General features: G+C 56.1%; 53 protein-coding genes. 36 read left to right on the top strand and 17 right to left on the bottom strand.

The window, feature by feature from the left end; translation table 11 throughout:
• Positions 1-53 precede the first annotated feature (53 nt).
• On the top strand, positions 54-863 hold the full coding sequence (mutM, locus tag OB87_RS00935) for a bifunctional DNA-formamidopyrimidine glycosylase/DNA-(apurinic or apyrimidinic site) lyase (RefSeq protein ID WP_033567577.1): 810 nt from the start codon (positions 54-56) through the stop codon (positions 861-863).
• Between the two features lie 32 nt (positions 864-895).
• On the opposite strand, the gene coaD is transcribed toward mutM, so the two are convergent.
• Genes coaD through waaA form a run of 3 tightly spaced genes read right to left on the bottom strand, consistent with a single transcriptional unit; the run spans position 896 to position 3,433 of the window.
• The gene (coaD, locus tag OB87_RS00930; RefSeq protein WP_033567576.1) at positions 896-1,375 is read right to left on the bottom strand and encodes a pantetheine-phosphate adenylyltransferase; all 480 of its coding nucleotides are present in this window, start codon (positions 1,373-1,375) and stop codon (positions 896-898) included.
• The gene (locus tag OB87_RS00925; protein WP_033567575.1) at positions 1,365-2,156 is read right to left on the bottom strand and encodes a glycosyltransferase family 2 protein; all 792 of its coding nucleotides are present in this window, start codon (positions 2,154-2,156) and stop codon (positions 1,365-1,367) included. The genes coaD and OB87_RS00925 overlap by 11 nt, the downstream gene beginning before the upstream one ends.
• Complete coding sequence (gene waaA / locus OB87_RS00920) at positions 2,156-3,433, bottom strand: lipid IV(A) 3-deoxy-D-manno-octulosonic acid transferase (RefSeq protein ID WP_033567582.1); 1,278 nt, start codon at positions 3,431-3,433, stop codon at positions 2,156-2,158. The genes OB87_RS00925 and waaA overlap by 1 nt, the downstream gene beginning before the upstream one ends.
• A 546-nt stretch (positions 3,434-3,979) precedes the next feature.
• On the opposite strand from waaA, the gene OB87_RS00915 reads away from it, so the two are divergent.
• Genes OB87_RS00915 through OB87_RS00905 form a run of 3 tightly spaced genes read left to right on the top strand, consistent with a single transcriptional unit; the run spans position 3,980 to position 7,415 of the window.
• Positions 3,980-5,104, top strand: coding sequence for a glycosyltransferase family 4 protein (locus OB87_RS00915; protein ID WP_033567574.1), 1,125 nt, complete (start codon positions 3,980-3,982; stop codon positions 5,102-5,104).
• Entirely contained in the window at positions 5,101-6,207 is a 1,107-nt protein-coding gene (locus tag OB87_RS00910) for a glycosyltransferase family 9 protein (protein ID WP_033567573.1), read from the top strand. The genes OB87_RS00915 and OB87_RS00910 overlap by 4 nt, the downstream gene beginning before the upstream one ends.
• Complete coding sequence (locus OB87_RS00905) at positions 6,207-7,415, top strand: O-antigen ligase family protein (RefSeq protein ID WP_033567572.1); 1,209 nt, start codon at positions 6,207-6,209, stop codon at positions 7,413-7,415. The genes OB87_RS00910 and OB87_RS00905 overlap by 1 nt, the downstream gene beginning before the upstream one ends.
• A 98-nt stretch (positions 7,416-7,513) precedes the next feature.
• Here OB87_RS00905 and OB87_RS00900 read toward each other — a convergent pair whose 3' ends face one another.
• The 5 genes from OB87_RS00900 to rfaD are packed head-to-tail and all read right to left on the bottom strand — an operon-like array spanning position 7,514 to position 12,710.
• The gene (locus OB87_RS00900; RefSeq protein WP_033567571.1) at positions 7,514-8,632 is read right to left on the bottom strand and encodes a glycosyltransferase family 4 protein; all 1,119 of its coding nucleotides are present in this window, start codon (positions 8,630-8,632) and stop codon (positions 7,514-7,516) included.
• Entirely contained in the window at positions 8,629-9,714 is a 1,086-nt protein-coding gene (gene rfaQ, locus OB87_RS00895) for a putative lipopolysaccharide heptosyltransferase III (protein WP_033567570.1), read from the bottom strand. The genes OB87_RS00900 and rfaQ overlap by 4 nt, the downstream gene beginning before the upstream one ends.
• Positions 9,715-9,726: 12 nt before the next feature.
• Positions 9,727-10,698 carry a lipopolysaccharide heptosyltransferase RfaC gene (gene rfaC, locus OB87_RS00890; protein ID WP_033567569.1) on the bottom strand — a complete coding sequence of 324 codons (972 nt, stop codon included), beginning with the start codon at positions 10,696-10,698 and terminating at the stop codon, positions 9,727-9,729.
• Positions 10,695-11,747 carry an ADP-heptose--LPS heptosyltransferase RfaF gene (gene rfaF / locus OB87_RS00885; protein WP_033567568.1) on the bottom strand — a complete coding sequence of 351 codons (1,053 nt, stop codon included), beginning with the start codon at positions 11,745-11,747 and terminating at the stop codon, positions 10,695-10,697. Before rfaF ends, rfaC begins: the two co-directional genes overlap by 4 nt.
• Before the next feature lie 30 nt (positions 11,748-11,777).
• Positions 11,778-12,710 carry an ADP-glyceromanno-heptose 6-epimerase gene (gene rfaD, locus OB87_RS00880; protein WP_033567567.1) on the bottom strand — a complete coding sequence of 311 codons (933 nt, stop codon included), beginning with the start codon at positions 12,708-12,710 and terminating at the stop codon, positions 11,778-11,780.
• Positions 12,711-12,973: 263 nt separating this feature from the next.
• On the opposite strand from rfaD, the gene OB87_RS00875 reads away from it, so the two are divergent.
• Entirely contained in the window at positions 12,974-14,170 is a 1,197-nt protein-coding gene (locus OB87_RS00875; protein ID WP_033567566.1) for a glycine C-acetyltransferase, read from the top strand.
• Positions 14,171-14,180: 10 nt separating this feature from the next.
• Positions 14,181-15,206 (top strand): L-threonine 3-dehydrogenase, encoded by a 1,026-nt coding sequence (gene tdh / locus OB87_RS00870; protein WP_033567565.1) that lies wholly within the window; start codon positions 14,181-14,183, stop codon positions 15,204-15,206.
• A 32-nt stretch (positions 15,207-15,238) separates the two neighbouring features.
• Here tdh and OB87_RS00865 read toward each other — a convergent pair whose 3' ends face one another.
• Complete coding sequence (locus OB87_RS00865) at positions 15,239-16,144, bottom strand: divergent polysaccharide deacetylase family protein (RefSeq protein WP_050515598.1); 906 nt, start codon at positions 16,142-16,144, stop codon at positions 15,239-15,241.
• Between the two features lie 41 nt (positions 16,145-16,185).
• Positions 16,186-17,460: a murein hydrolase activator EnvC gene (gene envC, locus OB87_RS00860; protein ID WP_033567564.1), complete on the bottom strand. Its 1,275-nt coding sequence runs from the start codon at positions 17,458-17,460 to the stop codon at positions 16,186-16,188.
• 226 nt (positions 17,461-17,686) lie between these two features.
• Here envC and OB87_RS00855 point away from each other — a divergent pair, with 226 nt between their 5' ends.
• The 6 genes from OB87_RS00855 (at position 17,687) to OB87_RS00830 (ending at position 22,574) form a co-directional block, all read left to right on the top strand.
• Positions 17,687-18,118 (top strand): rhodanese-like domain-containing protein, encoded by a 432-nt coding sequence (locus tag OB87_RS00855; RefSeq protein WP_033567563.1) that lies wholly within the window; start codon positions 17,687-17,689, stop codon positions 18,116-18,118.
• Between the two features lie 99 nt (positions 18,119-18,217).
• Complete coding sequence (gene secB / locus OB87_RS00850) at positions 18,218-18,688, top strand: protein-export chaperone SecB (protein WP_033567562.1); 471 nt, start codon at positions 18,218-18,220, stop codon at positions 18,686-18,688.
• Positions 18,688-19,707: an NAD(P)H-dependent glycerol-3-phosphate dehydrogenase gene (gene gpsA, locus OB87_RS00845; RefSeq protein ID WP_033567561.1), complete on the top strand. Its 1,020-nt coding sequence runs from the start codon at positions 18,688-18,690 to the stop codon at positions 19,705-19,707. The genes secB and gpsA overlap by 1 nt, the downstream gene beginning before the upstream one ends.
• A 133-nt stretch (positions 19,708-19,840) precedes the next feature.
• Positions 19,841-20,662, top strand: coding sequence for a serine O-acetyltransferase (gene cysE, locus OB87_RS00840; protein WP_033567560.1), 822 nt, complete (start codon positions 19,841-19,843; stop codon positions 20,660-20,662).
• Positions 20,663-20,961: 299 nt separating this feature from the next.
• A complete protein-coding gene (gene pagP / locus OB87_RS00835; RefSeq protein WP_072025399.1) occupies positions 20,962-21,564 on the top strand; it encodes a lipid IV(A) palmitoyltransferase PagP in 603 nt (200 codons plus the stop codon).
• A gap of 110 nt (positions 21,565-21,674) precedes the next feature.
• The gene (locus OB87_RS00830; RefSeq protein ID WP_033567580.1) at positions 21,675-22,574 is read left to right on the top strand and encodes a carboxylate/amino acid/amine transporter; all 900 of its coding nucleotides are present in this window, start codon (positions 21,675-21,677) and stop codon (positions 22,572-22,574) included.
• Here OB87_RS00830 and metR read toward each other — a convergent pair.
• Positions 22,477-23,415 carry an HTH-type transcriptional regulator MetR gene (metR, locus tag OB87_RS00825; RefSeq protein ID WP_033567558.1) on the bottom strand — a complete coding sequence of 313 codons (939 nt, stop codon included), beginning with the start codon at positions 23,413-23,415 and terminating at the stop codon, positions 22,477-22,479. The genes OB87_RS00830 and metR overlap by 98 nt on opposite strands.
• Before the next feature lie 104 nt (positions 23,416-23,519).
• Between metR and metE the strand changes: the two genes are divergently transcribed.
• Positions 23,520-25,787, top strand: coding sequence for a 5-methyltetrahydropteroyltriglutamate--homocysteine S-methyltransferase (gene metE, locus OB87_RS00820; RefSeq protein ID WP_033567557.1), 2,268 nt, complete (start codon positions 23,520-23,522; stop codon positions 25,785-25,787).
• 161 nt (positions 25,788-25,948) lie between these two features.
• Here the strand turns inward: metE and OB87_RS00815 are convergent, their stop codons facing one another.
• The gene (locus tag OB87_RS00815) at positions 25,949-26,776 is read right to left on the bottom strand and encodes a dienelactone hydrolase family protein (RefSeq protein WP_033567556.1); all 828 of its coding nucleotides are present in this window, start codon (positions 26,774-26,776) and stop codon (positions 25,949-25,951) included.
• Positions 26,777-27,068: 292 nt separating this feature from the next.
• Here OB87_RS00815 and udp point away from each other — a divergent pair, with 292 nt between their 5' ends.
• Together udp and OB87_RS00805 are read left to right on the top strand one after the other, a co-directional pair.
• Complete coding sequence (gene udp, locus OB87_RS00810) at positions 27,069-27,830, top strand: uridine phosphorylase (RefSeq protein WP_033567555.1); 762 nt, start codon at positions 27,069-27,071, stop codon at positions 27,828-27,830.
• Between the two features lie 278 nt (positions 27,831-28,108).
• Positions 28,109-28,891, top strand: coding sequence for a tyrosine-protein phosphatase (locus OB87_RS00805; protein WP_033567554.1), 783 nt, complete (start codon positions 28,109-28,111; stop codon positions 28,889-28,891).
• Between the two features lie 79 nt (positions 28,892-28,970).
• On the opposite strand, the gene ppc is transcribed toward OB87_RS00805, so the two are convergent.
• Together ppc and argE are read right to left on the bottom strand one after the other, a co-directional pair.
• A complete protein-coding gene (gene ppc, locus OB87_RS00800; protein WP_033567553.1) occupies positions 28,971-31,610 on the bottom strand; it encodes a phosphoenolpyruvate carboxylase in 2,640 nt (879 codons plus the stop codon).
• Positions 31,611-31,899: 289 nt separating this feature from the next.
• Positions 31,900-33,051: an acetylornithine deacetylase gene (gene argE, locus OB87_RS00795; RefSeq protein ID WP_033567552.1), complete on the bottom strand. Its 1,152-nt coding sequence runs from the start codon at positions 33,049-33,051 to the stop codon at positions 31,900-31,902.
• 214 nt (positions 33,052-33,265) lie between these two features.
• On the opposite strand from argE, the gene argC reads away from it, so the two are divergent.
• From argC to hemB, 12 genes are all read left to right on the top strand, one after another.
• A complete protein-coding gene (gene argC / locus OB87_RS00790; protein ID WP_033567551.1) occupies positions 33,266-34,270 on the top strand; it encodes an N-acetyl-gamma-glutamyl-phosphate reductase in 1,005 nt (334 codons plus the stop codon).
• A gap of 24 nt (positions 34,271-34,294) precedes the next feature.
• A complete protein-coding gene (gene argB / locus OB87_RS00785) occupies positions 34,295-35,068 on the top strand; it encodes an acetylglutamate kinase (RefSeq protein WP_033567550.1) in 774 nt (257 codons plus the stop codon).
• Positions 35,069-35,185: 117 nt separating this feature from the next.
• Positions 35,186-36,559: an argininosuccinate lyase gene (gene argH, locus OB87_RS00780; RefSeq protein ID WP_033567549.1), complete on the top strand. Its 1,374-nt coding sequence runs from the start codon at positions 35,186-35,188 to the stop codon at positions 36,557-36,559.
• 188 nt (positions 36,560-36,747) lie between these two features.
• On the top strand, positions 36,748-38,280 hold the full coding sequence (gene rmuC / locus OB87_RS00775) for a DNA recombination protein RmuC (RefSeq protein ID WP_033567548.1): 1,533 nt from the start codon (positions 36,748-36,750) through the stop codon (positions 38,278-38,280).
• A 121-nt stretch (positions 38,281-38,401) separates the two neighbouring features.
• Complete coding sequence (gene ubiE, locus OB87_RS00770; RefSeq protein ID WP_033567547.1) at positions 38,402-39,157, top strand: bifunctional demethylmenaquinone methyltransferase/2-methoxy-6-polyprenyl-1,4-benzoquinol methylase UbiE; 756 nt, start codon at positions 38,402-38,404, stop codon at positions 39,155-39,157.
• A gap of 13 nt (positions 39,158-39,170) precedes the next feature.
• On the top strand, positions 39,171-39,779 hold the full coding sequence (ubiJ, locus tag OB87_RS00765) for a ubiquinone biosynthesis protein UbiJ (RefSeq protein WP_033567546.1): 609 nt from the start codon (positions 39,171-39,173) through the stop codon (positions 39,777-39,779).
• On the top strand, positions 39,776-41,413 hold the full coding sequence (gene ubiB, locus OB87_RS00760; RefSeq protein ID WP_033567545.1) for a ubiquinone biosynthesis regulatory protein kinase UbiB: 1,638 nt from the start codon (positions 39,776-39,778) through the stop codon (positions 41,411-41,413). The genes ubiJ and ubiB overlap by 4 nt, the downstream gene beginning before the upstream one ends.
• 111 nt (positions 41,414-41,524) lie before the next feature.
• Positions 41,525-41,779, top strand: coding sequence for a twin-arginine translocase TatA/TatE family subunit (tatA, locus tag OB87_RS00755; RefSeq protein WP_033567544.1), 255 nt, complete (start codon positions 41,525-41,527; stop codon positions 41,777-41,779).
• Between the two features lie 3 nt (positions 41,780-41,782).
• Entirely contained in the window at positions 41,783-42,349 is a 567-nt protein-coding gene (tatB, locus tag OB87_RS00750; RefSeq protein WP_033567543.1) for a Sec-independent protein translocase protein TatB, read from the top strand.
• 3 nt (positions 42,350-42,352) lie between these two features.
• The gene (tatC, locus tag OB87_RS00745) at positions 42,353-43,120 is read left to right on the top strand and encodes a Sec-independent protein translocase subunit TatC (RefSeq protein WP_033567542.1); all 768 of its coding nucleotides are present in this window, start codon (positions 42,353-42,355) and stop codon (positions 43,118-43,120) included.
• Between the two features lie 112 nt (positions 43,121-43,232).
• Positions 43,233-44,027, top strand: coding sequence for a 3'-5' ssDNA/RNA exonuclease TatD (tatD, locus tag OB87_RS00740; protein WP_033567541.1), 795 nt, complete (start codon positions 43,233-43,235; stop codon positions 44,025-44,027).
• Between the two features lie 2 nt (positions 44,028-44,029).
• Positions 44,030-45,052 carry a porphobilinogen synthase gene (gene hemB / locus OB87_RS00735; protein WP_033567540.1) on the top strand — a complete coding sequence of 341 codons (1,023 nt, stop codon included), beginning with the start codon at positions 44,030-44,032 and terminating at the stop codon, positions 45,050-45,052.
• A gap of 31 nt (positions 45,053-45,083) precedes the next feature.
• Here the strand turns inward: hemB and rfaH are convergent, their stop codons facing one another.
• Positions 45,084-45,572: a transcription/translation regulatory transformer protein RfaH gene (gene rfaH / locus OB87_RS00730; protein WP_033567539.1), complete on the bottom strand. Its 489-nt coding sequence runs from the start codon at positions 45,570-45,572 to the stop codon at positions 45,084-45,086.
• Between the two features lie 211 nt (positions 45,573-45,783).
• Here rfaH and ubiD point away from each other — a divergent pair, with 211 nt between their 5' ends.
• The 5 genes from ubiD (at position 45,784) to OB87_RS00705 (ending at position 49,613) form a co-directional block, all read left to right on the top strand.
• Entirely contained in the window at positions 45,784-47,271 is a 1,488-nt protein-coding gene (ubiD, locus tag OB87_RS00725) for a 4-hydroxy-3-polyprenylbenzoate decarboxylase (protein ID WP_033567538.1), read from the top strand.
• A gap of 49 nt (positions 47,272-47,320) precedes the next feature.
• Positions 47,321-48,022 carry an NAD(P)H-flavin reductase gene (fre, locus tag OB87_RS00720; RefSeq protein ID WP_033567537.1) on the top strand — a complete coding sequence of 234 codons (702 nt, stop codon included), beginning with the start codon at positions 47,321-47,323 and terminating at the stop codon, positions 48,020-48,022.
• A gap of 330 nt (positions 48,023-48,352) precedes the next feature.
• The gene (locus OB87_RS00715) at positions 48,353-48,670 is read left to right on the top strand and encodes an ArsR/SmtB family transcription factor (protein ID WP_050515597.1); all 318 of its coding nucleotides are present in this window, start codon (positions 48,353-48,355) and stop codon (positions 48,668-48,670) included.
• Between the two features lie 52 nt (positions 48,671-48,722).
• Entirely contained in the window at positions 48,723-49,151 is a 429-nt protein-coding gene (locus OB87_RS00710) for a YeeE/YedE family protein (protein WP_033567536.1), read from the top strand.
• Positions 49,152-49,184: 33 nt separating this feature from the next.
• Entirely contained in the window at positions 49,185-49,613 is a 429-nt protein-coding gene (locus tag OB87_RS00705) for a DUF6691 family protein (RefSeq protein ID WP_033567535.1), read from the top strand.
• A 61-nt stretch (positions 49,614-49,674) separates the two neighbouring features.
• Here the strand turns inward: OB87_RS00705 and fadA are convergent, their stop codons facing one another.
• Together fadA and fadB are read right to left on the bottom strand one after the other, a co-directional pair.
• Positions 49,675-50,838, bottom strand: a complete 1,164-nt coding sequence (fadA, locus tag OB87_RS00700) for an acetyl-CoA C-acyltransferase FadA (protein WP_033567534.1) — start codon at positions 50,836-50,838, stop codon at positions 49,675-49,677.
• 12 nt (positions 50,839-50,850) lie between these two features.
• Positions 50,851-53,040, bottom strand: a complete 2,190-nt coding sequence (fadB, locus tag OB87_RS00695; protein WP_033567533.1) for a fatty acid oxidation complex subunit alpha FadB — start codon at positions 53,038-53,040, stop codon at positions 50,851-50,853.
• A gap of 181 nt (positions 53,041-53,221) precedes the next feature.
• Between fadB and pepQ the strand changes: the two genes are divergently transcribed.
• Genes pepQ through hemG form a run of 4 tightly spaced genes read left to right on the top strand, consistent with a single transcriptional unit; the run spans position 53,222 to position 57,218 of the window.
• On the top strand, positions 53,222-54,553 hold the full coding sequence (pepQ, locus tag OB87_RS00690; protein ID WP_033567578.1) for a Xaa-Pro dipeptidase: 1,332 nt from the start codon (positions 53,222-53,224) through the stop codon (positions 54,551-54,553).
• The gene (locus OB87_RS00685; protein ID WP_033567532.1) at positions 54,553-55,167 is read left to right on the top strand and encodes an IMPACT family protein; all 615 of its coding nucleotides are present in this window, start codon (positions 54,553-54,555) and stop codon (positions 55,165-55,167) included. Before pepQ ends, OB87_RS00685 begins: the two co-directional genes overlap by 1 nt.
• Before the next feature lie 41 nt (positions 55,168-55,208).
• On the top strand, positions 55,209-56,660 hold the full coding sequence (trkH, locus tag OB87_RS00680) for a Trk system potassium transporter TrkH (protein ID WP_033567531.1): 1,452 nt from the start codon (positions 55,209-55,211) through the stop codon (positions 56,658-56,660).
• 18 nt (positions 56,661-56,678) lie between these two features.
• Positions 56,679-57,218 (top strand): menaquinone-dependent protoporphyrinogen IX dehydrogenase, encoded by a 540-nt coding sequence (gene hemG / locus OB87_RS00675; protein ID WP_033567530.1) that lies wholly within the window; start codon positions 56,679-56,681, stop codon positions 57,216-57,218.
• Positions 57,219-57,453: the final 235 nt, after the last annotated feature.

Genomic DNA, 57,453 nt, shown 5'->3' with positions numbered 1-57,453 from the left:
TATGCCGGAGGATATTTATTATCGCTTCAGCAAAGCGTTTCACTGGAGGATATATGCCAGAATTACCTGAAGTGGAAACCAGCCGCCGCGGCATTTCACCCTGGCTGGTCGGTCATACCATTTTGTACGCGGAGGTGCGTAACGCACGTCTGCGCTGGCCTGTCTCCCCTGAAATTCTTTCGCTGAGCGATACGCCGGTGCTGAGCGTGCAGCGGCGCGCTAAATATCTGCTGATTGAGTTGTCGACTGGCTGGATAATCGTCCATCTTGGCATGTCTGGCAGTTTGCGGGTATTGCCGGAATACAGTGAGCCGGGCAAGCATGACCATGTTGACCTGGTGATGGACAGCGGTAAGGTGCTGCGTTATACCGACCCACGCCGTTTCGGTGCCTGGTTATGGTGCGATGACCCAACGACCAGCTCGGTGCTGGCACATCTGGGGCCGGAACCGCTGAGCGACGATTTTTCCAGTCGCTATCTGTTCACCCAATCCCGTGGCCGTAAAACGCCGGTCAAGCTGTGGATTATGGACAACAAGCTGGTGGTGGGCGTTGGCAACATTTACGCCAGCGAGTCGCTGTTTAACGCGGGTATTCTGCCGAGTCGGCCAGCGGGTTCACTGTCTGAGGCTGAAGCGGAACAACTGGTGCGCTCCATCAAACAGGTATTGCAACGCTCGATTGAGCAGGGCGGCACCACGTTGCGGGATTTCCTGCAGTCCGACGGCAAACCGGGTTATTTTGCGCAGGAATTACAGGTCTATGGTCGCAGCGGCGAGCCTTGTCACCATTGTGGCACGCTGATTGAGAGCATCAAGCAGGGCCAGCGCAGCACTTTTTTCTGCCAGTGTTGCCAGCGTTGAGCACAATCCATTTCAGAATCATTGCGTCGCTCTTAGCCTAATTTTTCCAACAGGGCTGTCGCGACAGGTAGTGGTAAAAAATGTGAAACGTCGCCGCCGTGTCGGGCGACTTCTTTGACCAGTGTGGACGAAATAAACGACCACTGCTCTGATGGCATCAGAAATACGCTTTCCAGCGTCGGCATCAGGTGATGGTTCATTTTCGCCAGTTGCAGTTCATATTCGAAATCAGACACCGCGCGTAACCCTCGCACCAGAATCGTCGCCTGCTGCTGCCGGGCAAAATTAGCCATCAGGTCGGTAAACCCAACTACTTCGACGTTCGGTAGGTGCTGTGTGGCTTCTTTAGCCAGCGCTACCCGTTCTTCCAGTGTAAACAGTGTGTTTTTACCGGGGCTGGCAGCAATTGCCAGAATCAGGTGATCGAACATGCGTGTCGCGCGTGTCAACAGGTCCAGATGACCGTTGGTCAGCGGGTCAAAGGTGCCGGGATAGATGGCTCTAGTCTTCATGGTGCTGATGTTCCTGATGAGTGTTGCGCCGGTTATTCAGGGCCCATAGACCAGTATATTTGTTAAATGTGTACTGTGCATTCACGATAGCCAGCAGCAGTCCTTGTTTGCCGTCCAGAAAGCCAGCCCGCAACAGCCAGGTTTTGATAAACGCGCCCAGCGTGTGCAATAGGATGGAGGCGAAACTGCAACGTTTGCCCTGATGAAAGCGCTCTGTTGCCCAGCCTTCGGCGTAGGCGAACTGCTTTTGCTGGAAACTGAAAAAGTCCCGGCAGGTTAGGTGCTTCAGGTCGCCATCCAGCGAAATCACCCGTGCGGCACCGTAATCGAGGGATTCATGTACCGCATTGTCATTGTAGCGGTAGCGGTTGGGATACAGGCGGATAACCTCATCCGGATACCAGCCGCTGTGGCGCATGAAACGTCCCAGAAACAGATTGCGGCGTGCGCAGCGGTAGACGACATCCCTTTCAGGGGATTCGAGCGCGGCCTCGATGGACTGCCGCAGCGCAGGCGTGACCCGTTCGTCGGTATCAATCATAAAGATGTAATCGCCGCTGGCGTACTGCTGCGCCAGTTGACGTTGTTTGCCAAAACCGGGCCAGTCGGTGTTCTGATAAACCTGTGCGCCGTGGTGGCGGGCAACATCTAACGTGCTGTCACTGCTGCCGGAATCCAGCACGATAATCTCGTCGGCCCAGTCGACCGACGTCAGACAATCGGGCAGCAGCTCCGCCGCGTTATGGCTGATAAGAACAACGGACAGACGTTTCCGACTCATTACTGACTCCGCGGTGGCAGATAAGGCTCCAGCAACGACAGCAGACTTTGTAGCGCGCCTTGATTTTTGTGCAGTACGTCCACGGCATGGTGGCCGTGGTAGCGGCGATAGTCATCGTCAGACAGCAGAGTCGTCACCTGCTCCACCAGCGATGCGGTATCCCGCACGGTGATCAGCCCATCGGATTCCTGCAGGCGGGCACAGATATCCTTGAAGTTGAAGGTATGCGGGCCCATCAGCACCGGGATGGCGTGCGCGGCCGGTTCCAGTGGGTTATGTCCGCCTCGCTCAATCAGGCTACCGCCGACAAACGCCAGGTCGGCGATGCCGTACAGCAGCATCAGTTCACCCATGGTATCGCCAATCACCACATGTGATGAGGCGGGAGGAACGGTGCCTGCGCTGCGCAGGGTATATTCCAGCCCTGCCTTGCGGACGATGGCTTTAGCGTCGTCAAAACGGTCGGGATGACGCGGCACCAGAATCAGCAACAGTGTAGGAAAGGCTTTGAGCAATTCGATGTGGGCGTCGACGATGATTTTTTCTTCGCCTTCATGGGTGCTGGCAGCGATCCACACCGGGCGTTGCGGAGCCCATTGACGACGCAGCGTCACGGCACGTGCGGCCAGCTCCGGTGTGACGGAAATATCAAACTTCAGGCTGCCGGTCACGTTCAACTGGGTACGTTTCAGTCCCAGATTGATGAAGCGCTCGCCATCTTCGTCATTTTGTACCGCGATGAGGGTGATGCGACGCAGCAGCGTGCGCATAAAGCGGCCGAGTTTGCGGTAGCCGTTGGCAGAGCGTTCGGACAACCGGGCGTTGGCGATGATCAACGGGATCTTGCGCTGGTGCAGCGCCGTGATGAGGTTAGGCCACAGTTCGGTTTCCATGATGATGACCAAACGCGGCTGCACATGATCGAGAAAGCGCGTCATCGCGCCGGGCAGATCGTAGGGCAGGTAGACATGGTAGACGTCTTTGCCGAATGCAGATAAAGCACGCTCGGAGCCGGTCGGCGTCATGGTAGTGACAGTGATCGGCAGGGATGGATAGCGGTGGCGCAAGGCGCGGACCAGCGGCACCGCGGCCAGCGTCTCTCCGACGGAGACGGAATGCAGCAGTATGCCTTCGGGTTTTACCTGATTTCTGTAGAAGCCGTAGCGTTCTCCCCAGCGTTTGCGGTAAGCGGGGATTTTGCGGCCCCGGAGCCAGAGGCGCAGCCAGATAAGTGGCTGGATCATGTAAAACAGAAAGGTATACAGCGTTTGTAACATAATCATCGATATTATAGTCAGCGATAGCGAATTCTATATATTTATAGCGGCTAAATCTATCATTTTAACCAGTTATGGCAGGTGTTCTCTTTTTTACCGGATAAACAGGGAATTAGCGTTTGAAGTTGCACGGCTGCACATTAGGTTAATGACTGATGGAAAACAGGATTATTCGCTGAAGGAAACATCTTTCAGGCTAAAAACCGGCATGAAAATTAAAATTAAAAGAGAGGATAAATAAGTGTTCCGTCTATTTTAGATTGACGGAATAAATATATTTATCCGTTTATAAGGTCGGGCGGTAATAATATTTCTCCATGCGGATTTTTATTTCAAAATGTGTTTTCCTCAAGAGGATAGCGATGGTGTTATCTAAAAAATGGCAGAAAGTTGAACGGCATGGCGGCATTCCGGCTTGCGATTCCGATCTTAAATCAATCCTCTCTTTAACCTATAACGAACGCATTTTGTACAGGATTCTTCGCTGGCCTTCATGTATTATAGGCAGTTTATGACTTAAAGCTTATCTGATATAGGTATAAAAAGATGTTAGACACATCTTTAAATATATTACATACCGAGTCCTCTTGTGGTTGGGGCGGGCAGGAAATTCGTATTCTTACAGAGTCTCAGGGAATGATGAAGCGTGGCCACAAGGTCACTATTCTGTGTTGCCCACACTCCAATATTTATCGGGAAGCGCAGGCGCGGGGCATTGCCGTGGTTGGGCTACCGATCGAGAAAAAACGGTTATCGTCCTTGCTGGCGTTGGTCGGTTGGCTGCGTCAGCACGGTTGTGCGTTCGATATCATCAATACGCACAGTTCCACCGATGCCTGGCTGGTCGCGGTCGCTGGGCTGATGCTGGGAAAACGGGTGCCGCCGATGGTACGTACCCGCCATGTTTCCACTGACATCAACCGTTCGCTAACCACCCGCTGGCTGTACATGACCGCTACTCGCCACATCGCCACCACTGGCGAACGTCTGCGTCAGCAGTTGCACCGTGACAATCGCTATCCGTTGTCACATATGACCTCGGTGCCGACCGGTATCGACCTGACTTTTTATCGCCAGGCTGACCGGCAGAGCGCCCGTCAGACCATCGGCGTGCCGGATCGGCCGACGCTGGGTATTCTGGCGACGATGCGTTCCTGGAAAGGACACAGCTATCTGTTGGAAGCCTGGCAGACGTTGGCGAAGGATTTTCCAGAGTGGCAGTTGCTGATGGTGGGCGATGGGCCGCAGCGTCAGGCGCTGGAACAGCAGGTTGCGTCGATGGGGCTGGCCGATCGGGTCATTTTTCTGGGAAACCGCGACGATGTGCCGGACTGCCTGAACAGCATGGATCTGTTTGTGTTGCCCTCTTACGGTAATGAAGGCGTACCGCAAAGCATTATGCAGGCGATGGCCTGCGGCTTACCGGTGGTGTCGACCACGGTCGGTGCAATTGACGAAGCGGTGGTCAATGAACAGACCGGCTATCTGATCACGCCCAAAGATACCGCGTTGCTGGAGCAAAAATTGCGTCAACTGATGGGGGACGATGCATTACGCGCCCAATTTGGTGAAGCGGCGCTCAAGCGTGCGTCCGAGCAGTTTGGCGCGGATATCATGCTTGACCGAATGACGACCATTTTCCGCAATAGCCTGCGGTCGACGCGTTCATGAGTAAATTCTCTGCCCGGTTGCGGATTTTTCCGCGTGGCCTGCTGCAGTTGTTAAAAAAGCCCTGGCGTCGTGCGCCGACGGCGGTGAAACGTATTCTGGTCGCCCATAATTTGTTGTTGGGCGATACCGTGATGCTGACGCCGTTGCTGGCCAGATTGCGGCGTAATTACCCGCAGGCGGAAATCGTGCTGCTGTGTAAGCCGCCGTTTGTTGAGGTTTATCGCCTGAATCCCTACGGCGTAGTACCGATGCCTTACCAACCGGCGTCGGCGGCGTCGGTGTCGGCAATTGTCAACAGCGGGCCTTATGATCTGGCATTGATTCCTGGCGACAACCGCTATAGCTGGCTGGCGCTGGCGGCGGGCAGCCGTTGGATCGTGGCGCATCGGCCCGCACTGCACAACGCCAAGAGCTGGCCGGTCAATGAATACCGTGACTACCCAGCCGAACCCATGGCGTGGGGCGATGCGATGGCCGCCCTGACAGACGGTGAGTTGCCTGTGCCTCAGCGCTGGTCTGTGCCAGCGTGCGATTTTTCCCCGCCGGAGTTGCCTTTTGTCGTACTGCATGTCGGTGCCAGTAACCCTGTGCGTTTTTGGCCGCCGGAGCATTGGCTGGCATTAGCAGATTGGCTGGCGGCACAAGGTTATACTCCGGTATGGAGCGGCGGTAGCAATGAACGGTATATCGTTGATGCGATTGACCCGCAACGGCGTTATCGCAGTTTTGCCGGTGAGCTGTCTTTGTCGCAATTGCTGACGCTGCTGGCGGATGCGAAAGCGTTGATCTGCGCTGACACCGGTGTGGCGCATCTGGCGAAATGGGTCAACACCCCGACCATGACATTGTATGGTCCCGGTAATCCGGTCGCATTTGGGCCAGGCCATTTCTGGCAGAATAACCCGATTATCAACATCGGTTTCCACCCAATTCCTTGTCGTGACCAACACACACTATTTGGTCGAGAGTTGCCCTGGCTTGAGCGGTGCAACCGGAATGAAGCGCGTTGCCTACAGTTCTGCGATGGGCAGTCAGCGTGTATGCAACAGATTTCCCTTCCTGAGATTCAGACGGCTTTTACCCATTTGTTGAGAAAGATTTAATGACTACTCAGTTATCGTTTGGCACCCAACGTACCGATAATCGCGGCCTGTATTTTCTCAGTGCGCTGGCTATTTTTGTTAACCCCCTGGCTGAAGCGCCTAAAAACATCGCTATGGGGTTTTTGCTGTTGTGGATGATTATTCAGGCGGTCACGAATAAAAAAGCGCGCCAATGGTCGGGATGGGATCTATTTTTTGCTCTTTATATCCTCTCGTATTTGGTTGGTCTGCCTTTTTCCGCTTATCACACCGATATACGCGCGTTGACTGATGTGGCGCGTTATATGCTGTTTGGATGGATTATCTATCGTGCCAGTTTCAGCGAAAAGCAGAAAATCGGTCTGGTATTTTGGGCCACATTGGGGACCTTTGTTGGCCTGATTTATGGCGCGTGGGCGCACTTTTACATTGGCAAAGAGGCATACTGGACGCTTAACTCGGTCGGCCATGTGAATCATGCTGCTATCTATAACGCTATTATTTGTGGGATGGCGCTGACGGTTCTGTTCAGTTACTGGTCGGCAATGAGCGTTGGTAAACGACTGATGTGGATTGCCATGCTGGCGCTGTCCCTGGTTTATGTGGCGTTTGGTGAAAGCCGGGCGACCTTTGGGGCCGTTCTTGTGGTGGTGCTGATTCTGGGAGTGGGGTTTGCCAGAAAAAATAAAAAATTCCTGCTGCTGCCTGCTGTCTTTATCGCTGGGTTAATTGCGGTTGCCATCCTCAGCAATGCGCGCGTGGTGGTAAAACAGGAGCAGAATGCTTCGGATAACAATGTGTTGAGTTATCGCGATGTTATCTGGAGTTCAGCGTTTGATGTATTCAAACAGCATCCTTTCTTTGGTGTAGGGAAGGAAAATTTTGAGAAAATCGACATCAATAAATGGTCAGATAAGCCGTTATTCACGCATGTTTCCCATGCCCATAATATCTTCATCAATGTGCTGACGGAAAACGGCGTTTGGGGCGCGTTTTGGGTTTTCGGTCTGTTTGGTGCGATGGGTGTGGCGCTGGTGCGTTATATACCGAAGAGAAATGCGTTGCCGGTTTCCTGGCTGTCGTGGGGGGCTGCCTGTTCGGCATTAGTGGTGACATTGGTGGTCGGGTTGGTTAATACCACGTTCCATCATGAACATGCCAATTTGAGTATGTTCTGTTTCGCGCTGTGGCTGAGCCAGTATCGTTACGATCGTCAGCGTTTTATCTAGGTCCGCGACTCAGGTCATGGTCGGTAATCCGAATCCGTCCATGACCTGGTGTTTTACCGCAAAATCGGCGCGTCCACAGCAGGAGAGCGCCTTATTCGTCAAATCAACTGTTCATAGAGTTTGAGCATATTATCGCTCAGAAAGCGCAGGTCATAGCGTTCTACTTTGGCTCTCGCTTGTTCACCATACTCGTCGAACCCACTTTCGCAAGCCTGTCGTACTGACTGGCGCAGGCCGTCATAGTCCAGTGAGTCGCAGACAAACCCGTGCAAATCCGGCTGAATAAACTCTTTGCCACCGCACTGTTGTGACGTTATCACCCCCAATCCACTGGCCATCGCTTCCAGCACCACATTCGGGAACGGATCGTACAGTGTCGGTAGCAGTAGCATATCCGCTGCGCCGTAGTAGGGCCGGGTATCCGACTGCATACCGACGAAATGAACCCGACTGTCAACATCGAGCCGCCGGGCCAGGCGCTGGTAATGGCGGCTGTGCTTATCTTTCCCCACCACGATCAGGTGCGGATGCTGAGGAACACCGCTGATAGCGTGGATAGCCCCCGCCAGTCCTTTGCGTTCGAAACCGGAGCCGACAAACAGCATCACTGGTGCGTTGTGCGGTATACCCAGTTGCTGACGCAGCGCGTGGCGGTAGGCCACACGCAGATCGGGGGTAAAGGTGTCGGTGTTTACCCCGTTGTAAATCAGGTGAATTTTACCGGCAGGCACACCAAAGTAATGGCGAATTTCATCCGCCACCATCTGCGAGTTACAGATAACCGCTTTCAGCGATGGATGCTGATACATCGCCTGCTCTTGCGCCATTACATAACGGTGAAAACCAGACCACCACAGCAGACGGCGTTGCAGCGGGTTGAGAATACGCGAGCGTTGGGTAAGCCAGGACTGATGAACACCGTCACCGGCGCGGTAAATATGGCAACCTGGGATCCGTTCGTGACTCTGCACCAGATCGAACGCGGCGAAGTGCTGCTGAGCGGCCTGTGCGAATGCGCTTTCACGCTGGACCCGGCCGGTAATGCGTGGATTACAGATGATGACGTTGCGGTTGGCCTGCTCCGCGCCTTCCCAACTGCGGGTGATAACACTGACATCCAGTGAGCGGTGGTTGCTGAGCGCGTCGAGCGCTCTGGAAACGAAGCGCTCTGCACCTCCGTCCGGACGGTATTTCTGCCGCACGATCGCCAGTTTCATTCCTGTGCCTCCAGCAGTGCCGAATCAACCGCCAGTAACACCTGTTGAACGCTGATTTGCTGCAGACAGTCGCTAACTTTGCTGCCGCCGCAGCCGTCTTTACCGCAAGGGCGGCAGGGATGGCGGTCGGAGACTATCACCCGGTTGACGGTCATCCACGGTGCCCATTCGGTTTCTCCGCTGGGGCCGAACAGCGCCACCACCGGCGTTTGCATCGCCGACGCGATATGCATCGGCACCGAGTCCACGCCCAGCAGTAACTGTGCTTTGTCGATCAGGCTCGCCAGTTGTTTGAGCGTTAACTGACCGGCCAGGTCCAGCACCGGGTGGGTCAGATGTGACTTAATGTCGGCGATCATCGCCATTTCGCTTTCCGCTGGCGAAGCACTCAGCACGATGGTGTGGCCACGCTCGCACAGGGTGTTAATGGCCTGCGCCATCGCGCTGCTCTTCCAGCATTTGAACAACCAGCGTGATGTTGGATGAACCACGATGAAGGGTTGCCCCTGCCATTGCTGGTCCCGCAGTTTCTGGTCTACCGCCTGATCAGCCTCCTCGCCAGCGATCAGTTGTAACCGACGCGCTTGCGGTTCTGGCTGGATCCCCAGCGCTCGCAGGGTATCCAGATGGGATTCCACCGTGTGGCGGCGTGGAATGCGCGGTACGCGATACTGAAACGTCTTCTTCCAGAACGACAATTTGTCGCGTGCGCTGTTGCGAAAGGTGACGCCGAGCGGGATGCCCGCCAGACGTGCGATCCATAAGCCGCGCATACTTTCTGTCAGGTGAATGATGGTGTCATAACGTTGCGCCCGCAGCGTTTTCAGCAGCGCCCACTCTTTTGCCAGATGGCCGAACACCCCGAGTTTTTTCCATTTTTTGTCGACGGTATAAAGCTGGTCAATCGCCGGATGTAACGACAACATTTCTGCCGTATCGGCAAATACCAGCGCGTCGATTTGGGCATCCGGGTAATGCTGGCGCAGAATGGAAAACAGCGGCGATGTCAGTAGTACATCGCCATGATGGCGGAATTTGGTAATAAGGATTCGCCGGGGTTCAACCTTATGCGGTGAGGTCACAGTAATACCGCCTTATTCAGTCAATAGGGAAGCACAGCGCTGCCACACATCAGCGGCGTGGAGATCCGCCAGATCGCGGCTGCCTGCCGGACGGCAGACATGCTGGTTTTGGCCGTAGCCACCAATCAATCCAGGATCGGTCGGGCCGTACAGCGTGATATTAGGACGGTCGAGTGCGGCGGCGAGGTGACTCAGCCCGGTATCTACCGAGACGACAGCTTGCGCGCCAGCCAACACACCTGCCACTTGTTCCAGTGTAAGCCGGGGCAACACATCGACGTGAGAAAACCCGGTTGCCAGTCGCTGTGCCCGTTGGTGCTCGTGCTCAGCACCCCAAGGCAATTTGATGCGTAGTCCGCGAGGTTCGGCCAGCGCGATCAGTTCACGCCAGTACGACTCCGGCCAGTGTTTTTCATCCCGGGTCGTCGCATGTAAAAACACCAGATACGGCTGACTGTCAGCAGTGTGTTCCGACAAAAAACGCGTTGCAATCGCATAGTCGCCCTGTTCCGTCGGCTTGCGGTAGTTCAGGCTGACAGAAAACAGTTCCCGTATGCGTTCTACCGCGTGTTGCTGGCGATCAACCGGATGCCGATACTGATAAAACCAGCTAGCCAGCGGTTCGCGGGCGCTTTTCCAGTCCAGACCATGCTTGTTGCCGTAAGCCAGACGGGTCACCAGCACTGCACTTTTCAGTAACCCCTGAGCATCGATGATGGCGTCATAGCGTTTTTCCCGCAGCTGTGTTTTGAACGCAGCCCGCTCCGCACGGGTTTCATGGCTGAACCAGCTTTTGCGCCAGCGGCGAATCGCTACTGAAATGACGCGTTCAACCGCCGGATGCCAACTGGGGATCTGGGAAAAACCTTCTTCCACTACCCAGTCGAACTGAATGCCGTGAATCACTTGCATTGCATCGGTGAGCGCGGGCAGGGTGTGTAGTACGTCACCCATGGAAGACGTTTTAACGATCAGTACCCTCATGCCGTCTCCCCTCTGATGGGCAGATAGCGTGACAGGGCATCCAGCACCTGTTGTGGCTGAATGTCGATCAGGCTCTGGTGATACCCTTGTTCGGCATCGCCCTTGCGCACCCGGTGATAGCCGGTGATAAGACGAATGACTTCGGCCTGGTGGGAAAGCGGTGGCGTGAAGTCCGGGCTGCTGGGGCCGTACAGCGCCACCAGTGGGCGGTTGAGCGCCGCTGCCACGTGCATCAGACCTGAATCGTTACTGACGATCGCCTGACAGGCGGCGATCAACACCACCGCCTGATCCAGCACAGTTTGCCCAGCCAGATTGAGGCAATGTTCACGGGCATCAGCACTCAGGATCTGGCGGATGTCCTCACCTGCCTGACGGTCATTGTTCGAGCCAAACAAAACGACCTGATACCCTTGTTCAATCAACGTTTGTGCCAGTGTGCCGTAGTGGTAATGCGGCCAGCGTTTGGCCGGGCCGAACTCGGCACCGGGACAAAAGCCAATCAGTGGGCGGGAGTCGGTCAAATTAAAGGCGGCGGTGACATCCGCAATCTCGACGTCATTCACCGCCAGTTGCGGCCACAATAAGGGTTGAGGCAAGTCAGCGGCGGTATGAATGCGGGCTCGGTCGTACGCCAGCGCGACATAGCGTTGCACCATCAGCGGGAAAGCGGCTTTGTCCAGAACTCGTAGGTCATTGAGCAGGCCGTAGCGCATTTCACCGCGCCAGCCGGTGCGGTGCGGAATGTCGGCAAAAAAAGGCACCAGTGCTGACTTGAAGGAGTTGGGCAGTACGCAGGCGCGATCGTATCGTTGCTCACGCAGTGATACACCCAGTCGCCGACGCTCGCCGAGCGCCAACATGCCATGCCCCAGTGGCATGGGCAATGCCTGATGTACTTCGGGCATCCGCGCCAGCAGCGGGCGGCACCAAGCCGGAGCCATCACATCGATGATGGCATCCGGATGTTCGGCCTTCAGGGTGCGGTAAAGACTGTGCGACATCATCATGTCGCCCACCCAGGAAGGGCCGATAACCAGAATTTTCATACCGTTCGTGTTTCCTTACGGCAAAGCGAATCAGGCGTTGTGGTTCAACCAGGCCAGGTAGTCGGCGACGCCTTCCGCTACGGTTTTGAACGGCTTGTCATAGCCGGCTGCACGTAGGTTGCTCAGGTCCGCTTGTGTGTAGGCTTGATAGCGACCTTTCAGTTTTTCCGGGAAAGGGATGTATTCCACACTGTCTTTCTGGTGATACGCGAGTACGGCATCCGCCACAGCCTGGAAGGATTCGGCACGGCCAGTGCCGCAGTTGAAGATGCCGGATACACCGTGCTGCCAGAACCACAGGTTCACTGCCGCTACATCGCCGACATAGATAAAGTCGCGTTTGAAATTTTCGCTACCCGCGAACAATTTGGGTTTTTCACCTTGATTGATCTGGTTATTCAGGTGGAAGGCTACGCTGGCCATACTGCCTTTGTGGCTTTCGCGCGGCCCGTAGACGTTGAAATAACGGAAACCACAAATCTGTGAGTCGGCTTGCGGCAGAATTTCTCGCACGTACTGGTCGAACAGAAATTTGGAGTAGCCGTAGACGTTGAGTGGTTGCTCGTACTGACGGTCTTCAATGAAGTTGTCGGTGCGGCCACCGTAGGTAGCGGCGGATGAGGCGTACAGGAACGGGATACCGCGCTCCAGACAATAGTGCAGCACTTCCTTTGAGTACTGATAGTTATTGTCCATCATGTACTTGCCGTCCCACTCAGTGGTAGAGGAACAGGCACCCTCGTGGAAGATGGCGTCGATATCACCCAGATCGTCACCGGCCATGATGCTGGCGATGAAATCTTCCTTATCCATGTAGTCGGCGATGTCCAGATCGACCAGGTTGGCGAACTTGGTGCCATCCTTAAGGTTGTCGACCACCAGAATATCCCGATACCCGTCATCATTCAGCGCTTTTACGATATTGCTGCCGATGAAACCAGCGCCGCCAGTTACGATAATCATGGGGGTTACCTGCTATCTTGCTGGTGGAGCACCGTGCTCCACACCTATTGGCCGCTATAATAACATTTCGATGCATCACAGACATCCTGTAAGGATTTTCCTGACACATCCTGCCAGTCACATCGCATTTCCAGCGTGACCACTGTGGCATTTTGTGGCTGAGTTGTCAGTCCGGCTCGCATTTCTCCACTACCTTTACCTCCATAAGACCTACCCGCTGCCTGGCGGGGATTTCGATGACGGACGAAAAGGAGAGCCACGCCATGCCTGATGCGTTTTATCACCAGTTGTCCACCCAGCTTGCCTCGCTGCGTGACGAGGGGTTGTCTAAAGATGAACAGCCGATCACCACGGCGCAGCAGGCGCAAATCACGGTGGCGGACGGCGGCGAGCTGATTAATTTCTGCGCGAATAATTATCTGGGGTTGGCTAATCACCCGGTGGTGATCGCCGCGGCCAAAGCCGGGCTGGATAGCCACGGCTTTGGCATGGCATCGGTACGTTTTATTTGTGGGACACAGGATATTCACCAGACGCTGGAACGCCGACTGGCGACATTTCTCGGTATGGAAGACGCCATCCTCTACTCCTCCTGCTTTGACGCCAACGGCGGGTTGTTCGAAACCCTGATGGGAGAACACGACGCGATTGTGTCCGATGCGCTCAATCATGCGTCGATCATCGACGGTATTCGCCTGTCAAAAGCGCGCCGTTATCGTTACGACAATAACGATATGCATCAGCTGGAGGCTCGGTTGCAACAGGCTCGGGCGGAAGGGGCGCGTAACCTGATGATTGCCACCGACGGCGTGTTTTCGATGGATGGCGTGATCGCCAATCTACACGGGATTTGCGATCTGGCAGAGCGGTACGATGCGCTGGTGATGGTGGACGACTCCCACGCGGTGGGGGTTGTCGGTGAGCAGGGGCGCGGCACCCATGAATACTGTCAGGTGATGGGTCGGGTGGACATTATTACCGGCACGCTGGGCAAAGCGCTGGGCGGTGCGTCCGGCGGCTATACCGCCGCCCGGCGAGAGGTGGTGGCGTGGCTGCGTCAACGTTCCCGGCCGTACTTATTTTCCAATTCGCTGGCACCGTCGATTGTGTCGGCATCGATCAAGGTATTGGGCCTGCTACAGGATGGGAAAGCGTTGCGTCGGCGTCTGTGGCAGAACGCCAGCCTGTTTCGTCAGCGGATGGCTGAGGCGGGGTTTACGCTCACGGGGGCGGATCACGCCATTATTCCCGTTATGCTGGGCGACGCCCGGTTGGCACAAGCATTTGCGGCGGCGTTGCGACAGGAAGGCATCTATGTCACCGGTTTTTTCTACCCGGTAGTGCCGCACGGGCAGGCGCGCATCCGTACCCAGATGTCGGCGGCGCATACGCCGGAACAGATTGAACGGGCGGTAGCAGCGTTTATTCGGGTCGGTCGGCAGTTGGGTGTCGTGAGATGAGGAGAAGGGGATGAAAGCGCTGGCGAAACTGCGCCCGGAACCGGGCATCTGGTTGACTGATGTTCCCGTGCCGGAGCCGGGTCACAACGATGTGATGATCAAAATCCGCAAAACCGCCATTTGCGGCACCGATGTACATATCTACAACTGGGATGCATGGTCGCAGAAAACCATCCCAGTGCCGATGGTGGTCGGGCATGAGTATGTCGGTGAGATCGTGGCGATAGGGCAGGAAGTCGAAGGGTTCCGGATTGGCGATCGAGTGTCGGGTGAAGGGCACATCACTTGTGGCTATTGTCGTAACTGCCGTGCAGGTCGCCGACACCTGTGCCGCAACACCTCGGGGGTGGGCGTCAACCGTCCAGGGGCGTTTGCGGAGTATCTGGTGATTCCGGCGTATAACGCGTTCCGTTTGCCGACGGCGATTCCTGATGACATCGCGGCTATTTTTGATCCGTTCGGCAACGCGGTACATACGGCGCTGGCGTTTGATCTGGTGGGGGAAGATGTGCTGGTGAGCGGGGCCGGGCCGATTGGCGTGATGGCGGCGGCAGTGTGCCGTCATGTCGGCGCTCGCCATGTGGTGATTACCGACGTCAATGACTACCGGCTGGCGTTGGCGAAGCAGGTGGGGGTTACCCGTGCGGTGAATGTATCGCGGGAATCGCTGACCGATGTGATGCAGGAACTGGGTATGACTGAAGGGTTTGATGTCGGGCTGGAGATGTCCGGTTCCCCTGTTGCCTTTCGCACGTTGTTATCGGTGATGAACCACGGTGGTCGTATCGCCATGTTGGGGATTCAGCCAGAAGCGGTCGCGGTAGACTGGAGCGACATCATTTTCAAAGGGCTGGTCATTAAAGGTATCTATGGTCGGGAGATGTTTGAAACCTGGTACAAAATGGCGGCGTTGATCCAGTCTGGGCTGGATTTGTCGCCAATCATTACCCATCGCTACGCTATTGACGATTTTCAGCAGGGCTTTGATGTCATGCGCTCCGGTCAGTCCGGCAAGGTGGTGCTGAGCTGGGAGTAATGCGCCGCCCAATGGGAGAGCGGCGTATCTTGTTATCCCAGCCAGGTCTGCCAGTGTTGCTTCAGGTAGCTGACCGCAGGGCTGGTTGCCACATTATGTCCAAGCTGTCGCCACAGCTCTGATTGAGAGATCGCCTGCGGCGGCTGTTTGAACGTGCAGACCTGAATAGGGCGCAGGCGCTTCGATGTTGGTGTGCTCTGTTGCGAAGCAAGATACGTCGGCACCGGCGTATAATGTGGCTCCGGTTCGTTCAGCAATTGACTGGGACGAACCAGTACGATATCGGTTGGTAATGTCGGCAACATCTGCTGCAACACTTGAATCGTGGTGGGGTGAGGGTGCCCGATCGCGATAGCGTACCCGCTGCGTTGCGCGATCTCCACCGCCCGGCTGAACTGACGCCGAATGTCGGCAACGTTCTGGGTGTCGTCCAGGAAGACCTTGCGTTTGAGCACTTTGATATCGGTGCCTGCCGCCGCCCGGCTGGCCTGACTGCTGCCGATGGTCATGCTGTCGAGGAAATAGAGATGGTAGGCCGTCATCGCCTGCATCACCTTCTGCATTCCTGGCAGACTGGCGGTCATGGCGCTCCCCATATGGTTGTTTAGCCCGACGGCGTAAGGCACCTTGTTGACCGCATCACGCAGGATGCGCGCAATTTCTTCGCTGCTCATATCCGGGCGCAGCGTATCCCGCTCCAGCGGCTGCTTGCTCATCGGTGCCATCGGCAGATGGATCAACACTTCTCTGCCTTGTGCATGGGCCTTGGTTGCCATTTCGCGGGCGTAAGGCGCATTAGGCAACACGGCTACGGAAATGGCGGTGGGCATCGCCAGCACCTGATTCTCGTTATGTGGGCGGTAGCCAAAATCATCGATCACCAGCGCCAGCTTGCCTGCCCAGACGGGAAGCGCCAACAGTGTGCCGGTGAGTGTCATGCCGGTGATAGCCAGCAAGCGGGAAATAAATGGACGCAAACCTACCTTCCTAGCCAGGGTAAGGGGTTGACCGCCTGTCCCTGACGTCGAATTTCAAAATAGAGGGCGGGCTGATTCTGCCCACCGCTAGTGCCGACCAATGCTATCGGCTGACCGGCTTTCACCTGCGCACCGACCGAAACCAGTGCGCTCTGGTTGTAACCATACAGGCTCATGTCGCCCTTGCCGTGCTCTATCACCACCACCTGACCGTAACCTTGTAGCCAGTCGGCCATCAGTACGGTGCCGTCGGCGATGGCGTGTACCTCGGTGCCTTCGGATGCGCCGATCACCAGCCCTTTCCAGCGCAACTCACCCTGCAACGGTTCGCCAAAGCGGTGCAGCGTGCGGCCGCGTACCGGCCACACGTACTGGCCGTTCGGCTGGCCCAGACCGCCGGTGCGCGCCATCAGCGAGCGTTCCTGCTCGGTCGGTTTGTAACTGGCACCGCTGCGTTTGGCCTGCTCTTCTTTTTCGCGCAGACGAGCGGCTTCACGGGCTTCGCGCTCTGCTCGTGCCTTGGCTTCACGCTCCGCCCGCGCGATCTGGTCGCGTAACCGGGTTTCGTTCTGGCGCAACTCCGTCAATTGTTGCTGGTCTTTTTCCAGCGCATTTTCCAGTGCACCCAGTGTTTTTTGGCGTTCGCTCTGCGCCTGTTCCAGCGTTTTCTGCTGCTGCTGTTGGTCGCCGAGCAGGCGTTTTTGCTGCACCTGTTTCTGCTCCAGTTGCTGCTTCTGGCTGGCAAGCTGTGTACGGGTTTGCTGTAACGCGGTGATGGATTGCTCTCGCGCCTGATTCAGGTAATTGAAATAGGCGAGGATGCGTTCGCGACGCTGGCTTTCTTCACTGCTGAGAATCAGTTGCAGGGCACCATGCTGACCCTGGCGGAATGCGGCATCCAGTTGTTTCGCCAGCAGGGTTTCCTGCGTTTTTTGCTGGGTTTGCAGTTTGGCGATGGAGGTGCTCAGGCTGCTGACATCCTGATTCAGACGCTCAAGGGTGGCGCGGGTGTCTCGTAGCTGGCGGGTGGACTGAGCGATCGACTGTTCCTGCTTTTTCAGTTGATCAAGCAAGGTGCTGCGGCGTTGTTGCTGTTCCCGGACGCTTTTTTCCTTCTCTGCAATGTCTTGCTGCAGAGATTTCAACTGCTGTTGGCCGTCATCGCTCCAGCCGGAGCATGGCAACAGCAGTACGCCAACACAAAGCACACTGGCGCACCGGATTAACAGTTTGTCACGACCCGTTGGCAACGGTACAGAGAACGCTTTTTTGCTCATGGCGAAAGATTATTCCACGATGAACAGCGGCTTACCAGTTGTCTCGTCAGGGTTTTCTATTTCCATCCATGACAGTGAATGACCCTTAATCCTGCGGATAAATGCAATCCGCCGCGCATAATCATAATGCGATGTTGGCTTACAGGCTGTAATTGCGGTATCGCACAGGTATACTCAGACACCCTGTATTTGAATTGCTTAACTGATTTCGGAGTCGTTACACCCCATGCAAGAGATTATGCCATTCATCAGCCGACACCCGATTCTGAGCGTGGCCTGGATTGCCCTGCTGGTCGCGGTCATTGTGCTTACGGTGAAGAGTAAACTGTCCAAGGTAAAAGAAGTGGCTCGTGGTGAAGCGATCCAACTGATTAATAAAGAAGATGCGGTGGTGGTAGACACCCGTAATCGCGATGATTACCGCCGTGGACATATCGCTGGTGCCATCAACCTGTTGCCGAACGATATCAAGAACGGCAGCCTGAGCGAGCTGGAAAAACATAAGGCGCAGCCGGTGATTGTGGTGTGTGCTAATGGCATGTCATCGCGTGAGTCGGCAGAGAACCTGTTCAAAGCCGGGTTTGAGCGTGTCGTGATCCTGAAAGACGGGCTGGCGGGCTGGAGCGGCGAGAACCTCCCGCTGGTACGCGGTAAATAATGCGACGCCCCATCAGAGGGGAGTCTGTTTGTGTTATGGCGTGTCCTTCCTGGCGAAGGGAAGCGCGCAAGGAAATCTAACGAAAGGGTATTATTCAACATGTCTGAACAAAACAACGGCGAACTGACTTTCCAGATCCAGCGTATCTACACCAAAGATATTTCTTTTGAAGCGCCGAACGCGCCGCAGGTGTTCCAGCAGGAATGGAACCCGGAAGTCAAACTGGACCTGGATACCGCTTCCACCCAACTGGCTGACGATGTGTACGAAGTGGTACTGCGTGTGACCGTCACCTCTACCATCGGCGAAGAAACCGCGTTCCTGTGTGAAGTGCAGCAGGCGGGTATCTTCACTGTTGCTGGTATCGAAGGCACCCAACTGGCTCACTGCCTGGGCGCGTACTGCCCGAACGTGCTGTTCCCGTACGCGCGCGAGTGCATCACCAGCCTGGTATCTCGCGGCACCTTCCCGCAACTGAACCTGGCTCCGGTTAACTTTGACGCGCTGTTCATGAACTATCTGGAACAGCAGGCAGGCCAGGACGGTTCCGCTCAGACGCTGGATGCCTGATGAACCCGTCTGATGCAGCGATGACGGTGATCGGTGCCGGATCTTACGGCACCGCGCTGGCGATCACGGTGGCTCGCAACGGCCACCGTGTGGTGCTCTGGGGCCATGACCCCGCGCATATTCAGGCGTTGCAGGCTGCACGGTGCAATCAGGCGTTCCTGCCCGATGTGCCGTTCCCGGATACCCTGCAACTGGAAACGGACTTGTCACAGGCGCTGGCCGCCAGCCAGAACATTCTGGTGGTGGTGCCAAGCCATGTGTTTGGCGAGGTGCTGCGCCAGCTCAAGCCCCATCTACGGGCGGACGCGCGACTGGTGTGGGCCACCAAGGGGCTGGAAGCGGAAACCGGTCGTCTGTTGCAGGACGTCGCCCGCGAAGCGCTGGGTAATACGATTCCGCTGGCGGTGCTCTCCGGCCCGACTTTTGCCAAAGAACTGGCCGCCGGGTTGCCTACCGCTATCGCGCTGGCATCGACGGATCAGCCGTTTTCCGACTATTTGCAACATCTGCTGCATTGCGGCAAAAGTTTTCGCGTCTACAGCAACCCTGATTTTATCGGGGTGCAGTTGGGCGGCGCAGTGAAGAACGTCATCGCCATCGGAGCCGGTATGTCTGACGGCATGGGGTTCGGTGCCAATGCGCGTACTGCGCTTATCACCCGCGGTCTGGCCGAAATGACGCGGCTGGGCGTGGCGCTGGGTGCTGACCCGACCACGTTTATGGGCATGGCGGGCTTGGGCGACCTGGTGCTGACCTGCACCGACAATCAGTCACGCAACCGCCGTTTCGGCATGATGCTGGGGCAGGGGATGGACGTAGTCAGCGCCCAGAACCAGATTGGTCAGGTGGTGGAAGGCTACCGTAATACCAAAGAAGTGATGGCGCTGTCGCAGCGCTATGGTGTGGAAATGCCGATCACCGAGCAGCTCTGGCAAGTGCTGTATTGTGGTAAAGACGCGCGTGAAGCGGCGTTGAGCCTGTTGGGGCGGGCGCGCAAAGACGAAAGCGCCAGCCTGTGACGGCAAGGTATTGCTCGGGCTTCCCTTGGGAGGCCCGTTATTGTTTTATTTTGGTAGTGCATTGTGCAGTAGAGCGTCGTGCGGTCGTAAGCGGTGAAGCGGTGGGTTGACGGTTTTTCAAAGAGGTGTCGCGATGTCGAATGATGAGCTGGAACTGGTTTGGAAAAACATTAAGGAAGAGGCGCGCAGTTTGGCGGAATGCGAACCGATGCTGGCCAGTTTCTTTCACGCGACGCTGCTGAAACATGAGAACCTGGGCAGCGCCTTGAGCTATATGCTGGCGAACAAATTGGCTAACGCTATTATGCCCGCGATTGCCGTCCGTGAAGTGGTGGAAGAAGCCTACCGCGCTGAACCGCAGATGATTGCATCCGCCGCTCGCGACATTCTGGCGGTGCGCTTGCGTGACCCAGCGGTAGATAAATACTCGACGCCGTTGCTCTACCTGAAAGGATTTCATGCTTTGCAGGCTTACCGTATCGGTCACTGGCTGTGGCGTCAGGAACGGCAGGCGCTGGCCATTTACCTGCAAAACCAGATTTCAGTGTCATTTGGGGTGGATATCCACCCGGCCGCGCGCATCGGTTGCGGCATCATGCTCGACCATGCCACGGGTATCGTGATCGGTGAAACCGCCGTCGTGGAAAACGACGTTTCCATCCTGCAATCGGTCACCCTGGGGGGGACCGGCAAGACCAACGGCGATCGCCATCCCAAGATTCGGGAAGGGGTGATGATCGGCGCGGGTGCCAAGATTTTGGGCAACATCGAAGTGGGATGTGGTGCCAAGATTGGCGCAGGTTCAGTGGTATTGCAGCCGGTGCCGCCACATACCACGGCTGCTGGCGTACCCGCGCGAATTGTTGGCCGCCCGGAAAGCGACAAACCCTCGCTGGATATGGACCAGTACTTCAACGGTTCGTTACACGGTTTCGAAGACGGCGACGGCATTTGATATTTTTTCCGGCCTGCCTGCCCGGCAAGCCGGATAACCGGATAACCGGATAACCGGATTGTTTCACCTTAGCCTCTGTGGGCTCCTCTCTTTCTTTATCGTTCTGGCTGTTTTTTATACATATTGGCTAGGACGTCTCTCAAAAATGCCGGATTACCCCAGTAGTTCAGCGTTAATTGTATTTAATCCAGTGAGAATCGTTGTATATCAGTGGTCGGATCATAAAACACCATGGAAATAGGTATCAGGTAACCCGATTCGCCGGTTGCTGGCGATTTTGCTTTTTGGGAATGTTGCTTATGCGATTAAAATTGACATCACACACCTGCCTCTTTGCACTGTCTTCCCTGTTATTTACCCCGGCATTTGCTGCGTCATCTGGCGAAAATACGGCGTCTGATGCTGTTGAAAGCGGCTCTGAGCCGGGAATCTGGCAACGCGCCAGCAATAATCTGTCGGAAACCTGGCATCACTGGCAGTCTCAGGATTTGTATGTGCCGGTCATGACCTGGCATAACCGTTGGACTTACGACCGAGCGAAGACCGACAAGTATAACGAGCGTCCCTGGGGGGCGGGTTATGGTGTATCCCGGCTGGATAGTGACGGCGACTGGCACAGCTTGTACCTGATGGCGTTTAAAGACTCCTTTAACAAGTGGGAGCCGATTGGCGGCTATGGCTATGAAAAACGCTGGCGGCCGCTGGAAAATCAGGACTTCCAGTTAGGGTTGGGGTTTACCGCTGGGGTAACCATGCGGGATAACTGGCACTACATCCCAATCCCGGTGCTGTTGCCTCTGGCGTCGGTCAGTTATCAGCGCTTGTCTCTTCAGGCGACGTACATTCCCGGCACATACAATAATGGCAACGTGTTCTTCGCCTGGCTGCGCTGGCAGTTCTGATAAATTGATTGTTTATATTTTATCCTTATGTAAACCAAGTTGAGAAAAATACGGCCACGTAACTCGACTACAATGCTCTTCCTGTTAACAGCAATAGAGTGAGTGACGCCGTGCCGTTATTGATCATCACCACGATTCTGTGGTCGTTTTCCTTCAGCCTGATTGGTGAATACCTGGCCGGTCAGGTCGATAGTTGGTTCTCCGCTATGTTTCGGCTGGTACTGGCGGCGCTGGTGTTTCTGCCTTTCCTGCGCTGGCGCGGTTACTCCCCCAAAGTGTTGGGGTTGTATCTGCTGGTGGGTGTTTTCCAGCTTGGCATCATGTATCTGTTCCTGTTCCGTAGCTACCTGTACCTCAATGTGCCGACGATTCTGTTGTTTTCGGTGATGACGCCGCTGTACGTCACGCTGATTTACGACCTGCTCAGCGGGCATCGCCTGCGCTGGGGTTACCTGTTCAGCGCCTTTCTGGCTGTGCTGGGTGCCGCGGTGATCCACTACCACGGCGTGAGTGATCATTTCTGGTGGGGACTGTTACTGGTTCAGGCGGCCAATATCTGTTTTGCTGTGGGGCAAGTGGGGTATAAGCGGCTGATGGAAGTGCATCCGATGCCGCAGCACAGCGCCTTTTCCTGGTTTTATCTCGGTGCTGCATTGGTGACGCTGGTGGCCTGGGCGCTGTTCGGCAATCTGACCAAACTGCCCACCGCACCGGTGCAGTGGGAGGTGCTGGCGTTTCTTGGCGTGGTGGTGTCGGGGTTGGGTTATTTCATGTGGAACTACGGCGCGACTCAGGTGGACGCCGGTACGTTAAGTATCATGAACAACTTTCACGTCCCGGCCGGGTTGCTGGTCAATTTCGCGTTCTGGCAGAAAACGCCAAACTGGACCAGTTTTCTCATCGGTTCTGCGATTATTGCGCTGTCTTTGTGGGTGCACCAGCGTTGGGTCGTGAAGCGTCCCGCACAAACGGCAGATGCTCGCAGGCATGTTGGCGCGCGGAGCGAATAAACGCTTCGACAACCGGCTGACGCTGCTCGCCATCGCGCACGGCGGCGTACAGTCGGCTCCACAAGCCTTCTCCCAGGGTTTTGGTGACAACCAACCCCTGACGCTCAAAACTCTCCACCACCCAATGCGGCAGTGCGGCGATGCCCATACGCGCCGCCACCATCTGGATCAACAGCAAGGTATTGTCTACGCTTTTTAGCGATGGGCTGACCCCTGCCGGTTGCAGAAAGTGTCGCCATACATCCAACCGTTGACGCTGCACCGGATAAATCATCAATGTTTCCTGCGCCAGATCCTCTGGCGTAATCACGGCTTTGGCGGCCAGCGGATGATCCGGCGACAGCACCAGCCGCACTTCAAAGTCGAACATCGGCGAGTAGTGCAGGCCACTGCGAGGCAGAATGTCGGAGGTCATCACTAGGTCCAGCTCGCCTTGTTGCAGTGCTGGCTGTGGGTCGAAAGTGACGCCGGATTTAAAATCCATCACCACTTGCGGCCAGCTTTGGTGGAAGTTCTCCAGCGCTGGTGTCAGCCATTGAATACAACTGTGGCACTCGATCGCCAGCCGCAAGGTGGTCTGATGCGGCTGGTTACACGCCTGCAGCGCCTGCTGAATTTGCGGCAGGATCTGTTCGGCTAGCTGTAGCAGAATGTCCCCCTGTGGCGTAAAGCGCAGCGGCTGGCTCTTACGGACGAACAAGCGGAACCCCAGCCGTTGTTCCAGATCGCTAAACTGATGCGACAGGGCGGATTGCGTCTGATGGAGTTGTGCGGCGGCGGCGGCTAACGATCCTGTGTTGCGCAGTGCCTGCAGCGTCCGTAAGTGTTTAAGTTCGATCATGAGAGTCCTTCACAGTGACAGTGAATAAATTGCGCTTGTACTTACTACACTACCTGCGGATTATGGATGTGTAAACATCTGGACGGCTAAATGGGAATTTAAGCATGGCAATTTTAAATCACACTCTCGGTTTTCCGCGCGTCGGTCTGCGTCGTGAACTGAAAAAAGCACAGGAAAGCTATTGGGCAGGGAACAGCACGCAGGAAGCGCTGCTGACCGTGGGCCGTGAGTTGCGCGCCCGTCACTGGCAACAGCAGAAAGACGCTGGCGTGGAATTGCTGCCAGTGGGCGATTTTGCCTGGTACGACCATGTGCTGACCACCAGCCTGCTGCTGGGGAACGTACCTGCCCGTCACCAGAACGCGGATGGCTCCGTCGATCTGGATACCCTGTTTCGTATCGGCCGTGGCCGCGCACCGACCGGTGAGCCTGCCGCTGCGGCTGAAATGACCAAATGGTTCAACACCAACTATCACTACATGGTGCCGGAATTCACCAAAGGCCAACAGTTCAAGCTGACCTGGACGCAACTGCTGGATGAAGTGGACGAAGCACTGGCGCTGGGCCACAAGGTGAAACCGGTGCTGCTGGGTCCGGTGACCTACCTGTGGCTGGGTAAAGTCAAAGGGGAAGCCTTCAACCGTCTGGATCTGCTGAACGCGGTGTTGCCGGTGTACCAGCAGGTGCTGGCAGAATTGGCTAAACGCGGCATCGAGTGGGTGCAGATTGACGAGCCGCTACTGGCGCTGGAGCTGGACGCCGAATGGAAAGCCGCGTTTAAACCGGCTTACGATGCGCTGCAAGGGCAGGTGAAACTGCTGCTGACCACCTATTTCGACAGCATCGGCCAGAATCTGGACGTGATCAACGCGCTGCCAGTACAAGGTCTGCATGTCGATCTGGTGCACGGCAAAGACGACGCCGCAGCGCTGAACGCGCAGCTGCCAGCTGACTGGGTACTGTCGCTGGGCGTGATCAACGGCCGTAACGTGTGGCGTGCCGATCTGGCGAGCTGGTTCGAACGCCTGCAACCGTTGCTGGGTAAACGTACCCTGTGGCTGGGCAGTTCCTGCTCCTTGCTGCACAGCCCGATCGATCTCAGCGTTGAAACCCGTCTGGATGAGGAAGTGAAAAGTTGGTTCGCCTTTGCGATTCAGAAGTGTCAGGAACTGGCGCTGCTGACTCGCGCGCTCAACAGCGGTAACGGTGACGAACTGGTGGCTTACAGCGCACCGATCCGTGCCCGTCGTACCTCTACTCGCGTTAACAACCCAGCGGTGGCGAAGCGTCTGGCGGCAATTACCGCCCAGGACAGTCTGCGCCAGAACCCGTACCCGGTTCGCGCCGACGCACAGCGTGCGCGTTTCAACCTGCCATCCTGGCCGACCACCACTATCGGCTCGTTCCCGCAGACCACCGAAATCCGTAGCCTGCGTCTGGACTTCAAACAAGGGCGTCTGGACGGTCAGAACTACCGTATCGGTATCGCCGAGCACATCAAACAGGCGATTGTGGAACAGGAACGTCTGGAACTGGACGTATTGGTGCACGGTGAAGCTGAACGTAACGACATGGTGGAGTATTTCGGCGAGCACCTGGACGGTTTCGTGTTCACCCAGAACGGCTGGGTACAGAGCTACGGTTCCCGTTGTGTGAAACCGCCGGTGGTGATTGGCGACATCAGCCGCCCAGAGCCGATCACGGTCGAGTGGGCGAAATATGCCCAGTCGCTGACCAGCAAGCCGGTGAAAGGGATGCTGACGGGTCCGGTCACGATTCTGTGCTGGTCCTTCCCGCGTGAAGACGTCACCCGTGAAACCATCGCCAAGCAAATTGCACTGGCGCTGCGCGACGAAGTGGCGGATCTGGAACAGGCGGGTATCGGCATCATCCAGATTGACGAACCGGCGCTGCGTGAAGGCTTGCCGCTGCACCGCTCCGACTGGGCGGCGTATCTGGAGTGGGCGGTCGATGCGTTCCGCCTGAATGCGGCGGTAGCGAAAGACGATACCCAGATTCACACCCACATGTGCTACTGCGAATTCAACGACATCATGGATTCCATTGCCGCACTGGATGCAGACGTGATCACCATCGAAACCTCGCGTTCCGATATGGAGCTGCTGGAATCGTTCGAAGAGTTCGAGTACCCGAATGAAATCGGCCCAGGCGTGTACGACATTCACTCGCCGAACGTACCGAGCGTAGAGTGGATTGAAGCGCTGCTGCGCAAAGCGGCTCAGCGTATTCCGTCCGAGCGTCTGTGGGTGAACCCGGACTGCGGCCTGAAAACCCGTGGCTGGCCGGAAACCCGCCAGTCGCTGGCGAACATGGTGCAGGCAGCGAAGCGTCTGCGTGAGACTGCTGAATAAGTGAGCCGAAAACGGTGATGGGGAATGGCGCAAAGGATGACAGGACGCACGTGAACCACAGAACGTGACACTCAGGGCTGAGACGTTCCGCATCACCGCCAGACAGGATAAGGGAGACGATAGCGTCTCCCTTTTTACATTTGTTGCGGTTTACTTCTGAGTTACACCACGCCGTAGCGCGCAAACCACTCCAACATGCGTTGCCAACCGTCTTTGGCTGAGGCTTCGTGGTAAGTTGCGCGGTAATCGGCATGGAAGGCGTGATCCGCTTCCGGGTAGACCACGATCTCGGCATCGGCATTGACCGCTCGCAGCGCCTGACGCATGGTTTCCACCTGCTCCAGCGGAATGCCGTTATCCTGCCCGCCGTACAGGCCCAGCACTGGTGCGCTCAGGTCTTTCGCCACGTCCACTGGATGTTGAGGCGAAGTCAGCGTTTTTGCGGCGACCAGCTTGCCATACCAGGCGACGGCGGCTTTTAACTGCGGGTTGTGTGCGGCATACAGCCAACTGATGCGGCCGCCCCAGCAGAATCCGGTAATAGCCAGACGCTTGGCGTCCCCGCCCTGACGCACCGCCCAATGCGCGGTATGGTCGAGATCCGACAGCACCTGATTATCCGGCACCTTGCTGACCAGTTCGCTCAGCAGTGTGGGAATGTCGCTGTACTGTTGCGGGTCACCCTGTCGGAAATAGAGTTCCGGCGCGATCGCCAGATAGCCTTGTTTCGCCAGTCGTCGGCAAACATCACGAATATGTTCGTGTACGCCAAAGATTTCCTGCACTACCAGCACGATCGGCAGTGGGCCGTCGGCGTGTTCTGGTCTGGCGAGATAGGCTGGTAGATCATCACCTTGTGACGGAATGGTGGTTTCGCCGGCAATCAGCCCGGTAGTGTCGGTCGTTATCGCGGAGGAGGCCAGCGGCATGACGGCTGGCGAGAAGGCCCGTGTGGTTTCCCTGAGTGTCAGTAGCTCGTCGGTTTTCATTACCTTTCCTTTATCAAGACTGAAATCTGCCAGCGGGACAATGCTGCACCCGCGTTAAGCAAGTGTAGAAACTTTGTCGCGCATTGCTAAGTAATGTATTGCTAAGTCAGATGTTCGAATGTGGCAATCGGTGCGGCATGTCGTCGGGTGATTACAGTATAAAATGTGATTAAAATCACAATATCTATGTAAATAGATGTTCGTTACTTTGCAATGAGCGACCTATCTCACTTAAAGAACACAATTTGTGCGCTAAGATCGTTCCGTACCTGACCGTTGTCTGGAGGCGTTTATGTCCGATGTATTTCATCTCGGTTTAACAAAACAGGATTTACAAGGTGCCACATTGGCGATTGTGCCCGGTGATCCGGCTCGGGTGGAGAAAATCGCCCGGCTGATGGAGAACCCGGTGTTTCTGGCATCGCATCGGGAGTTCACCTCCTGGCGTGCGGAACTGGCGGGCAAGCCAGTGATAGTTTGTTCCACCGGTATTGGCGGTCCGTCTACGTCGATTGCGGTAGAAGAGCTGGCGCAACTGGGGATACGCACGTTTCTGCGTGTCGGTACTACCGGTGCTATTCAGCCACACATTGCGGTAGGTGATGTGTTGGTGACCACGGCGGCGGTTCGTCTGGACGGTGCCAGCCTGCACTTTGCGCCACTGGAATTCCCGGCGGTGGCAGATTTCGCCTGTACTTCTGCATTGGCGGAAGCGGCGCGTGAAGCGGGAGCGACGTTGCATGTCGGTGTTACGGCTTCCTCGGATACCTTCTATCCAGGGCAGGAACGCTACGACACCTATTCCGGCCGTGTAGTGCGCCGTTTCCAGGGGTCGATGGCGGAATGGCAAGGCATGGGCGTGCTGAACTATGAAATGGAGTCCGCCACGCTGTTGACCATGTGCGCCAGTCAAGGGCTGCGAGCTGGGATGGTGGCGGGTGTTATCGTCAATCGTACCCAGCAGGAAATCCCCGATGCGGCGACGATGCAGAAAGCGGAACACGCGTCCGTCAACGTGGTGCTGTCGGCGGCTCGCAAACTGCTGAGCGCTTGAATGTGATTCCATCGCCGGACGAGAGGTTCGGTGCGAGCGGTACGATAGGGTCGAACTTTCGTACCGCTTTTTTCAGTTTCCTCGGTGATTCCCCACACAGGGTGCATCTGCTTACCCATCTTCATGCTAATTTAATTCTCAGGTCTGATAATACGGGTCAGCTTCTGTCGCTCGATGCGGGTTTAACCCGCAGCATTCCGCATCAATGATGGTTCCTTGATAGCGACCTTTTGATAACCCACATTGATAACTCACATTTGATAACTACAGGGAAAAATATGACGTTAACCTCATTACTGCATCCCTCGTTGCTTCCACTTGACGGTGGTGTCAATTTTCGTGATTTGGGGGGGATCCGCGTGGCGGACGGGCGGCAAGTCCGGCGCGGCAGGCTGTTTCGCTCCGGGGCACTGGACATGCTGAGCGAACGTGATACCGACCATCTCGCCAGCGTGCCGGTAGCGCACGTGGTGGACTATCGTGATCAGGATGAAGCCTCGCTGCGGCCTGACAGGTTGTGGTCCGGTGCCCGTTATCATCAGGTTCCCGCCAATCCGCTACGGCATGAAGTGACCGCCAGCCTGGAAACGCTGGGTTCGGAAAAACTCGAAGCGTTCGACTCTCGTGCCTTTATGCTGGAACTGTACCGTCGCCTGCCGTTTGGCAATCCGGCTTATCAGCATTTGGTGGCGTTGCTGCGCCAGCCTGATGATGGCGCGTTGGTGCAACATTGCGCGGTGGGCAAGGATCGTACCGGTATTGGTTCTGCGCTGGTGCTGTTCGCGCTGGGTGCGGATGAACAAACGGTGATGGAAGATTATCTGGTCACCGAATCTACCCTGATTCCGTTCCGTCGCCAGTTGCTGGAAGATCTCGCGTCGAGCCTGAGCGAAAAGGCGCTGAAACGCTTTGATTTTGTGCTCTCTGCCCGCGAAGAGTTTCTGGTCACCGCGCTGCACACCATCCGCGAGAAGCATGGCTCCGTGGATAGCTGGCTGGCGCAGGAGTACGGGTTAGATGCGCCAGCGCGGGAGGCATTGCGGGTGAAGTATCTGGCGTGAGGTCGTAAGCGATCACCGGTTTTGAGTGGTAACAGTAACAAACCGGGAGCCATGGCTCCCGGTTTGTGTTGCTGAGCGACTAGCCAGTATTACGCATCCCGGCGGCGACACCGGCGATGGTGACCATCAGCGCCTGTTCCACCTGCGGGTCCGGTGTGTTTAGCTGACGCGAACGGTGTAACAGTTCCGCCTGCAACACGTTGAGCGGGTCGGTATAGACGTTGCGCAGCGCGATGGATTCGGCAATCCACGGCAGGTCAGCCATCAGGTGGTCGTCGTTGGAGATGGTCAGTACCGCCTTGATGTCTCTTTCTAACTGCTCACGCAGTTGTTTGCCGAGCGACCACAGTTTCTCTTCCACCAGCCGTTGATCGTAGTACTCCGCCAGCCACAGGTCGGCCTTGGCGAACACCATTTCCAGCATACCGATACGGGTGGAGAAGAACGGCCAGTCGCGGCACATGGCTTCCAACTGGTTCTGGTGACCGTCGTCGATCACTTTTTGCAGCGCGGCCCCTGCACCTAACCAGGCTGGGAGCATCAGGCGGTTCTGGGTCCAGGCGAAAATCCACGGGATGGCGCGCAGACTTTCCACGCCGCCGTTCGGTCGGCGTTTAGCCGGGCGTGACCCCAGCGGCAGTTTACCCAGTTCCAGTTCCGGCGTGGCGGCGCGGAAGTAGGGCACGAAGTCCGGGTTTTCCCGCACGTAGCCGCGGTACATGTCGCAGGAAATGCGCGACAGCTCGTTCATGATGTGATGCCATTCCTGCTTCGGTTCCGGCGGCGGCAGCAGGTTGGCTTCCAGAATGGCCGACGTGTAGAGCGACAGGCTGCTGATGGTCACTTCTGGCAGGCCGAATTTGAAGCGGATCATCTCGCCCTGTTCGGTGACGCGCAGGCCGCCTTTCAGGCTCCCCGGCGGCTGGGAGAGCAGCGCGGCATGAGCCGGTGCGCCACCGCGGCCGATGGAGCCGCCACGACCGTGGAACAGCGTCAGCGCGATACCGTATTTCTCACAGGTTTTGATCAACGCGTCTTGCGCGCGGTACTGCGCCCAGGAGGCGGCCATCACCCCGGCGTCTTTCGCGGAGTCGGAGTAGCCGATCATCACCATCTGTTTGCCCTGAATGAAGCCGCGATACCAGTCGATGTTGAGTAACTGGGTCATCACACTGTCTGCATTATTCAGGTCGTCCAGCGTTTCGAACAGCGGTGCCACCGGCAGCGCATACGGGCAGCCCGCTTCTTTCAGCAGCAGATGTACTGCCAACACGTCGGACGGTGTGCGCGCCATTGAAATCACGTAGGCGGCGATGGAGTCGCGCGGGGTTTCGGCGATCACCCGGCAGGTTTCCAGCACTTCCTGCGTGTCGGCGCTCGGTTCCCACTGACGCGGCAACAGCGGGCGTTTGGAATTAAGCTCGCGGATCAGGAATGCCTGCTTGTCGGATTCCGACCAACTTTCATAGTCTCCCAACCCCAGATAGCGGGTAATTTCCGCCAGCGCGTCGGTGTGACGGGTGCTTTCCTGGCGAACATCAATACGCACCAACGGCACGCCGAAGCAGCGCACACGGCGCAGCGTATTGAGTAGTTGACCGTCGGCGATGATGCCCATGCCACAAGCGTGTAACGACTGGTAGCAGGCGTACAGCGGTTCCCACAGCTGCTCATTGGTGACCAGTAAATCTTTGGGCGGCACCCGTTGCTCCCCTTTCAGGCGGGCGTCCAGATAGTCTAGGGTGGCGGTCAATTGCGCTCGCAGCGTTTTCATCAGCTCGCGGTAGGGTTCCTGCACCTCGTCACCGCCAGCCAGTTGTTGCAGTTCTGGCGTACAGGTGGTCATTGACAGTTCGGACACCAGTACCTGCACGTCGCGCAGGAATAGGTCGGCCGCTTTCCAGCGGCTTAGCAGCAGTACGCGGCGGGTCACTTCAGCGGTCACGTTCGGGTTGCCGTCGCGGTCACCGCCCATCCAGGAGGTGAAACGCACCGGCACCGAATCTACCGGCAGACGATAGCCCAACTCTTTATCCATCTGTTCGTCGAGTTCACGCAGAAATGCGGGCACCCCTTCCCATAGGCTATTTTCCACTACCGCGAAGCCCCACTTGGCTTCGTCCACCGGGGTTGGACGGATTTTACGAATTTCATCGGTATGCCAGTACTGGGCGATCAACTGGCGCAGGCGGCGCATAATTTGGTGGCGCTCATAGTCGGCCAGGTCATCGTGGTCGAGCTGCTTTAAGCAGGTATTCACTTCGACCAGCTTGTGGATTAACGTGCGGCGGGTGATTTCAGTCGGGTGTGCCGTCAGCACCAGCTCGATGGAGAGCGATTCCACCGCCTCACGGATATCCTTGTCGCTCAGGTTATCGCGGCTTTTCAGGTTGCGGAACACGGTTGCCAGCGCTTCTGGATTGCCAGCGGCTTCGCCGTGTGGAGAAATGCTGTGGTACTGCTCGGCGGTATTGGTCAGGTTAAGGAACTGGCTGAACGCGCGGGCGACCGGCAGCAGTTCCTCATTGGACAGGTTCTGCAGTGTGGTCAGCAGTTCCTGACGGTGTTTTTCGCTACCGGCACGCGAGGCTTTGGACAGCTTACGGATGGTTTCAACACGTTCAAGGATATTGGCACCTAGCGCATCCTTGATGGTGTCGCCAAGTAGTTTACCTAACATACTGACATTGCTCCGCATCGCGGAATATTGTTCGTTCATAGTTACCCTGACCCACCTCATTGATTTTGTAAATTTATTACACACATAAATTATGTGGTTACTGTCTGTTATCTAGCCACGTTCGCCATTGTTCGTCAATGAACGTCCTGTAATCCCTACTGTTGTACCTGTTTAACCGGTGCAAAGGCAATTTGTGAAATTTAATTACAAAAGCTTGCTGATAAGTGACACTTATCTTATGGCGGCGGGGAAAGCAAGGGCAGCGATTAGGGAAAGGTATAAAAGATACGCGAGTGCCCGGCGCAAATGGCCGGGCAATGCACGTCAATCAGTGCTGACAAAAATGATGCACCAACTGGGTAATCAGCGTGCGGGTTGGCTTGATGAATGACATATCGATAAATTCATCTGGCTGATGCGCCTGATTAATGGAGCCGGGGCCAAGCACCAGCGTCGGGCACAGTTCCTGAATGAACGGGGCTTCGGTGCAGTAATTCACCACATCGGTCGGCTGCCCCACCAGTTTTTCCACCACCTGCGCCAGTTGGTGGTCTGCCGGGCACTCGTAACCCGGAATCGGCGGGTGCAGTTCGCTGATGGTGAGACGGCCAGGCCAGCGTTCGCTGACCGGTGCCAGCGCGTCGCTCATCAGGCCGTTGAGATCGCTCAGCGTCATACCCGGCAGTGGGCGGATATCCATGTGCAGGTCGCAGCAGGCACAGATGCGGTTGGCGGCATCACCACCATGAATGTGACCAAAGTTCATGGTCGGATATGGGATGTGGAACGCCGGGTTGTGATAGCGCTCCTGTAGCGTTTTACGCAGCACCATCAGCTCGGAAATGGCTTCGTGCATCAGTTCGATGGCGTTAACGCCGCGCGACGGGTCACTGGAGTGGCCGGACTGGCCCTGAATACGTACTACGTTCGACATGTGGCCTTTATGGGCGCGTACCGGTTGCAATGATGTCGGCTCGCCGATAATGGCGCAGTCCGGGCGAATGCCGGTTGATTCAGAGAAATATTTAGCACCCGCCATCGTTGTTTCTTCATCTGCGGTCGCCAGAATGTACAGCGGCTTGGTCAGCTTACTGGCATCCACATCGCGCAGCGCATCAAGAATAAAGGCGAAAAAGCCTTTCATGTCGGCGGTGCCGAGCCCGTAGAGCTTATTGTCGTGTTCGGTCAGGGTGAACGGGTCGCGTGTCCAGCGGCCGTCGTCGAACGGCACGGTGTCGGTATGACCGGCCAGCAGTAGCCCGCCGCTGCCTTCGCCCAGACGGGCCAGCAGATTGAATTTATTAAAGGTGCCGGGCACCGGCTGTACATCGACATGAAAACCCAGATCGCTAAACCATCCTGCCAGCAGGTTGATTAAGGTTTCATTACTTTGGTCCAGGGCGCGCTCGGTGGCGCTGATGGACGGGGTGGCGATCAATGCCCGGTACAGCTCCATAAAAGGGGGTAAATTCATCTTCACTGTTGACAGCCTCTGGGTTAGGATAGTATCAATATTCATGCATTTATTGTGAATAAAAATACAATAATGCCAGGCGAAATGAAATCATAAGCTGTGCGTCGATACGAGATTGTCGCATAATCGTTTCTTCTGGCTTTTGTGGGTGAACGGCGTGGCTGCGCTGATGAGCCTGCTCCCTGTTCCACCTATCTGGCAATAAAGGTATACCGAACTCATGCTGAATACGTTGATCGTTGGTGCAAGTGGCTATACTGGCGCTGAACTGGCCTTGTACCTGAACCGTCACCCGCAGATGAACATAACCGCTTTGGCGGTTTCCGCGCAAAGTGTTGATGCGGGAAAACGCATTTCCGACCTGCATCCCCAGCTTAAAGGCATTATTGACTTGCCGGTGCAGCCGCTGACCGACGTGGCTGAGGCCGCCAAAGGTGTGGATGTGGTGTTTCTGGCCACCGACCACAAGGTGAGCCACGATCTGGCACCACAGTTCCTGAAAGCCGGTTGCACTGTGTTTGACCTTTCCGGCGCGTTTCGCGTGCAAGACCCCGAATTCTACACCCGTTACTACGGCTTCGAGCACCAGCACACTGACTGGCTGGCGCAAGCGGTGTATGGCCTGGCGGAGTGGCAGGCGGACCGCATCAAGCAGGCGCAGCTAGTCGCCGTGCCGGGTTGCTACCCGACAGCCTCTCAACTGGCATTGAAACCGCTGGTGGAAGGTGGCTTGCTGAACCCGAACCAGTGGCCGGTGATCGACGCCACCAGCGGCGTCAGCGGCGCTGGCCGTAAAGCAAGTATGACCAACAGCTTCTGTGAAGTCAGCCTGCAACCATACGGCATTTTCAATCATCGCCATCATCCGGAAATCGCCACTCATCTCGGCATTCCGGTGATTTTTACCCCGCATCTGGGCAATTTCCCGCGCGGCATTCTGGCGACCATCACCTGCCGCCTGCAACCGGGCGTTACCGCGCAGGACGTGGCAGAAGCCTACTACAACGCCTATCACGACAAACCGCTGGTGCGGTTGTATGAGAAAGGCGTACCGGCGCTGAAATCGGTGGTTGGTCTGCCGTTCTGCGACATCGGCTTTGTGGTGCAGGATGAGCACCTGATCGTGGTCGCCACCGAAGATAACCTGCTCAAAGGCGCAGCAGCGCAAGCGGTGCAGTGCATGAACATTCGCTTCGGTTTCCCTGAAACCCAATCCTTACTCTGATGACATCCTGAGGCGCAAAGACCGATGAATCCGTTAATTATCAAATTAGGTGGTGTATTACTGGATAGCGAAGAGGCGCTGGAGCGCCTGTTCACCGCGCTGGTGACCTACCGTCAGCAGCACCAGCGCCCGCTGGTTATCGTGCATGGTGGTGGCTGTCTGGTAGACGACCTGATGAAGAAACTGTCGTTGCCGGTGGTCAAGAAGAATGGCCTACGCGTGACGCCCGCCGACCAGATCGACATCATCACTGGCGCACTGGCCGGTTCCGCCAACAAAACCCTGCTGGCCTGGGCGATTCGTCACGGTATCAACGCCGTGGGCTTGAGTCTGGCGGATGGCGGCAGCACGGTGGTGACGCAACTGAATGACGAATTGGGGCACGTGGGTAAAGCCGAAGTCGGTTCTCCGGCGCTGCTCAACACCCTGCTGAATGCGGGTTATTTGCCGGTTATTAGTTCCATTGGCATCACTGCTGGCGGCGAACTGATGAACGTCAACGCCGACCAGGCTGCCACCGCGCTGGCGCAAACGCTGGGTGCAGACCTGATCCTGTTGTCCGATGTCAGCGGCATTCTGGACGGCAAAGGGCAACGTATTGCGGAAATGACCGCAGGGAAAGCGGAAGAACTGATCGCGCAAGGCATTATTACCGACGGCATGATCGTCAAGGTTAATGCGGCGCTGGACGCGGCGCGTGCGCTGGGGCGTCCGGTAGATATCGCCAGCTGGCGTCACGCCGAGCAGTTGCCTGCGTTGTTCAACGGTGTGTCTATCGGCACCCGTATTCTGGCGTAAGACGCGAGCATTAATCACGTTTTCTCCCGGCGGCAGCCGCCGGAGAGAGAGGTGCAGTTCAATGGCGGGTCGGACAGGAATCGGCCCACCTTTATCAGACAGACCGGGAGTGTAGTTATGGCTTTGTGGGGCGGACGGTTCACGCAGGCGGCAGATCAACGTTTTAAACAGTTCAACGATTCACTGCGGTTTGATTACCGTCTGGCAGAGCAGGACATCATCGGATCCATTGGCTGGTCCAAGGCACTGGTGACAGTGAATGTGCTGACCGCTCAGGAGCAGCAGCAACTGGAACAGGCGCTCAATGCACTGCTGAAAGAGGTGCAGGCGGATCCCGAGGCTATCCTGCAAAGCGACGCGGAAGACATCCACAGCTGGGTGGAGCAGAAACTGATCGAGAAAGTCGGCGATTTGGGCAAGAAACTGCACACCGGACGCAGCCGTAACGATCAGGTGGCTACCGACCTAAAGCTGTGGTGCAAAGCGCAGGTGAGCGAACTGGCGCAGGCGATCCGTCATCTGCGAGCTGCGCTGGTCGCTACCGCCGAGGCTAATCAGGACGCGGTGATGCCGGGGTATACCCATTTGCAGCGCGCGCAGCCGGTAACCTTCGCCCATTGGTGTCTGGCTTATCATGAAATGCTCGCGCGTGACGAGAGTCGTCTTGAGGATACGCTCAAGCGTCTGGACGTGAGCCCGCTGGGTTGCGGCGCGCTGGCAGGCACTGCCTATCCTATCGATCGCGAACAACTGGCCGGTTGGCTGGGCTTCGCCTCGGCGACGCGCAACAGCCTGGATACGGTATCCGATCGCGATCACGTGCTGGAACTGCTGTCTGACGCTTCCATTGGCATGGTGCATCTGTCGCGCTTCGCCGAAGATTTGATCTTCTTTAACAGCGGCGAAGCGGCGTTTGTTGAGCTGTCTGACCGTGTTACCTCCGGCTCTTCGCTGATGCCGCAGAAAAAGAACCCGGACGCGCTGGAGCTGATCCGCGGTAAATGCGGACGGGTGCAGGGCGCGCTGGCCGGTATGCTGGTGACGCTGAAAGGCCTGCCGCTGGCGTACAACAAAGATATGCAGGAAGACAAGGAAGGGCTGTTCGACGCACTGGACACCTGGCACGACAGCCTGATGATGGCGGCGCTGGTGCTGGAAGGCATTCAGGTGAAACGTCCGCGTTGTCAGGAAGCGGCGCAGCAGGGCTACGCCAACGCTACCGAACTGGCCGACTATCTGGTCGCCAAAGGTGTACCGTTCCGTGAAGCGCACCACATCGTCGGTGAAGCGGTGGTGGAGGCGATTCGTCAGGGCAAAGCGCTGGAAGCGTTGTCACTAACAGATCTCAAACAATTCAGCGCCGTGATCGAGGACGATGTGTATCCGGTGCTGTCATTGCAGTCCTGTCTGGAAAAGCGTGCCGCGCAGGGTGGGGTGTCGCCGCAACAGGTCGCGCGCGCCATCGCCGACGCCAAACAGCGCCTGGCGTAATCCTTGCGATAAACTCCAAAACCGGTCCAAGGGCCGGTTTTGTTTTTTCTACCGCCCGCTTTCTGAAGTCGGCTCGCATTTTCTCGTTTGGCAACGGCTTTTTCAGCCGATTTTGCTCATCACCTCTGGACATATATACAGCCTCATTTTACCTTGGCGGGCAGTGGTACTCATAACCCGGAGGCGGTGTGGAGATCTCCTTGTTTTATGGTGTCGGTGGCGGCGTAGTTGGCCTGTTGCTGGGGTGGCTGGCCGCCAGCCTGTGGCAGCAACAGCGTCAGGCGCGGCATGACACCGAGTTACAGTTGCAACAGCAGGCGCTGGAACAAGCGCGCCAGCAACTGATTGAAAGCCAGCAGATGCGGCGGCAGGACCAGCAGCGGCTGGATCAACAGACCCAGGAGCTACGTACACTGCACGGCCAACTGGCGGCTGGCGAGGAAAAATTGCGGCAACTGACGGAACTGCGGGAAGAGTGCGTTCAGCTTAACCAGGAACTGCGAGCGCTACGTGAAGCTAACGGCGCACAGGAAGCGGAACTGCGCGAAGTGACGATCCGCCTTGAAGAAACCCGGTTGGCGGCGGAAGAAAAGCAGCGATTGTTGATGAACAGCGAACAGCGCTTGTCCACCCAGTTTGAAAACCTTGCCAATCGCATCTTTGAACAGAATGGGCTCAAAGTGGACCAGCAAAATCAGCAGAGCATGGAAAAGCTGCTGACGCCGCTGCGCGAACAACTGGACGGTTTTCGCCGCCAGGTACAAGAGAGCTTTGGTGCTGAGTCGAAAGAACGGCATACGCTGGCTCATGAAATTCGTAACCTGCAACAGCTTAACGCCCGCATGGCGCAGGAAGCCATCAACCTCACTAATGCGTTGAAAGGGGACAATAAAACCCAGGGCAACTGGGGAGAGGTGGTGTTAAGCCGGGTGTTGGAAAGCTCTGGGCTGCGCGAAGGGCATGAGTATGACACCCAGGTCAGTGTACAAACCGGTAGCAACAGCCGCCTGCAACCGGATGTGATTGTTCGGCTGCCGCACGGCAAGGATGTGGTCATCGATGCCAAAATGTCGTTGGTGGCCTATGAGCGCTATTTCAACAGTGACAACGAGGCTGAGCGGGCGGCGGCGCTCAACGAGCATCTGCTGTCTATCCGCAATCATATCCGGCTGCTGGGCAGTAAGGATTATCAACAATTGCCGGGGTTGCGTTCGCTCGACTATGTACTGATGTTCATTCCTGTCGAGCCTGCGTTTCTGGTGGCAATCGACCGTCAGCCCGATCTGATTACTGAGGCACTGCGTCACAATATTATGCTGGTCAGCCCCACGACTTTGCTGGTAGCGTTACGGACAATTAACAATCTCTGGCGTTACGAGCAGCAAAGCCGCAATGCGCAGTTGATCGCCGAACGAGCGTCCCGACTGTACGACAAACTGCGTTTGTTTGTTGATGATATGGCTGCGTTGGGGCAAGGGCTTGACAAGGCGCAGACGGGTTATCGTCAGGCGATGAAGAAGCTGGCGTCCGGGCGTGGCAATTTGATCGGTCAAGCCGAAGGGTTTCGTGCGCTGGGGGTGGAGATTAAACGGCCGGTTAATGTGCCCGTAATGCAAGACGAACCGTTAGCGTATGATGAGCTACCCGCGCTGTCGCAGGATCTGGATGACGATGCGGCAGAACGCGGTACGGATGAGGTGCAAAACGGCACGGCGGTATGATGTTGATCAGGTTCGGGGTATAGGGTGAAAAGAAGGGCGGTCGCTTTTGGGCGGGCTCTGTTACACTCTCTACCCATTAATGAGTAACACGATCCTGAAGTTGAAAAAGCAGGCGGATAACATGGTAGACGATTCGGACAAAACAACACATTTTGGTTTTCGCACGGTGGCTAAAGACGATAAAGAAGCCATGGTGGCGGATGTGTTTCACTCTGTGGCGGCCAAATATGACTTGATGAACGATTTGATGTCGTTTGGCATTCACCGTATCTGGAAACGGTTTACCATCGAGTGCAGCGGTGTGCGTCGCGGTCAGCGCGTGCTGGACCTGGCTGGCGGCACTGGCGACCTGACTGCTAAATTCTCTCGTCTGGTAGGGGATGAGGGCGAAGTGGTGCTGGCGGATATCAATGCGTCGATGCTGAAAGTGGGGCGTGAAAAACTGCGCAACAATGGCGTGGTAGGGAATGTCAGTTACGTTCAGGCTAATGCAGAAGCGCTTCCATTTCCGGATAACTTTTTTGACTGCATCACTATTTCGTTCGGGTTGCGTAACGTAACCGAAAAAGAGAAGGCATTGCGTTCCATGTATCGGGTGCTAAAGCCTGGTGGCCGCTTGCTGGTGCTGGAGTTTTCGAAACCAACCGTAAAAGCGTTAAGCAAGGTTTATGATGCTTACTCTTTCCATATCCTGCCCCGCATTGGTGAAATGGTCGCCAGTGATGCTGGCAGTTATCGCTATCTGGCGGAGTCTATCCGGATGCACCCCGATCAGGAAACCCTGAAAGGGATGATGGTCGATGCCGGTTTTGACAGTGTGGATTACTTCAATCTGACCAGCGGTATCGTGGCGTTGCATCGCGGATTTAAATTCTGAGTTGGGTACTCCCATGTTGATAATGCCTGTGTTGACGGCGGCACTGGAAACAGCGCTCAACCAGCTGCTGTTCCGCGACCGAAGCATGAAAGCTGCCCGTCAGCGTTTGCACGGAAAAACGTTGCGCGTTGAAGTGGTGGAGCTTGATACACCGCTGGTATTGGTTTTCTCCGAGTACCGTCTCGATGTCGTGACTCAGTGGTCAGCGCAGCCGGATTGCTTGCTGCAAACCCGTCTGTCGGCACTGGTGAAACTGCGTGACCGGCAGCAATTGTCGGCGTTGATGCGCAGTGGTGAGCTGGTACTGGAAGGCGATATTCAGGTTGCCCAGCAGTTTGTCACGTTGTTGGATTTGGCGGAGTTCGACCCAGCAGAGTGGCTGTCGCCCTGGCTGGGTGATGTGGTGGCGGAAGGGCTGAGTCAGGCGGCGGGCAACGTTGTCGGGGGGCTCATGCGCTCAGTGTGTCGACAGCAGCAGGCGTTGTCGGAAACGGTGACCGAAGAGTGGCGTTTGTCGCCGGGCAAACTGGAAGGGGCGTGGTTTGCCGATGAGGTGGACGCTCTGGCGCAGTCGGTGGAAACCCTGTCCAGCCGATTGGCAAAATTGGAGGGGGCACCATGACGCCGGGAGAGTTGCTGCGGTTGTACCGCATTATAGGGGTGCTGCTGAGCTATGGTCTGGATGAGCTGATTCCGCGTATTCCATTGACGTTGCCGTTACGTCTTTGGCGTTGCTTATGGTTCTGGTTGCCGAATCGTCACAAAGACAAGCCATTGGGCGAGCGTTTGCGTCTGGCGCTTCAGGAACTGGGTCCGGTATGGATCAAGTTCGGGCAGATGATGTCAACCCGCCGTGATTTATTCTCCCCCGCTATCGCTGACCAACTGGCAATGTTGCAGGATCAGGTCGAACCGTTTGATGGCGAACTGGCCCGTCAGCAGATTGAGATGTCGATGGGCGGAAAACTGGAAACCTGGTTCGATGATTTTGATGCCAAACCGTTGGCATCGGCATCGATTGCCCAGGTGCACACCGCCAGGCTGAAAACCACCGGCAAGGATATCGTCATCAAAGTCATTCGCCCGGATATTCTGCCGGTCATCAAAGCGGATATGCGGTTGATGAATCGTTTGGCTGGCTGGCTGCCGATTCTGATGCCAGACGGGCGTCGCTTGCGGCCGCGTGAAGTGGTGCGCGACTACGAAAAAACGCTGTTGGATGAGCTGAACTTGCTGCGTGAAGCCGCCAACGCCATCCAGTTGCGGCGGAACTTTGAAAACAGCCCGATGCTGTATGTGCCGGAGGTCTACTCTGATTACTGCAACGAGCGCGTGCTGGTCATGGAGCGTATTTACGGTATTCCGGTGTCGGATGTGGAGGCACTGAAACGGCATGGCATCAATATGCCATTGCTGGCCGAGCGCGGTGTACAAGTCTTTTTCACCCAGGTGTTCCGCGATAGCTTTTTCCATGCTGACATGCATCCCGGCAACATCTTCATCAGCTATGAGCATCCGGAAGACCCGCAATATATCGGCATTGACTGCGGTATTGTCGGTTCGCTGAATAAAAACGATAAGCGCTATCTGGCGGAGAATTTTATCGCCTTTTTCAACCGTGACTATCGCCGCGTTGCTGAGTTGCATGTTGACTCAGGCTGGGTTCCGCAAGATACCAACGTAGAAGAGTTCGAATTCGCCATCCGTACCGTGTGCGAGCCAATATTTGAAAAGCCGTTAGCAGAAATTTCTTTCGGTCATGTATTATTGAACCTCTTTAATACGGCACGTCGCTTCAATATGGAAGTGCAACCCCAACTGGTGTTGTTGCAGAAGACGTTACTGTACATTGAGGGCGTAGGGCGTCAGCTCTACCCACAGCTGGATTTATGGAAAACGGCCAAGCCTTTTCTGGAAACCTGGCTGAAGGATCAGGTCGGATTGCCCGCCATGCTGCGCGCATTTAAAGAGAAAGCGCCATTTTGGGCGGAAAAACTGCCTGAGATTCCCGAATTGTTCTATGACGGTTTACGTCAACATAAGATGTTGAAGCAGAATATGGAGCTGTTGACCAGCGAGCTGCGGACACAACGCACCCGTCATGGTCGGGCCCGTTATATGCTGGGTGTCGGGGCGACGCTACTGTTGAGCGGGACGATACTGTTGGTTAGTCAGGTTGAGGCCGATATTGTACCGGCTGGTCTGATTGCCGCCGGTTTTGTGGCCTGGATTATCGGCTGGCGCAGTACTCGTTGAATACTAGTACTCGTTGAATAGTAGTACGCGTTGAATAATAGTACATGTTGAACAGTTGCATCTGTTCAACATGTTCCGTTAATTCCTTTTGCATCAAGAGGTAGGCATTATATGAGCGGTATTAGTCTTCCGAGTTTGCTACTGATAGCTGTCATTGTGGTTTTGTTATTTGGTACGGGCAAACTCAAGTCACTTGGCTCTGATCTTGGCGCGTCGATTAAAGGCTTTAAGAAAGCAATGAGCGACGATAAGCCTGCTGCCAACGACGACAAGCAACAGGACGCTGATTTTGCGACCAAATCCATTTCGGAGCAGAAGCCGCAAACCAGTCAGGAAGAGAAAAGCCAGCATAAAGAGCAGGTGTAACCGGTGTTTGATATCGGGTTTAGTGAACTGCTGCTGGTGATGGTGATAGGCCTGGTCGTGTTGGGGCCTGAACGCCTGCCGATAGCGGTAAGGACCGTGGCGGGATGGATTCGTGCACTGCGTTCTCTGGCATCAACGGTGCAAAATGAGCTGGCCCAGGAGCTGAAACTGCAAGAGTTACAAGACAGCCTGAAGAAAGTAGAACAGGCTAGCCAATTGCAGAATTTGTCACCGGAGCTCAAAGCATCAATGGATGAACTGAAAGAGGCTGCCGAAGCGATGAAGCGCCCTGTCAGTATCAAGCCTGACGCGGGTGAATTGCCGGAGCATGTGCCGTTGGCTGACCCAGAAGCGGCTCATGACGGCGTGCTGGAGACAGAGCGTAAGGCTGCTGTTTCCGCGTCCGTGGCTCCAGTCACGCTGGTAGCTGACTCTGCGGATCAGGCAATGCCAGCTGATTTGACGTTGCCTACGCCATCGGTGACGGAAACAATATCCGCTGCTGAGCATAAGGTAAAACCTGAACAGGCGGCTCCGGCTGTTTCCTCTCAACCTTCTGGTGATCGTTAACCTATGGCTGTTGATCAAACTCAACCGCTGATCAGCCATCTGATCGAACTGCGTAAGCGGTTGTTGAATAGCATTATCAGCGTGCTGGTGGTCTTTCTGGTACTGGTCTATTTCGCTAATGACATCTATCAGATTGTTTCCGCGCCGCTCATCAAACAGTTGCCAGCCGGTGCTAGCATGATTGCAACCGATGTGGCTTCTCCTTTTTTTACCCCTATCAAGCTGACGTTGATCGTATCAGTCTTCTTGTCAGCACCGCTGGTGCTTTATCAGGTCTGGGCGTTTGTGGCTCCGGCGCTCTACAAGCATGAACGTCGGCTGATGATGCCGTTACTGGTATCCAGCAGTTTGCTGTTTTATATGGGGATGGCGTTCGCTTATTTCATCGTCTTTCCGCTGGCGTTCAGCTTCTTTGCTCAGACCGCGCCGAAAGGGGTGCTGATTGCCACCGATATCAACAACTACCTCGACTTCGTTATGGCGTTGTTCATGGCGTTCGGCGTGTCGTTCGAAGTACCGGTGGCAATCGTGCTGCTGTGCTGGAGCGGGGTGGTGACGCCAGAGAGCCTGAAACAGAAGCGGCCCTACGTTCTGGTGGGTGCGTTTGTGGTTGGTATGTTGCTGACACCGCCGGATGTGTTCTCCCAGACTCTGCTGGCGATCCCGATGTATCTGTTGTTTGAGATCGGGGTGTTTTTCGCCCGGTTCTACGTTGGTAAACGGCGCCGGACAGACGAAGAAGACGTGGACGAATCTGCGCCCTCTTCCTGAGTGGCATCTCGCCGTGAAACGGCGGTCTTCTTACTGCAACACCTCTTTCGGGAGGTGTTGTTTTTTGCGGTTATCCTCGGAGTAACCGTGATGCGTTTTGGGATATCGGTGCATGTTCGACATTGGCGTTAACCTGACCAGTTCGCAATTTCGGTCAGATCGGGAACAGGTTGTGGCGCGTGCCCGTCAGGCTGGTGTAACCGGCCTGTTGTTGACAGGGACCAGCGCTGAAGAGAGCGAGCAGGCACGTCAGCTCGCCGCGCAATATCCCGGTTACTGTTGGTCGACCGCCGGGGTTCATCCGCATGACGCCAGCGGCTGGAGTGACGATACCGCCGGGCTGATTCATCAACTGGCGGGAAGTGAGCAAGTATTGGCGATCGGTGAGTGTGGGTTGGATTTCAACCGTAACTTTTCCACCCCACAGGAACAGGAGCAGGCATTCAGCGCACAGCTGGCGATTGCCGCAGAACGCGCGATGCCGGTGTTTCTGCACTGTCGCGACGCTCATGCACGTTTTATGGCGCTGCTAACGCCGTGGCTCGATAAGCTGCCTGCTGCGGTACTGCACTGTTTCACCGGTTCCGGCGACGAGCTGGACGAGAGTTTGCGCGCTGGATTGATTGTCGGCATTACTGGCTGGGTGTGCGATGAACGTCGGGGACTGGCGTTGCGTGCGCTGTTACCCCGTATTCCAGACGATCGGTTGCTACTGGAAACCGATGCGCCTTATCTGTTACCCCGGGATTTACATCCTAAACCTGCATCCCGCCGTAACGAACCCTGTTTTCTGCCGCATATTGTCCGCCAGGTTGCGGCCTGGCGTGGACAGGATGCCGAATGGCTTGGCAGAAAAGTGGATGAAAACGCTCGCCGGGTCTTCCGGCCGGGCCAGAAAGGAGAATAATTATGAGTCATGCTTTTCCCGGTACGTTTCCCGGACGGCGTATGCGCCGCCTGCGTCGCCATGATTTCAGCCGCCGTCTGGTGGCGGAACATCAGGTTACGGTTAACGACCTCATCTACCCGGTATTTGTCATGGAAGGCAAACAGGGACGTCAGGAAGTGCCCTCTATGCCTGGCGTGTATCGTCTGACGATCGATGAGCTGGTCAGGGAAGCGGAAATCATTGCTAAATTGGGCATCCCGGTGCTGTCTCTGTTCCCGGTGATTGAAGCGGACAAAAAGTCATTGCTGGCCGAAGAAGCCTACAATCCTGATGGGTTGGTGCAGCGCGCCGTGCGTGCGTTGAAAGATGCCGTACCAGAATTGGGGTTGCTGACCGATGTGGCGCTGGACCCTTACACCACACACGGTCAGGACGGCGTGATCGATGAAGACGGTTATGTGGTCAATGACATCACCAAAGAGATTCTGGTGCGTCAGGCATTGTCCCACGCGCAAGCCGGTGCGGAGATCGTCGCACCCAGCGACATGATGGATGGCCGTATCGGCGCTATCCGCGATCGGCTGGAGGTTCAAGGGCTGGTGAATACGCAGATCATGGCCTATTCGGCGAAATACGCTTCCTGTTATTACGGCCCGTTCCGTGATGCGCTGGGTTCGTCGGGCAACCTGAAAGGCGGCAACAAGAAGACCTATCAGATGGATCCGGCCAACACCAACGAAGCGTTGCAGGAGATCGCGCAGGATCTACAGGAAGGCGCCGACATGGTGATGGTGAAACCGGGGATGCCGTATCTGGACGTAGTACGTCGTGTGAAAGACACCTTTGGCGTACCGACTTTCGCCTATCAGGTGTCTGGCGAGTATGCGATGCAGATGGCGGCGATCCAGAATGGCTGGCTGCAAGAGCAGCCGCTGGTGATGGAGTCGTTACTGTGCTTCAAACGCGCCGGGGCGGATGGGGTGCTGACCTATTTCGCCAAACGTGTGGCTGAATGGCTGCGGGACGAGGCGTTGCATCGCTAATGATGAACCGTCAGGGCTGTGCCCTGGCGGTTTATGCTTTTCGGAACTGGCGGTTGTCGATACTTTGTCGCACCTGCTTGTTCAGCAGATTGAGCAGTAGCATGGAGCGCGCTTCGCCGTCCGGTTCGGTGTAGATAGCTTGCAGGCCGCTGAACACCCCTTCGGTAATGGTCACCTCGTCGCCGGGTTGCGGGCATTCCGGCGCGATATGCGTGGCGCACGGATGCTGTAATAAATCGTCAATCACCTGCTGGGGCACCAGAGCGGGCAGATTGCCAAAACGGACAAAATGACTCACACCACGGGTTGAGCTGATGGTGGTGGTGTGTATGTGCTCCGGGTCAAATTCGACGAACAGATAATTGGGGAACAGCGGCTCGCTGACCTCGGTTCGCTTCCCTCGTACAATTTTCTCCAGCGCGATCATCGGGCTCAGGCAAATGACGTCCTGACGTTCCAGGTGTTCTTTTGCCCGTAACAGTTGGCCGCGTTTGCAATAAAGTAGATACCAGGCTCGCATAATTTCACTTTTCTATGGCTCTCACAGCGGGAGAGGATAGCAAAAGCATTACGCCTTGCGGGATAAATATTTCCGGCAGATATACCTCATCGCGCGTTGTGTTGGCAGCGGAGGCAAGCTGGTTGTTGCCAGAAATAGCGCGGGCGGGAAGCGACAGCATGACCAAGAGCCTTTATAATAGCCCCACCACTGACCTTTCTGATGATTCAGCATGAAATACCGTGACTTACGTGAATTTCTCGCTCAACTCGAAGCGAGAGGCGAGCTTAAACGTATCCACCAGCCGATTGACCCTTATCTGGAAATGACCGAAATCGCCGATCGCACCTTGCGTGCCGGAGGCCCGGCTCTGCTGTTTGAAAATCCCAAAGGTTACGGTATGCCAGTGCTGTGCAACCTGTTCGGCACGCCCAAGCGTGTGGCGCTGGGCATGGGGCAGGAAGAGGTCAGCGCGTTACGCGATGTTGGTCGCTTGCTGGCGTTTTTGAAAGAGCCGGAGCCGCCGCGCGGTTTCCGCGATCTGGTGGACAAACTGCCTAAATTCCGCCAGGTGCTCAATATGCCGACCAAACGGCTGTCGAGTGCGCCTTGCCAGGAACAGGTGTGGGAAGGCGACGAGGTGGATCTGGGGCGGATTCCGATTATGCACTGTTGGCCGGGGGATGCCGCACCGCTGGTCACCTGGGGGTTAACGGTAACACGCGGGCCGTTCAAAGAGCGCCAGAATCTGGGTATTTATCGCCAGCAGTTAATTGGCCGTAACAAGCTGATCATGCGCTGGTTATCGCACCGTGGCGGCGCGCTGGATTTTCAGGAATGGTGCCAGCAACATCCAGGTGAACGTTTTCCGGTAGCGGTAGCGCTGGGGGCTGATCCCGCCACCATTCTGGGTGCCGTGACGCCGGTGCCGGATACGTTGTCTGAATACGCTTTTGCCGGATTGCTGCGTGGTCATAAGACTGAAGTGGTGAAATGCCTGTCCAGCGATTTAGAGGTGCCAGCCAGTGCCGAAATCGTGCTGGAAGGGTATATCGAGCCGGGTGAAATGGCACCAGAAGGCCCTTATGGCGATCACACCGGTTATTACAATGAAGTCGATCATTTCCCGGTCTTTACGGTCACCCATGTCACCCAGCGACGTGATGCGATTTATCACTCCACTTATACCGGTAGACCGCCCGATGAACCAGCAGTGCTGGGTGTGGCGTTGAACGAGGTGTTCGTGCCGTTGCTGCAAAAGCAGTTTCCGGAAATCGTCGACTTTTATCTGCCGCCGGAAGGCTGTTCTTACCGCCTGGCGGTGGTTACTATGAAAAAACAGTATGCCGGACATGCTAAACGGGTGATGATGGGCGTCTGGTCCTTTTTACGCCAGTTCATGTATACCAAATTTGTTATCGTTTGCGATGATGATATTGATGCTCGTGACTGGAATGATGTGATCTGGGCGATCACCACACGTATGGATCCGGCGCGTGATACCGTGCTGGTGGAAAATACGCCGATCGATTATCTGGATTTTGCCTCGCCGGTTTCCGGGCTAGGCTCCAAAATGGGGCTGGATGCTACCAATAAGTGGCCGGGGGAAACACAGCGGGAATGGGGTCACCCGATTACCAAAGACCCATCGGTTGTCGCTCGTGTGGATGCCATATGGGACGAGTTAGCCATATTAAATGACAGTGATAAGCCGCACTGACGGCGCTTATCCTGTTCCCCGTTTTGCTTTGACCCTACAGAGGGATCGCATGACAACGTTGAGCTGTACAGTAATGTCGGTGGACGCTATCACCGATACGGTTTACCGGGTGCGCTTATTGCCATCGGCACCTTTTTCCTTCCGTGCCGGGCAATACCTGATGGTGGTGATGGACGAACGCGACAAGCGCCCGTTCTCCATGGCCTCCACACCGATTGAACAAGGGTCTATCGAACTGCATATCGGGGCTTCCGAGATGAATCTCTATGCGATGGCGGTGATGGATCGCATTCTGAAAGAAAAGTCGCTGGTGGTGGACATTCCCCACGGCGAGGCTTGGCTGCGCGAAGACAGCGAGCGGCCGCTGATTCTGATTGCTGGCGGCACCGGATTTTCCTACGTGCGTTCCATTCTGTTGACGGTGCTGGCAAACCAGCCGACGCGTCCGGTATCCGTGTATTGGGGCGGGCGCGAACTGCGTCACCTGTACGACCTGGGGGAACTGCAAGAGTTGGCGCAGGCGCATCCCAACCTGAACGTGATCCCGGTGGTCGAGCAGCCAGATGAACAGTGGCATGGCCGCTCCGGCACGGTGTTAAGCGCGGTGTTGCAGGATTTCGGTTCGTTGGCGTCGCACGATATTTATATCGCGGGCCGTTTCGAGATGGCGAAAATCGCCCGCGAGCGTTTCTGCAACGAGCGCGGTGCGCAACTTGCACATATGTACAGCGACGCATTTTCTTTCATCTGATTTTTCTTGTATGTGATGATATTTGCGTTGTTCTATCGCGGCCGGGATTGATGCCCGGCCGCGCTGTTTTCACTGTCTGCGATTTTTCAACAGCCGCCGCTTTTCAACCGATCGCACTTTTCAATCGATAACACGATCCAGCTTGCCTACTGCACTACGGGTGCCCGGTAGGTTATAGAGCCGTCTGTCACACTGCCGACATTCAAAACGTATAGGCGGGAGAGTCCCGGCGGTGATGTCGGGGTTCCCGTGGTTGGCTTGACTACGATATACAATAATATATTATATAAAAATATATATTGTATTTTGCAAGCAGGAAAGGCGGTTTTAATGGCGGTGACAGACCCGGAAATCACCCAACAGATGATGCGTGAGGCCGCACATGGCGCGGCGGATGTGCTGCGGGCGCTAGCAAATGACGACCGGCTGATGCTGATGTGTTTTTTGAGTCAGGGCGAGGCGTCGGTCGGGCAGTTGGAACAGGCACTGGGTATTCACCAACCGACGCTATCGCAGCAGCTTGCCGTTATGCGGCGCTTAAAACTGGTGGCGACACGCCGCGAGGGCAAGCAGATTTTCTACCGTATTGAGGACCCACGCATCCTGACGCTACTCAGTACGCTGTATACGTTGTATTGCCCGAAATAGGCATTGCCCCAAATAGTCGTATTTCTGAAACCGGCCGTTGAAGGAGCCGATCATGACGATTGATATGCAGGCATTCACCCCGTTAATGAGTTTGGCGGGGGGCATTGTGATTGGCGCGGCGGTGGTAATGCTGGCGCTGTTGTGCGGGCGTGTCGCCGGTATCAGCGGCATTCTCGGCGGCCTGTTGGGCCGCACATGGCAGGATAAAGGATGGCGGCTGGCATTTGTGCTGGGGATGCTCGTCGCCCCCTGGGTCTATCAATGGGTGGCACCGTTACCGGAAAGCGCGATAGACACGCCGATGCCCTGGTTGGTGGTGTCGGGGCTGTTGGTAGGGGTGGGCACTCGCTACGGGTCGGGCTGCACCAGTGGGCATGGCGTATGTGGCTTATCCCGTTTGTCACTGCGTTCGCTGGTGGCGACGTTGACCTTCATGGGGGCGGCGTTCGTTACCGTCTGGGCATTGGGCGCGTTTCGTTGAGCATGGTGCGATGATGCATGTTAAGGAGCGGAAATGAATAATCTGTTTTCTTTTCTGGCTGGGCTGGTTTTTGGCCTCGGACTGCTGATCAGCGGGATGTCGAACCCGCAGAAAGTGCTGGGTTTTCTGGATATTACCCGACAGTGGGACCCTTCGCTGGCATTGGTGATGGGCGGTGCACTGGTGGTCGGGTTTATCGGATTTCGCGCTGTCGGGCGGATGTCAAAACCGCTGTGCGTGGCGTCGTTCTCCCTACCGCTAAAAAAAGCGGTCGATAAACCGCTGGTGGCGGGCAGCTTGCTGTTCGGCATCGGTTGGGGAATGGCCGGTATTTGCCCCGGCCCGGCCCTGGTGTTGCTGTCATATGGTACTGTGAAGGGCTGGGTGTTCTTTGCCTCCATGCTCGCAGGCATGGGGCTGTATGAGTGGTTTGTCGCCCGCAAACGGGCGACGGTTCCCTGATCCTGGCGTCCGCCGATACCACTTCCGCTGATACGACGAAAAGGTATCGACGGAAGTGGTGCTATACCCGTTCAAGTACGGTAGCGATACCCTGACCCAAGCCGATGCACATGGTTGCCACGCCGAATTCCACATGTCGTTGTTCCATCAGATTGGTAAGCGTAGCAATGATACGTGCGCCGGAGCATCCCAGCGGGTGACCGAGCGCGATGGCACCACCATTCAGGTTGACCTTATCGTCCAGGCTGTCCATCAGCCCCAGCGCCTTGATGCAAGGTAGCGTCTGGGCAGCGAATGCCTCGTTCAGTTCAAACAGACCTATATCGCTCAGTGAAAGCCCTGCCCGTTGTAACGCTTTTTGGGTGGCGGGCACTGGGCCGTATCCCATCACCGACGGATCGCATCCGACTACTGCCGTAGCACGGATGCGCACCCGAGGCGTTAGCCCCAGCGCCAGAGCGCGGGATTCGTTCATCACCAGCAGCGCTGCTGCGCCGTCCGACAGTGCCGATGAACTCCCCGCGGTGACGGTGCCATTGACCGGATCAAACGCCGGGCGCAGCGCTGCCAGCGCATCAATGCTGGTTTCCGCCCTGACTACCTCGTCGTAGTCAAACGGTTGCAGCGCACCATCGGCGTTATGACCGGTTGTCGGGATAATTTCGCGGCGAAAGGCACCGGACTGGGTGGCGGCCCAGGCACGCTGGTGCGAACGGGCGGCGAAAGCGTCCTGCATTTCTCGGCTGATGTGGTGCTGGCGCGCCAGCAGTTCCGCCGTCAGCCCCATCATCGCCGCCGCTTTGGCGATGCTCTTACCGAGCCCAGGGTGGAAATCGACGCCGTGGGTCATCGGCACGTGCCCCATGTGTTCAACGCCGCCGACCAGACAAACCGTGGCGTCACCCACCATGATGGCGCGCGCCGCGTCGTGCAGCGCCTGCATGGACGAGCCGCACAGACGATTGACGGTCACGGCGGGCACCGAATGGGGGATTTCGGCCAACAGCGCCGCGTTTCGCGCCACGTTGAAGCCTTGTTCCAGCGTCTGTTGCACACAACCCCAGTAGATATCGTCAATCTGGTCTGCTTCCAGCGCCGGGTTACGGCTCAACAGACTGCGCATCAGGTGAGCGGACAGCGTTTCCGCCCGCACCTGACGAAATGCGCCGCCTTTGGAGCGCCCCATCGGGGTACGCACTGCATCAACAATTACTGCGTTTTCCATCGTTGTGCGTCCTTATGCCGGTTGATGAAGAGAAAGATCGGCGTGAGGTTCAACCGCCGGGTAATAACGCTGCTGGCGCTGCGCCATCTGCAACAGGCTGTCCGGTATGGCGTAAAGCGGCCCCAGCGACGCCAGCGACTGGGCGATGTCCACATAGTGCTGGCTGCCCAGCGTATCCAGATAACGACACGCGCCACCGTGGAACGGCGGAAAGCCCAGACCGTAAAGCAGCGCCATGTCGGCTTCCGCCGGGGTGGCGACGATACCTTCTTCCAGACAACGCGCCACCTCGTTGAGCATCGGCACCATCAGGCGATGGATAATCTCTTGCGCGCTGAAGGTACGCTTCAGCTCGCAGACCCCATCCAGCAAGATATCGGTCTGCTCGTCCTGCTCCCGGCGCGGTTTGCCTTTGGCGTCCGGGGTGTAACGATAGAAACCTGCACCGCTCTTTTGGCCGAAGCGCTGGTGTTCCACCAGCACATCGACGACATCGCGATAGGTTTTTGCCATGCGCTGCGGAAAGCCTGCCGACATGACCGCCTGAGCGTGGTGAGCGGTATCCAGGCCGACTACATCCAGCAGATAAGCCGGTCCCATCGGCCAGCCAAACTGTTTTTCCATCACGGCGTCCACGTCACGGAAATCTGCACCGTCGCGCATCAACAGGTTGAACGCGGCGATGTAGGGAAACAGTACGCGGTTGACGAAAAATCCTGGGCAGTCGTTCACCACGATCGGGGTTTTGCCGATTTTGCTGGCGTAGGCCACCACGCGAGCCAGCGTTTTCTCATCAGTTTGGGGGCCGCGGATCACTTCAACCAGCGGCATACGATGCACCGGATTGAAAAAGTGCATACCGCAGAAGTTTTGCGGACGCTGTAGCGAGGCGGCTAATTGCCCGATGGGAATCGTCGAGGTATTGGAGACGATCAGCGTTTGTTCGCTGACGTAGGCTTCCACATCTGCCAGCACTCTGGCTTTTACCTGTGGGTTTTCCACCACCGCTTCAATGATCAAGTCTGCTTGTTCAAGCCCGTTATTGTTCAGCGTCGGGTGGATGCGGGCCAGCACTCCGGCCATGGTCATGGCATCCAGTTTGCCACGTTCCAGTTGTGCGTTGAGTAATTTGGCGGCTTCTTCCATCCCTAACGTCAGCGCTTTTTCACTGATGTCTTTCATCCACACCGGCACGCCTTTGCGTGCCGACTGGCAGGCGATGCCACCGCCCATGATCCCCGCACCGAGCACGGCAACACGAGCCGGTGGGGTGGCGTCGCCAGCCCATTTTTTGGCGGTGCTTTTTACGGACTGCTCATTAAGGAAGACACCAACCAGAGCGTGTGCTGCGGTGGTTTGGGTTAGTTCGACGAAGTTATCGGTTTCTATCTTTAGCGCGGCGTCGCGGTGAAGCCTGGCGGCAGCTTCGAGGGTGTTGAGCGCCATCATCGGCGCGGGGTAGTGACGGCCTGCTGCCTGTTGCACCAGCGCGTTGGCGGTAGCGAAACTCATGGTGGCTTCGATATGGTTAAGCCGCAGCGGCGACTGCTTCTGACGGCGGCGGTCACGCCAGTCGAGCTTGTCTGTCATCGCCAGTCGCAGCATATGTATGGCGGCAGGCAGCAGTTTGTCACTATCCGCAACCGCATCAATCAGCCCGACTTTCAGGGCGTCGTTGGCCGATAAATCTTTACCGGCGGTGATGATTTCCAGCGCACCGTCCGCGCCCAGCAACCGCGGCAACCGGACTGTGCCGCCAAATCCCGGCATGATCCCCAGTTTGACTTCCGGCAACCCGATGCGGACGTCAGGCGTCGCAATGCGGAAATCGGTCGCCAGCGCGCATTCGCATCCCCCGCCCAGCGCATAGCCATTGATGGCGGACAGCGTCGGGACCGGTAAATCTTCCAACTGGCTGAAAATAGCGTTGGCTTCGGTCAGCCACTGATGCAGCGTTTCCGGCGGGGCGGCAAACAGTGACAGGAATTCGGTGATGTCCGCTCCGGCAATAAACGCACTTTTATCCGAGCGCAGCAGCAGGGCGCGTAACAACGGTTGGCGCTTCAGGTGATTTAGCGCGTCACCAAGACTGGCTACGGTGCGGGTATCCAGTTTGTTGACGCTGCCGGGGGCGGCAAAAACCAGTTCGGCAATGCCATCTTCCAGCCAATTGAGGTACAGCGTGTCGCCTTGATAGATCATGGTGTTCTCCACTGTTATCCCTGATCTGGTAAGACCAGATGATGAAAATTGTGGGTTTGATGTTAATGAAATGCAAACGGCACGTGAGGGATTTGCCGGGAGGATCACAAGGCGAGCAACGCTGCCGTCACCGGGGGGCTGTGTTACACTGGGAAACAGGCTGTTATCAATGGGGATTGTGATGGAAACGCTGACTTCTTTGTATCATCAACATGTGGCGACCCTGCAGCAACGCACGCAGGCGGTTCTGGCGCGGCATAATCTGGATGCCTTATTGATCCACTCCGGTGAGTTGATGATGGCGTTTCTGGACGATCATGCCTATCCGTTCAAGGTTAATCCGCAGTTTAAGGCCTGGCTGCCGGTGACGCAGGTGCCGAACTGTTGGCTGTGGGTGGATGGGGTCAATACGCCAAAGCTGTGGTTTTACTCCCCTGTTGATTACTGGCATAACGTGGCACCGGTGCCGGACAGTTTCTGGACCAAGTCGCTGGATATCCAGGTGCTGCGCAAGGCTGACGATATTGGCCAGCAACTGCCGGTTCAGCGCCAGCGGGTTGCTTATATCGGTTCCGCGCCGCAGCGCGCGATAAATCTGGGTATCGCACCGGAATACATCAACCCGAAAGGTGCGCTGGATTATCTGCATTACCACCGCGCCTACAAAACGGACTATGAACTGGCTTGTATGCGCGAAGCGCAGAAGACGGCGGTGGTGGGTCATCGTGCTGCTTATGAAGCGTTCCAGTCCGGCATGAGCGAATTTGATATCAATCTGGCGTACCTGACCGCCACTGGTCACCGCGATACTGATGTGCCTTACGGTAATATCGTCGCTCTCAACGAACATGCGGCGGTCTTGCATTACACACAGCTTGAACATCGGGTTCCGACGGAAATGCGTAGCTTTTTGCTGGATGCCGGTGCGGAATATAACGGCTATGCGGCAGATATTACCCGCACCTATGCCGCGCAGGACGACAATGACTATGCAGCGCTGGTTAGCGATCTCAATCGTGAGCAACTAGCGCTGATTGATACCATGAAAGCTGGTGTGCGTTATACCGACTACCATTTGCAGATGCATCATCGGGTTGCGGTGCTGCTCAAACGCCATCAACTGGTGACCGGACTGAGTGAAGACGCCATGGTGGAACAGGGCGTTACCTCGCCTTTCCTGCCACACGGTCTGGGTCATCCGCTTGGGTTACAGGTGCATGACGTCGGTGGGTTCATGCAGGACGATACCGGTACGACGCTCGCTGCACCATCTGCTCATCCTTACTTGCGTTGTACCAGGGTTCTGGAACCGCGTATGGTGCTGACTATCGAACCGGGCATCTACTTTATTGATTCTCTGCTCGAACCCTGGCGCCAGGGCGAGCTGCGCCAGCACTTCAACTGGCAGAAGTTGGATGCGCTGCGCCCGTTCGGCGGAATTCGTATCGAAGACAATATCGTGGTGCACGATAAGCGCATTGAAAACCTGACTCGTGAGCTTGATCTGGCCTGATGCAGTCATATCCGGTTCCTGCTGCATCTGTCAGCGTGCACGAAGAGATTAAAAAGAGCCGTTTTATCACGTTGCTTGGCCCTGCCAGCGGCGTGGATACGGCCCGAAGCGTGATTCAGCAGATCCGCGAGCAACATCCCTCGGCTGCTCACCATTGCTGGGCTTATGTCGCGGGTGCACCGGACGATTCTCAACAGCTCGGGTTTTCCGATGATGGCGAACCTTCGGGAACCGCAGGCAAACCGATGCTGGCGCAACTGATGGGCAGTGGTGTCGGTGAAGTGGTGGCAGTCGTTGTACGTTATTATGGTGGCGTCAGGCTTGGCACTGGTGGGCTGGTCAAAGCTTACGGCGGTGGGGTGCAGCAGGCGCTAAAACAGCTGTCGCTCCAGCAGAAAGTCATGCAACGGATGTATCGATTGCAGTGCGACTATGCCCTGTTGCCCCAGGTTGAAGCCATGGTGCTGGCGCTGCAGGGGCAAGTCGTCTTGACGGAATATGCCAGTGATGTCTCGCTCCAACTGGCGTTTCCGATAACGGCAGTAGAAGACGCGATGCGGCGACTGCGCGATATTAGCCGTGGCGCGTTGCATTTGCAGCCAATTTCACAATAATCCCAGCGCGTAATCTTGAACCATGTAAGGAAGGCTCCCTGATGCACTTGCGTGCTATAACCCGCATTGTCGGACTGCTGGTCATCCTGTTTTCCGGCACCATGTTTATTCCTGGCATGGTGGCGTTGATCTATCGTGATGGTGCCGGTCGGGCATTCATTCAGACGTTCATCGTGGCACTGGTGATGGGGCTATTACTGTGGCTACCCAACCGTAAACACCGCCATGAGCTGAAGGCCCGCGAAGGGTTTTTGATAGTCGTACTGTTCTGGACGGTGCTGGGCAGCGTCGGTGCCTTGCCGTTTCTGTTTGTCGAACGTCCCAATATGTCGGTGACGGATGCGTTTTTCGAATCCTTTTCCGGCCTGACCACAACCGGGGCGACTACGTTAGTCGGGTTGGATTCGCTGCCCAAAGCCATTCTGTTTTATCGACAGATGCTGCAATGGATGGGGGGCATGGGAATCATCGTGCTGGCGGTGGCTATTCTACCGATTCTGGGCGTCGGTGGGATGCAGCTTTATCGCGCTGAAATGCCAGGGCCGTTGAAGGACCACAAAATGCGGCCCCGCATCGCGGAAACCGCCAAAACCCTGTGGTTAATCTATGTGTTGCTGACTGTACTCTGTGCGCTTTCGCTATGGTTGGCGGGTATGTCAGTGTTTGATGCCATCAGCCACAGTTTTTCTACTATCGCCATCGGCGGGTTCTCGACTCATGACGCCAGTATCGGGTATTTCAATAGTCCCGCTATCAACACCATTATTGCGGTATTTCTGCTGATTTCCGGCTGTAACTTTGGTTTGCACTTTGCGGTATTAAGCGGACGCAGTCTGCGGGTGTATTGGCGTGATCCCGAATTCCGGATGTTCATTGTTGTTCAGATGTCGCTGGTTGTGATTTGTACCCTCGTTTTGTGGGGACACGGTGTATACAAAAATGGCATGGAAACTCTGAATCAGGCGTTCTTCCAGGTGGTATCCATGGCGACGACTGCGGGATTTACCACTGATAGCATCGCCTCCTGGCCGCTGTTTTTACCGGTATTGCTACTGTGTTCTGCGTTTATTGGCGGTTGTGCCGGTTCGACCGGCGGTGGTCTGAAAGTGATTCGCATCCTGTTACTGTTCTTGCAGGGTTCTCGCGAACTGAAACGACTGGTTCATCCAAATGCGGTCTATACCATTAAGCTCGGTCAGCGCGCGTTGCCGGAACGTATCCTGGAGGCTGTATGGGGATTTTTCTCGGCTTATGCGTTGGTGTTTATCGTCAGCATGTTGGCAGTGATTGCGACAGGGGTGGATAACTTTTCCGCCTTTGCGTCAGTGGCTGCCACATTGAACAATCTCGGACCAGGGCTTGGGACAGTGGCTGAGAATTTCACTTCCATGAATGATGCAGCCAAGTGGATTCTAATTGTTACCATGCTGTTTGGACGTCTGGAAGTGTTCACTATGCTGGTGCTATTTACTCCCACTTTTTGGCGGGAATAACGGATAAGGGAACATGCTATGAAAGCATTGATATTGTTTTCCAGTCGGGATGGTCAAACACGAGCGATAGCGTCTTATATCGCCAATAACCTGAAAGGAACGTTGGAATGTGATGTCGTCAACATTCTGAATGCCCATGAGGTTGAGCTCGACAAGTACGATCAAATAATGATTGGTGCGTCAGTGCGCTACGGGCATTTCCATCCGGCGGTGGAAAAGTTCATCCGCCAGCACCTTGCCTTATTGCAACAAAAACCCAGCGCTTTCTTTTCTGTCAACCTGACCGCCCGCAAGCCGGAAAAGCGATCGCTGCAGACCAACGCCTATACCCGTAAGTTTCTGCTGCGTTCTCCCTGGCAGCCGGATTTAGGTTCAGTCTTTGCTGGTGCGCTGCGTTATCCGCGTTATCGATGGTTTGACCGCGTCATGATTCAGCTCATTATGCGTATGACCGGTGGCGAAACCGACAGCACCAAAGAAATTGAGTATACCGACTGGGAACAGGTAGCGCGTTTTGCCCAATCATTTGGTCAGCTTGCCCAGAAAAAAGCGGTGTAATGCGGCTTCCAGCGGTGTTGCGGTGAAAAAAGAGACACTCGGAAGAATTTTTGAAATTAGTACTTGTCAGCGACGAAGAAGTCCCTATAATGCGCCTCCACTGACACGGCAACGATAGCAAATCGAAGCGGTTTCAGTAAGAAATCAGGCGCATATCGCTTGACTTCTTTTCGGGAAAGCATAATATATGCGACCCGCGACCACGCTAAGTGGTCCTGCTCTTTAACAATCAATC

It is taken from the genome of Dickeya undicola (assembly GCF_000784735.1).
GTDB classification, from domain to species: Bacteria; Pseudomonadota; Gammaproteobacteria; order Enterobacterales; family Enterobacteriaceae; genus Dickeya; species Dickeya undicola.
The sequence above is the reverse complement of the archived record's forward strand: the minus strand, read 5'-3'. Positions and strand labels throughout refer to the sequence as shown.

Coding starts and splice junctions, on each gene's coding strand:
- argH (WP_033567549.1), top strand. CDS start 35,186: ATGGCTTTGTGGGGCGGACGGTTCACGCAGGCGGCAGATCAACGTTTT.
- metE (WP_033567557.1), top strand. CDS start 23,520: ATGGCAATTTTAAATCACACTCTCGGTTTTCCGCGCGTCGGTCTGCGT.
- OB87_RS00705 (WP_033567535.1), top strand. CDS start 49,185: ATGAATAATCTGTTTTCTTTTCTGGCTGGGCTGGTTTTTGGCCTCGGA.
- metR (WP_033567558.1), bottom strand. CDS start 23,415: ATGATCGAACTTAAACACTTACGGACGCTGCAGGCACTGCGCAACACA.
- fre (WP_033567537.1), top strand. CDS start 47,321: ATGACAACGTTGAGCTGTACAGTAATGTCGGTGGACGCTATCACCGAT.
- coaD (WP_033567576.1), bottom strand. CDS start 1,375: ATGAAGACTAGAGCCATCTATCCCGGCACCTTTGACCCGCTGACCAAC.
- tatC (WP_033567542.1), top strand. CDS start 42,353: ATGGCTGTTGATCAAACTCAACCGCTGATCAGCCATCTGATCGAACTG.
- ubiD (WP_033567538.1), top strand. CDS start 45,784: ATGAAATACCGTGACTTACGTGAATTTCTCGCTCAACTCGAAGCGAGA.
- tatD (WP_033567541.1), top strand. CDS start 43,233: ATGTTCGACATTGGCGTTAACCTGACCAGTTCGCAATTTCGGTCAGAT.
- udp (WP_033567555.1), top strand. CDS start 27,069: ATGTCCGATGTATTTCATCTCGGTTTAACAAAACAGGATTTACAAGGT.
- ubiB (WP_033567545.1), top strand. CDS start 39,776: ATGACGCCGGGAGAGTTGCTGCGGTTGTACCGCATTATAGGGGTGCTG.
- OB87_RS00865 (WP_050515598.1), bottom strand. CDS start 16,144: ATGACACTCACCGGCACACTGTTGGCGCTTCCCGTCTGGGCAGGCAAG.
- OB87_RS00855 (WP_033567563.1), top strand. CDS start 17,687: ATGCAAGAGATTATGCCATTCATCAGCCGACACCCGATTCTGAGCGTG.
- ubiE (WP_033567547.1), top strand. CDS start 38,402: ATGGTAGACGATTCGGACAAAACAACACATTTTGGTTTTCGCACGGTG.
- OB87_RS00715 (WP_050515597.1), top strand. CDS start 48,353: ATGGCGGTGACAGACCCGGAAATCACCCAACAGATGATGCGTGAGGCC.
- hemB (WP_033567540.1), top strand. CDS start 44,030: ATGAGTCATGCTTTTCCCGGTACGTTTCCCGGACGGCGTATGCGCCGC.
- envC (WP_033567564.1), bottom strand. CDS start 17,460: ATGAGCAAAAAAGCGTTCTCTGTACCGTTGCCAACGGGTCGTGACAAA.
- ppc (WP_033567553.1), bottom strand. CDS start 31,610: ATGAACGAACAATATTCCGCGATGCGGAGCAATGTCAGTATGTTAGGT.
- rfaH (WP_033567539.1), bottom strand. CDS start 45,572: ATGCGAGCCTGGTATCTACTTTATTGCAAACGCGGCCAACTGTTACGG.
- OB87_RS00925 (WP_033567575.1), bottom strand. CDS start 2,156: ATGAGTCGGAAACGTCTGTCCGTTGTTCTTATCAGCCATAACGCGGCG.
- fadB (WP_033567533.1), bottom strand. CDS start 53,040: ATGATCTATCAAGGCGACACGCTGTACCTCAATTGGCTGGAAGATGGC.
- rfaD (WP_033567567.1), bottom strand. CDS start 12,710: ATGATTATCGTAACTGGCGGCGCTGGTTTCATCGGCAGCAATATCGTA.
- waaA (WP_033567582.1), bottom strand. CDS start 3,433: ATGTTACAAACGCTGTATACCTTTCTGTTTTACATGATCCAGCCACTT.
- cysE (WP_033567560.1), top strand. CDS start 19,841: ATGTCGAATGATGAGCTGGAACTGGTTTGGAAAAACATTAAGGAAGAG.
- hemG (WP_033567530.1), top strand. CDS start 56,679: ATGAAAGCATTGATATTGTTTTCCAGTCGGGATGGTCAAACACGAGCG.
- argC (WP_033567551.1), top strand. CDS start 33,266: ATGCTGAATACGTTGATCGTTGGTGCAAGTGGCTATACTGGCGCTGAA.
- tatA (WP_033567544.1), top strand. CDS start 41,525: ATGAGCGGTATTAGTCTTCCGAGTTTGCTACTGATAGCTGTCATTGTG.
- OB87_RS00805 (WP_033567554.1), top strand. CDS start 28,109: ATGACGTTAACCTCATTACTGCATCCCTCGTTGCTTCCACTTGACGGT.
- argB (WP_033567550.1), top strand. CDS start 34,295: ATGAATCCGTTAATTATCAAATTAGGTGGTGTATTACTGGATAGCGAA.
- secB (WP_033567562.1), top strand. CDS start 18,218: ATGTCTGAACAAAACAACGGCGAACTGACTTTCCAGATCCAGCGTATC.
- OB87_RS00815 (WP_033567556.1), bottom strand. CDS start 26,776: ATGAAAACCGACGAGCTACTGACACTCAGGGAAACCACACGGGCCTTC.
- OB87_RS00875 (WP_033567566.1), top strand. CDS start 12,974: ATGCCTGATGCGTTTTATCACCAGTTGTCCACCCAGCTTGCCTCGCTG.
- OB87_RS00900 (WP_033567571.1), bottom strand. CDS start 8,632: ATGAAACTGGCGATCGTGCGGCAGAAATACCGTCCGGACGGAGGTGCA.
- pagP (WP_072025399.1), top strand. CDS start 20,962: ATGCGATTAAAATTGACATCACACACCTGCCTCTTTGCACTGTCTTCC.
- tdh (WP_033567565.1), top strand. CDS start 14,181: ATGAAAGCGCTGGCGAAACTGCGCCCGGAACCGGGCATCTGGTTGACT.
- OB87_RS00905 (WP_033567572.1), top strand. CDS start 6,207: ATGACTACTCAGTTATCGTTTGGCACCCAACGTACCGATAATCGCGGC.
- mutM (WP_033567577.1), top strand. CDS start 54: ATGCCAGAATTACCTGAAGTGGAAACCAGCCGCCGCGGCATTTCACCC.
- OB87_RS00685 (WP_033567532.1), top strand. CDS start 54,553: ATGCAGTCATATCCGGTTCCTGCTGCATCTGTCAGCGTGCACGAAGAG.
- ubiJ (WP_033567546.1), top strand. CDS start 39,171: ATGTTGATAATGCCTGTGTTGACGGCGGCACTGGAAACAGCGCTCAAC.
- fadA (WP_033567534.1), bottom strand. CDS start 50,838: ATGGAAAACGCAGTAATTGTTGATGCAGTGCGTACCCCGATGGGGCGC.
- OB87_RS00910 (WP_033567573.1), top strand. CDS start 5,101: ATGAGTAAATTCTCTGCCCGGTTGCGGATTTTTCCGCGTGGCCTGCTG.
- rfaC (WP_033567569.1), bottom strand. CDS start 10,698: ATGAGGGTACTGATCGTTAAAACGTCTTCCATGGGTGACGTACTACAC.
- gpsA (WP_033567561.1), top strand. CDS start 18,688: ATGAACCCGTCTGATGCAGCGATGACGGTGATCGGTGCCGGATCTTAC.
- trkH (WP_033567531.1), top strand. CDS start 55,209: ATGCACTTGCGTGCTATAACCCGCATTGTCGGACTGCTGGTCATCCTG.
- rfaF (WP_033567568.1), bottom strand. CDS start 11,747: ATGAAAATTCTGGTTATCGGCCCTTCCTGGGTGGGCGACATGATGATG.
- pepQ (WP_033567578.1), top strand. CDS start 53,222: ATGGAAACGCTGACTTCTTTGTATCATCAACATGTGGCGACCCTGCAG.
- OB87_RS00915 (WP_033567574.1), top strand. CDS start 3,980: ATGTTAGACACATCTTTAAATATATTACATACCGAGTCCTCTTGTGGT.
- OB87_RS00710 (WP_033567536.1), top strand. CDS start 48,723: ATGACGATTGATATGCAGGCATTCACCCCGTTAATGAGTTTGGCGGGG.